At 73.1% G+C, this 57091-nt stretch carries 51 protein-coding genes and 1 tRNA gene (2 of these 52 only partly in view); 36 read left to right on the forward strand and 16 right to left on the reverse strand.

Going from position 1 to position 57091, the window contains the following annotated elements:
• Together ACFPZN_RS18905 and ACFPZN_RS18910 are read left to right on the forward strand one after the other, a co-directional pair.
• Positions 1-445, forward strand: partial view of a protein kinase domain-containing protein gene (locus ACFPZN_RS18905; protein WP_378283320.1) — the end only. It extends 1610 nt beyond the left edge of the window; 445 of the gene's 2055 nt are visible here — the last part of the coding sequence; its start codon lies off the left edge, out of view; it ends in the stop codon at positions 443-445.
• Positions 442-2574 (forward strand): serine/threonine-protein kinase, encoded by a 2133-nt coding sequence (locus ACFPZN_RS18910; RefSeq protein WP_378283321.1) that lies wholly within the window; start codon positions 442-444, stop codon positions 2572-2574. Before ACFPZN_RS18905 ends, ACFPZN_RS18910 begins: the two co-directional genes overlap by 4 nt.
• A 368-nt stretch (positions 2575-2942) precedes the next feature.
• Here ACFPZN_RS18910 and ACFPZN_RS18915 read toward each other — a convergent pair.
• Both ACFPZN_RS18915 and ACFPZN_RS18920 read right to left on the reverse strand, forming a co-directional pair.
• A tRNA-Glu gene (locus tag ACFPZN_RS18915) sits at positions 2943-3015 on the reverse strand.
• A gap of 72 nt (positions 3016-3087) precedes the next feature.
• Entirely contained in the window at positions 3088-4701 is a 1614-nt protein-coding gene (locus tag ACFPZN_RS18920) for a metallophosphoesterase family protein (protein WP_378283322.1), read from the reverse strand.
• Positions 4702-4741: 40 nt separating this feature from the next.
• Between ACFPZN_RS18920 and ACFPZN_RS18925 the strand changes: the two genes are divergently transcribed.
• A complete protein-coding gene (locus tag ACFPZN_RS18925) occupies positions 4742-5074 on the forward strand; it encodes a metallopeptidase family protein (protein ID WP_378283378.1) in 333 nt (110 codons plus the stop codon).
• Between the two features lie 116 nt (positions 5075-5190).
• Positions 5191-6873, forward strand: a complete 1683-nt coding sequence (locus ACFPZN_RS18930) for an MFS transporter (protein WP_378283323.1) — start codon at positions 5191-5193, stop codon at positions 6871-6873.
• 90 nt (positions 6874-6963) lie between these two features.
• Here ACFPZN_RS18930 and ACFPZN_RS18935 read toward each other — a convergent pair whose 3' ends face one another.
• A complete protein-coding gene (locus ACFPZN_RS18935; RefSeq protein WP_378283324.1) occupies positions 6964-7323 on the reverse strand; it encodes a PspC domain-containing protein in 360 nt (119 codons plus the stop codon).
• 330 nt (positions 7324-7653) lie between these two features.
• Here ACFPZN_RS18935 and ACFPZN_RS18940 point away from each other — a divergent pair, with 330 nt between their 5' ends.
• Entirely contained in the window at positions 7654-8673 is a 1020-nt protein-coding gene (locus tag ACFPZN_RS18940; RefSeq protein ID WP_378283325.1) for an aspartate-semialdehyde dehydrogenase, read from the forward strand.
• 35 nt (positions 8674-8708) lie between these two features.
• Here the strand turns inward: ACFPZN_RS18940 and ACFPZN_RS18945 are convergent, their stop codons facing one another.
• The 4 genes from ACFPZN_RS18945 to ACFPZN_RS18960 all read right to left on the reverse strand — a co-directional run bounded on the left by ACFPZN_RS18945 (position 8709) and on the right by ACFPZN_RS18960 (position 13209).
• Positions 8709-8927, reverse strand: coding sequence for a DUF2277 domain-containing protein (locus ACFPZN_RS18945; RefSeq protein WP_378283326.1), 219 nt, complete (start codon positions 8925-8927; stop codon positions 8709-8711).
• Between the two features lie 79 nt (positions 8928-9006).
• Positions 9007-9975: a M28 family metallopeptidase gene (locus ACFPZN_RS18950; protein WP_378283327.1), complete on the reverse strand. Its 969-nt coding sequence runs from the start codon at positions 9973-9975 to the stop codon at positions 9007-9009.
• Positions 9976-10055: 80 nt separating this feature from the next.
• A complete protein-coding gene (locus tag ACFPZN_RS18955) occupies positions 10056-11717 on the reverse strand; it encodes a M4 family metallopeptidase (RefSeq protein ID WP_378283328.1) in 1662 nt (553 codons plus the stop codon).
• Between the two features lie 457 nt (positions 11718-12174).
• Entirely contained in the window at positions 12175-13209 is a 1035-nt protein-coding gene (locus ACFPZN_RS18960) for an alpha/beta hydrolase (protein WP_378283329.1), read from the reverse strand.
• Between the two features lie 259 nt (positions 13210-13468).
• Here ACFPZN_RS18960 and ACFPZN_RS18965 point away from each other — a divergent pair, with 259 nt between their 5' ends.
• The 7 genes from ACFPZN_RS18965 (at position 13469) to ACFPZN_RS18995 (ending at position 23562) form a co-directional block, all read left to right on the forward strand.
• Positions 13469-13888 carry a T3SS (YopN, CesT) and YbjN peptide-binding chaperone 1 gene (locus ACFPZN_RS18965; RefSeq protein ID WP_378283330.1) on the forward strand — a complete coding sequence of 140 codons (420 nt, stop codon included), beginning with the start codon at positions 13469-13471 and terminating at the stop codon, positions 13886-13888.
• A gap of 130 nt (positions 13889-14018) precedes the next feature.
• Positions 14019-14789 (forward strand): isocitrate lyase/PEP mutase family protein, encoded by a 771-nt coding sequence (locus tag ACFPZN_RS18970; protein WP_378283331.1) that lies wholly within the window; start codon positions 14019-14021, stop codon positions 14787-14789.
• A gap of 140 nt (positions 14790-14929) precedes the next feature.
• On the forward strand, positions 14930-17923 hold the full coding sequence (locus ACFPZN_RS18975) for a LuxR C-terminal-related transcriptional regulator (protein ID WP_378283332.1): 2994 nt from the start codon (positions 14930-14932) through the stop codon (positions 17921-17923).
• A 159-nt stretch (positions 17924-18082) separates the two neighbouring features.
• Entirely contained in the window at positions 18083-18550 is a 468-nt protein-coding gene (locus ACFPZN_RS18980; RefSeq protein WP_378283333.1) for a hypothetical protein, read from the forward strand.
• Between the two features lie 116 nt (positions 18551-18666).
• Complete coding sequence (locus tag ACFPZN_RS18985) at positions 18667-21336, forward strand: DUF4132 domain-containing protein (RefSeq protein WP_378283334.1); 2670 nt, start codon at positions 18667-18669, stop codon at positions 21334-21336.
• A gap of 84 nt (positions 21337-21420) precedes the next feature.
• Positions 21421-22671, forward strand: a complete 1251-nt coding sequence (locus ACFPZN_RS18990) for a preprotein translocase subunit SecY (protein WP_378283335.1) — start codon at positions 21421-21423, stop codon at positions 22669-22671.
• Positions 22672-22749: 78 nt separating this feature from the next.
• The gene (locus ACFPZN_RS18995; RefSeq protein WP_378283336.1) at positions 22750-23562 is read left to right on the forward strand and encodes an FHA domain-containing protein; all 813 of its coding nucleotides are present in this window, start codon (positions 22750-22752) and stop codon (positions 23560-23562) included.
• Here ACFPZN_RS18995 and ACFPZN_RS19000 read toward each other — a convergent pair.
• Complete coding sequence (locus tag ACFPZN_RS19000; RefSeq protein ID WP_378283337.1) at positions 23489-24145, reverse strand: DUF805 domain-containing protein; 657 nt, start codon at positions 24143-24145, stop codon at positions 23489-23491. The genes ACFPZN_RS18995 and ACFPZN_RS19000 overlap by 74 nt on opposite strands.
• Positions 24146-24329: 184 nt before the next feature.
• Here ACFPZN_RS19000 and ACFPZN_RS19005 point away from each other — a divergent pair, with 184 nt between their 5' ends.
• The 9 genes from ACFPZN_RS19005 to ACFPZN_RS19045 are packed head-to-tail and all read left to right on the forward strand — an operon-like array spanning position 24330 to position 32351.
• Entirely contained in the window at positions 24330-25175 is an 846-nt protein-coding gene (locus ACFPZN_RS19005; RefSeq protein WP_378283338.1) for an ABC transporter ATP-binding protein, read from the forward strand.
• Positions 25172-25936: an ABC transporter permease gene (locus tag ACFPZN_RS19010; protein WP_378283339.1), complete on the forward strand. Its 765-nt coding sequence runs from the start codon at positions 25172-25174 to the stop codon at positions 25934-25936. The genes ACFPZN_RS19005 and ACFPZN_RS19010 overlap by 4 nt, the downstream gene beginning before the upstream one ends.
• A complete protein-coding gene (locus tag ACFPZN_RS19015; RefSeq protein WP_378283340.1) occupies positions 25933-26775 on the forward strand; it encodes an ABC transporter permease in 843 nt (280 codons plus the stop codon). The genes ACFPZN_RS19010 and ACFPZN_RS19015 overlap by 4 nt, the downstream gene beginning before the upstream one ends.
• 28 nt (positions 26776-26803) lie before the next feature.
• Positions 26804-27871: an ABC transporter substrate-binding protein gene (locus tag ACFPZN_RS19020; RefSeq protein ID WP_378283341.1), complete on the forward strand. Its 1068-nt coding sequence runs from the start codon at positions 26804-26806 to the stop codon at positions 27869-27871.
• Positions 27872-27913: 42 nt separating this feature from the next.
• Positions 27914-29284 (forward strand): allantoinase AllB, encoded by a 1371-nt coding sequence (gene allB, locus ACFPZN_RS19025; protein ID WP_378283342.1) that lies wholly within the window; start codon positions 27914-27916, stop codon positions 29282-29284.
• Positions 29285-29301: 17 nt separating this feature from the next.
• Positions 29302-30177 carry a hypothetical protein gene (locus tag ACFPZN_RS19030; RefSeq protein WP_378283343.1) on the forward strand — a complete coding sequence of 292 codons (876 nt, stop codon included), beginning with the start codon at positions 29302-29304 and terminating at the stop codon, positions 30175-30177.
• Positions 30178-30182: 5 nt separating this feature from the next.
• Positions 30183-30827 carry a GntR family transcriptional regulator gene (locus tag ACFPZN_RS19035; RefSeq protein WP_378283344.1) on the forward strand — a complete coding sequence of 215 codons (645 nt, stop codon included), beginning with the start codon at positions 30183-30185 and terminating at the stop codon, positions 30825-30827.
• A 49-nt stretch (positions 30828-30876) separates the two neighbouring features.
• On the forward strand, positions 30877-31275 hold the full coding sequence (locus tag ACFPZN_RS19040; protein WP_378283345.1) for an allophanate hydrolase-related protein: 399 nt from the start codon (positions 30877-30879) through the stop codon (positions 31273-31275).
• Positions 31272-32351, forward strand: coding sequence for an acetamidase/formamidase family protein (locus ACFPZN_RS19045; protein ID WP_378283346.1), 1080 nt, complete (start codon positions 31272-31274; stop codon positions 32349-32351). The genes ACFPZN_RS19040 and ACFPZN_RS19045 overlap by 4 nt, the downstream gene beginning before the upstream one ends.
• On the opposite strand, the gene ACFPZN_RS19050 is transcribed toward ACFPZN_RS19045, so the two are convergent.
• Complete coding sequence (locus ACFPZN_RS19050; protein ID WP_378283347.1) at positions 32348-33223, reverse strand: NAD(P)-dependent oxidoreductase; 876 nt, start codon at positions 33221-33223, stop codon at positions 32348-32350. The genes ACFPZN_RS19045 and ACFPZN_RS19050 overlap by 4 nt on opposite strands.
• A 657-nt stretch (positions 33224-33880) precedes the next feature.
• Here ACFPZN_RS19050 and ACFPZN_RS19055 point away from each other — a divergent pair.
• The 4 genes from ACFPZN_RS19055 to ACFPZN_RS19070 all read left to right on the forward strand — a co-directional run bounded on the left by ACFPZN_RS19055 (position 33881) and on the right by ACFPZN_RS19070 (position 35228).
• On the forward strand, positions 33881-34150 hold the full coding sequence (locus ACFPZN_RS19055; RefSeq protein ID WP_378283348.1) for a GntR family transcriptional regulator: 270 nt from the start codon (positions 33881-33883) through the stop codon (positions 34148-34150).
• A gap of 30 nt (positions 34151-34180) precedes the next feature.
• A complete protein-coding gene (locus ACFPZN_RS19060; protein ID WP_378283349.1) occupies positions 34181-34426 on the forward strand; it encodes a winged helix-turn-helix domain-containing protein in 246 nt (81 codons plus the stop codon).
• 144 nt (positions 34427-34570) lie between these two features.
• Positions 34571-34957 (forward strand): DUF2255 family protein, encoded by a 387-nt coding sequence (locus ACFPZN_RS19065; protein ID WP_378283350.1) that lies wholly within the window; start codon positions 34571-34573, stop codon positions 34955-34957.
• 88 nt (positions 34958-35045) lie between these two features.
• The gene (locus tag ACFPZN_RS19070) at positions 35046-35228 is read left to right on the forward strand and encodes a hypothetical protein (protein ID WP_378283351.1); all 183 of its coding nucleotides are present in this window, start codon (positions 35046-35048) and stop codon (positions 35226-35228) included.
• Here ACFPZN_RS19070 and ACFPZN_RS19075 read toward each other — a convergent pair whose 3' ends face one another.
• A complete protein-coding gene (locus tag ACFPZN_RS19075; RefSeq protein WP_378283352.1) occupies positions 35229-35756 on the reverse strand; it encodes a hypothetical protein in 528 nt (175 codons plus the stop codon).
• Between the two features lie 35 nt (positions 35757-35791).
• Complete coding sequence (locus ACFPZN_RS19080) at positions 35792-36829, reverse strand: hypothetical protein (RefSeq protein WP_378283353.1); 1038 nt, start codon at positions 36827-36829, stop codon at positions 35792-35794.
• Between the two features lie 146 nt (positions 36830-36975).
• On the opposite strand from ACFPZN_RS19080, the gene ACFPZN_RS19085 reads away from it, so the two are divergent.
• Both ACFPZN_RS19085 and ACFPZN_RS19090 read left to right on the forward strand, forming a co-directional pair.
• Entirely contained in the window at positions 36976-37986 is a 1011-nt protein-coding gene (locus tag ACFPZN_RS19085) for a hypothetical protein (protein WP_378283354.1), read from the forward strand.
• 16 nt (positions 37987-38002) lie between these two features.
• A complete protein-coding gene (locus tag ACFPZN_RS19090; RefSeq protein ID WP_378283355.1) occupies positions 38003-38518 on the forward strand; it encodes a hypothetical protein in 516 nt (171 codons plus the stop codon).
• A gap of 21 nt (positions 38519-38539) precedes the next feature.
• Here the strand turns inward: ACFPZN_RS19090 and ACFPZN_RS19095 are convergent, their stop codons facing one another.
• The 3 genes from ACFPZN_RS19095 to ACFPZN_RS19105 form a co-directional block, all read right to left on the reverse strand.
• Positions 38540-39508 (reverse strand): hypothetical protein, encoded by a 969-nt coding sequence (locus tag ACFPZN_RS19095; RefSeq protein WP_378283356.1) that lies wholly within the window; start codon positions 39506-39508, stop codon positions 38540-38542.
• Positions 39509-39546: 38 nt separating this feature from the next.
• On the reverse strand, positions 39547-40827 hold the full coding sequence (locus ACFPZN_RS19100) for an AAA family ATPase (RefSeq protein ID WP_378283357.1): 1281 nt from the start codon (positions 40825-40827) through the stop codon (positions 39547-39549).
• A gap of 227 nt (positions 40828-41054) precedes the next feature.
• Positions 41055-41984, reverse strand: coding sequence for a sigma-70 family RNA polymerase sigma factor (locus tag ACFPZN_RS19105; protein WP_378283358.1), 930 nt, complete (start codon positions 41982-41984; stop codon positions 41055-41057).
• Positions 41985-42313: 329 nt separating this feature from the next.
• On the opposite strand from ACFPZN_RS19105, the gene ACFPZN_RS19110 reads away from it, so the two are divergent.
• On the forward strand, positions 42314-43051 hold the full coding sequence (locus ACFPZN_RS19110; protein ID WP_378283359.1) for a hypothetical protein: 738 nt from the start codon (positions 42314-42316) through the stop codon (positions 43049-43051).
• A gap of 77 nt (positions 43052-43128) precedes the next feature.
• On the opposite strand, the gene ACFPZN_RS19115 is transcribed toward ACFPZN_RS19110, so the two are convergent.
• Positions 43129-43887 (reverse strand): hypothetical protein, encoded by a 759-nt coding sequence (locus ACFPZN_RS19115; RefSeq protein ID WP_378283360.1) that lies wholly within the window; start codon positions 43885-43887, stop codon positions 43129-43131.
• A 99-nt stretch (positions 43888-43986) separates the two neighbouring features.
• On the opposite strand from ACFPZN_RS19115, the gene ACFPZN_RS19120 reads away from it, so the two are divergent.
• From ACFPZN_RS19120 to ACFPZN_RS19135, 4 genes are all read left to right on the forward strand, one after another.
• A complete protein-coding gene (locus ACFPZN_RS19120) occupies positions 43987-46002 on the forward strand; it encodes an outer membrane protein assembly factor BamB family protein (protein ID WP_378283361.1) in 2016 nt (671 codons plus the stop codon).
• Complete coding sequence (locus ACFPZN_RS19125; RefSeq protein ID WP_378283362.1) at positions 45999-47405, forward strand: outer membrane protein assembly factor BamB family protein; 1407 nt, start codon at positions 45999-46001, stop codon at positions 47403-47405. The genes ACFPZN_RS19120 and ACFPZN_RS19125 overlap by 4 nt, the downstream gene beginning before the upstream one ends.
• Positions 47406-47407: 2 nt before the next feature.
• On the forward strand, positions 47408-49639 hold the full coding sequence (locus ACFPZN_RS19130; protein WP_378283363.1) for a serine/threonine-protein kinase: 2232 nt from the start codon (positions 47408-47410) through the stop codon (positions 49637-49639).
• A 72-nt stretch (positions 49640-49711) separates the two neighbouring features.
• Positions 49712-50317 (forward strand): TetR/AcrR family transcriptional regulator, encoded by a 606-nt coding sequence (locus ACFPZN_RS19135; protein ID WP_378283364.1) that lies wholly within the window; start codon positions 49712-49714, stop codon positions 50315-50317.
• Positions 50318-50488: 171 nt separating this feature from the next.
• On the opposite strand, the gene ACFPZN_RS19140 is transcribed toward ACFPZN_RS19135, so the two are convergent.
• A complete protein-coding gene (locus tag ACFPZN_RS19140; RefSeq protein ID WP_378283365.1) occupies positions 50489-52111 on the reverse strand; it encodes a GMC oxidoreductase in 1623 nt (540 codons plus the stop codon).
• A 237-nt stretch (positions 52112-52348) separates the two neighbouring features.
• Here ACFPZN_RS19140 and ACFPZN_RS19145 point away from each other — a divergent pair, with 237 nt between their 5' ends.
• The 4 genes from ACFPZN_RS19145 to ACFPZN_RS19160 all read left to right on the forward strand — a co-directional run.
• Positions 52349-53608: a lipase family protein gene (locus tag ACFPZN_RS19145; RefSeq protein WP_378283367.1), complete on the forward strand. Its 1260-nt coding sequence runs from the start codon at positions 52349-52351 to the stop codon at positions 53606-53608.
• A 254-nt stretch (positions 53609-53862) separates the two neighbouring features.
• Positions 53863-55329 carry a class I adenylate-forming enzyme family protein gene (locus ACFPZN_RS19150; protein ID WP_378283368.1) on the forward strand — a complete coding sequence of 489 codons (1467 nt, stop codon included), beginning with the start codon at positions 53863-53865 and terminating at the stop codon, positions 55327-55329.
• Positions 55330-55339: 10 nt separating this feature from the next.
• A complete protein-coding gene (locus ACFPZN_RS19155) occupies positions 55340-56344 on the forward strand; it encodes an LLM class flavin-dependent oxidoreductase (RefSeq protein ID WP_378283369.1) in 1005 nt (334 codons plus the stop codon).
• Positions 56345-56604: 260 nt separating this feature from the next.
• Positions 56605-57091, forward strand: partial view of an MFS transporter gene (locus tag ACFPZN_RS19160; RefSeq protein WP_378283370.1) — the 5' end (the start) only. Its footprint extends 980 nt past the window's final position; 487 of the gene's 1467 nt are visible here — the first part of the coding sequence; its start codon is at positions 56605-56607; the stop codon falls past the right edge of the window.

Genomic DNA, 57091 nt, shown 5'->3' on the forward strand with positions numbered 1-57091 from the left:
CGCGGTCGCCGGCGGGCGGGTGTTCGGCAACTTCGGCGACACCCTCCAAGCGGTCGACACCGCCGCCGGGAGGCCCGTGTGGTCGCGAGACGCCGACAAGCGATTCGACACCGTCATTCCCGCGGGCGCCAACGTGATCTTCAAGGGAGAGGTTCTCCAGGCCTACGACCAGGTGACCGGCGCGCCCCGGTGGACGCTGGCCGGTCCAGAACCGTTCGCCGACGACCGGGGACACATCGCGGCGACCGGCGGCCTCGTCGCGGCCGCCTTCAACGACCCGACAGGCCCGTCCCAGGGCGTTCTCGTCGCCGGGACCGATGGCCGGGCACTGTGGGCGCACCGGGGGCCGGCGGACACGCGGCGCGGTTGGGAAGTCGCGGTGTCCGGTTCGTCGGTCTTCGCGACCGACCACAAGCGGCTCTACCGCTTCCAGGTGGGACGGTGACGGCGGCGCTGGAGCCCGGCGACCCCGAACGCATCGGGCGGTACCGTCTGCTGCGGCGCCTGGGGGAGGGCGGCATGGGGGTGGTCTACCTGGGCGCGTCCCCGGCGGGACGGGCGGTGGCCATCAAGGTCGTGCGGCCCGAGCTCGCCGGGGACCCCGATTTCCGCGCCAGGTTCCGGGGCGAGGTCGAGGCCGCCCAGAAGGTCAGCGGCGCGTTCACCAGCCCGGTCGTCGAGGCCGAACCCGACGGCACCGTCCCGTGGCTGGCGATCGCGTACATCAACGGCCTCGGCCTGAACGAGACGATCGAACGGTACGGACCCATGTCCGAGCCGCCGCTGCGCACCCTCGGCGCCGGACTGGGCGAGGCCCTGATCGCGATCCACGAGGCGGGGCTGCTGCACCGCGACCTCAAACCGGCCAACATCCTGCTCGCCAAGGACGGCCCCAAGGTCATCGACTTCGGCATCAGCAAGGCCGACACCGCCACGCTCACCGCGGAGGGCCAGTTCATCGGCTCCCCCGGCTACATGTCCCCCGAGCAGATCCACGGAACGCGACTCACACCGGCCTCCGACGTGTTCGCCTACGGTGCCGTGCTGGCCTTCGCCGCCACCGGCCGCCCGCCGTTCGGCAAGGGCGCGGTCCCTTCGATCATCCATCGGACGCTGCACGAAGAACCCGACCTGTACGGCCTACCGGCTTCCCTGGCCCAGTTGGTGACCGCCTGCCTCAGCCGGGATCCCGACCGGCGTCCGCCCGCGAAACTGCTGCCGGCGCTGCTGGCCGCCCAGCCGGTCACGCCCGGCTGGCTCCCCGGCGACGTGGGCGAGGAGCTGCGGCAGCGGGAGGACACCCTCGTCCTGGATCTGCGAACGCTCGTCAGGGCCCGCAACCGGCGACGGCTGCTCATCGGCGGGGCGGTCGCCGGACTCGCCGCCATCGGCGGCGGAACCGCCGCGGCGCTGGCCGCGCCCCAGGGCGAGAAGGGACACCGGCTCTCCCCGCCGAAGCTGCTGTGGCGAACCACGATCGAAGACGAGGACGACATCGGCCTCGTAGTCCGCCCTCGATCGATCATCTCGGTCGCCCGCAAGACCTTCGAGGACGACTTCCGTTGCTACTCGCTGGCCACCGGACGGCAGATCTGGTCCGAAACCGGCCGGATGGTCGCCGGACCGGAGCTCATCTACACGATGTCCGGCTCCAGCGGCGCGGTCGTCGCCATGGACGAGTCCCAGACGGTCAAGTGGACCTACAACCCACCGGCGAGATACCGGTACCCCGAGCTCATGGCCCCGGCCAACGGCCTGCTGGTCCTCAGCGGGGATCGAACGATCACCGGCCTGAACCCCGCCACCGGCGGCCGTCTCTGGATGCGCGAGTGGCCGCAGGCGTCGTTCGTCACCTGCTACGGCGTCCAAGGCCGCACCCTCCTTGCCGGGGCGATCAAGGAGGGAGGCGAGAGCCGGCACCTCGCGCTCGACATCACGACGGGCGCGGTCCGGTGGTCAAGGCCGCTTGAGACGATGCTCTCGATGCCGCGCAACGGTGACCTGATCTTCGCCGGTTCCTCTCGCACCACTCTCGACGCGCTGTCGGCGGACACCGGCCGGAAGGTCTGGAGCGCGGACCTGCCCAACGCCGAAAGGGACCCTGACGGCAAGGACGCGCTCTTGCTCAACGTGACCGTGGCCAATGGACTGGTCTACATGAACGGGCCGACCATCTACGCCCTGGACGCGTCCACCGGCCGGCAGCGGTGGACGTACACGCCGACCTCACCCGGCGGCCGGACACGAAACTTCCTCGTCGACGGGAGATACGCCTACGTCCTGGACAGCCCACGACTTGTCGCCCTCGATGCCCGCACCGGCAGGCGTCTCTGGTCCGCCGACACCCCCGCGCCCGACACCGCCCCACTGGTCGTCGCCGGCGGGCTGATCTGCGTCGGCGTGGCAGGCACCACGGGCTCGGGACTCTACGCCTGGGACGCCAAGACAGGCCAAATCATCTGGAATTACCCCATAACAACCCCTGTCTCCACCAAGCAAGGGGAACTCAGCACCAACGGCCCCACCCTTGCCGCCGCACACGGCAACGCACTACTCGCCTTCCACCTCGGCTGAGCTCAAGGTCTTGGTGTGGCATTCGTCCTTCCGAGCGCGCCGGGTTCGGAAGGTCTTTCAACTACGTGAGCAGACAGGTGAGAGGACCGGCACGATCGCCCGTGTCGCCGACCAGCTCGGGGCGCACCCGGAGGCGTCGCGGACCTGGTCCGCCAAGCCGAGGTCGATGGCGGAAAGCGTCCGAGGACCACGACCAGCGACGTGCGGCGGATCGCCGAGCTGGAGAACCGTGAGGGCGTAAGGCCGTCCGGTGCACGGTGGAACGGCTGAGGCGCGAGCTGCGCATCGTCGGAGCGCCGGCGTCCCGTCAACGCCGGACACGCCCGGGGATGGCAGGCAAAGGGGCCCAAACGCACCCACTTGGGACGTACCCCCTACCGGATTCGAACCGGCGCTACCGCCTTGAAAGGGCGGCGTCCTAGGCCGCTAGACGAAGGGGGCCCTTGAGTGGCGGGCATGCTGCCACTCGACCGGTCCAGCATAGGGGACAACCTGGCTGGACGCATAAACGGTTTAGTCGCCTTCTGGTGGACGGGTGGGGGTTGGGCTGGTTGCGGGGGGCGTTTCGCTTGGCCACTGGGATGGCGGGAGGGACGGGAAGGTGGGGGAACCGGTGGGGGCCGGGGTGTTCGGGGGGCCGATGGTGCGGTCGGGTTTGGGTTCCAGGTGGCGTTCTATCTGGGCGGAGGAGAGGCCCAGGCCGCCCAGGCGGAGGTCGTCCCAGCCTTGGAGGCGGTGGGTGGCGCGGCTGAAGTAGAGGACGGACAGCTCGATCGGGGTGGGTTCCTCGTGTTCGAGGCCGCGGAGGCCGGCGCCGCCGGTGGAGCCCTGGACGAAGAGGCGGGTGCCCGAGGGAAGGAGGCGGGTGGAGCGCTTGTGGCCGTGGCCGGACAGGACGATCGGGGTGGTGCCGGAGAAGCCCTCGCCCTCGTTGGGGTCGTGCGCGACCACGAGGTCGGGGGTGGTGCCGGCGCCGCGGAGTTTCTGGGCCAGCTGGGAGCCGTTCAGGCGGAGCTGGTCGGCGCCCAGGTTGTCGTCGCGGGTGGTCTTGTCGGGGGTGTAGCGGGGGTCGCCCACGCCGTAGACGCGCAGGCCCGCGACCTCCTGGAGCTTGTCGTCCAGGACGACGGCGTTCTTCTGGCGGCCGACGGCGCGCTGGGTGGCCATGGAGTCGTGGTTGCCGCGCACGAAGACGTAGGGGACCTTCAGGGACTCGATGTCGTCGGCGAACTTGTCCTCGGGCTTGCTGCCGTGGTCGGTGAGGTCGCCGCTGTCCACGATGAGGTTCACCTGGAACTGGGTGCTGACCGAGCGGATGACCGACCAGGCCGCGGGGTTGAGGTGGATGTCGGAGACGTGCAGGACGCGGAGGGTCGACGGGTCGGGCTCGTAGGTGGGGAGGGTGGAGGTCGCCGCGTACAGCTTGGAGACGTTCCCCACCAGGCGGGCCAGCTGGGCCCGGTACGCGGAGAAGCGCTCGACGATGCTGCGGGCGTCGCCCACCACCTGGGGGGCGTTGGCCAGGAGGCCGGTGTAGCGGGGCTCGGCCACGGCCTGAGGGTTGAACGTGAACCAGGTGAGGAGGGTCAGGACCATCATCGCGGCGACGGTGGAGCCCAGGCTCACGAGGGCGCGGCGCCACGAGCGGAAGAGGACGAGGCCCGCGAGGAAGGAGAAGGTGAGGGCCAGGACGGTCGCGCGCAGCAGCAGGACGATCACGCCGTGCCGGAGCTGGTCGCTGATCTGGTCCGTGAGGCCGTTCAGGGCGGTCTGGTTCTCGATGAGTTCGCGGGCCGGTTCCGGACGCAGCTCTGTGATGCGGGCTTCGAGCGCGATCGGGCCCCAGTGGGTGTCGAGGTGGAGCGCTCCGAGTGGGGGGATCTGGATTGTCGTGCCCCCGCCCAGGTGCGGGCGTAGGAGCAGGGAGACGTCGGTTGGGCCGACGGGGGTTTCGATACGGCCGCCCAGGAGGAGTCCCACGAGTCCACCGGCGAGGCCCGCGAATATAACGGCGAAGGCAGCACCCCAACGGCGTGCCCTGCGGCTGGTGAGGTAGCGCGGCAGCCTGATCCTGGAGAGCGCGGTCCGGACCCTGGCGAGGGCGGTCCGGAGGTGCGCGACGAGCACGGTGTCTCCTTTCGTCAAGCACAATGATGACGTGATCCAGATGACGCGAGAGGCGTTCGAGGAGCTCGTCGGGGAAGCCCTCGACACCGTCCCGCCCGAACTGACCGCGCACATGCGCAACGTCGTCATCGTCGTTGAGGACGACGCGCCAGAGCCCGGCCTGCTCGGGCTCTATCAAGGAGTACCCCTGACAGAGCGGGGCGACTGGTACGGCGGGGTCCTGCCCGATCACATCTCGATCTATCGCAACGAGATCCTGCATATCTGCGAGACGGAGCAGGATGTGATCGACGAGGTGCGGATCACAGTGGTACACGAGATCGCCCACCACTTCGGCATCGACGACCACAGGCTGCACGAACTCGGCTACTGAGCCTCCGCGGCGGCGACGGGTTCCGCGAATTGCGCACTGTAGGTCACATAACTGCCACGCAGCGTGAGTTAATAGGGAGGCCGTCCGGGAACGGGCGGACCCCGACGGGAGCGCGTGTGGCGGAGAGGCAGACCGGTCGGCATCGCCGTCCACCGGAATCGCAGGCCACCTACCGCGAGGTCTTCGCGGTGGGCGAGTTCCGCGCGCTCTGGCTGGCCCAGGCGCTGTCGTTCGTGGGCGACCAGCTGGCCCAGGTGGCGCTGGCCGTGCTGGTGTACGAGCGGACCAACTCCCCGCTGCTCACCGCCCTCACGTACGCGCTGACCTACATTCCGCCGATCGTCGGGGGGCCGGTGCTGTCCGGCCTGGCCGACCTGTTCCCGCGCCGCCGGGTGATGGTCGTCTGCGACGTCCTCAGGGCGGGCCTGGTGGCGCTGATGGCGCTGCAGGCGATGCCGTTCTGGATGCTGTGCGCGCTGGTGTTCCTGACCGTGCTGCTGGGGGCGCCGTTCAGCGCGGCCCGCGCGGCCGTATTGCCGGACGTGCTGCCGGGCGACCTGTACGTGGCCGGCTCGGCGATCACCAACATCACCCACCAGGGCACCCAGATGCTCGGCTTCCTGGCGGGCGGGGCGGTGGTCGCGGTGGTGGGCACCCGGGAGGCCCTGGCCCTCGACTCGGTGACGTTCGCGGTCTCCGCCGTGATCCTGGTGGCCGGGCTGCGGCGGCGTCCCGCGCCCAAGAAGCGGCCGGGACGGCAGGCGCTGGGGCTGTGGAAGAGCACCGTGGACGGCGGGCGGCTGGTCTTCGGCGACCCCACGCTGCGCTCGCTGGTGTCGTTCGCGTGGCTGTGCACGTTCTACGTGATCCCGGAGGGGCTGGCGGCGCCGTACGCGGCCACCTTCGACGGCGGCGCGGTGACCGTGGGGCTGCTGATGTCGGCGATGCCGACCGGGATGGTCGTCGGCGCGTTCGTGTTCAGCCGCTTCGTGCGTCCCAGCGACCGGATCCGGTCGATGGGCTGGATGTCGATCCTGGCCTGCGCGCCGCTGATCGGGGCGGCGGCCCATCCGCCGCTGTGGATGGTGGTGGTGCTGTGGGCGGTGTCGGGGGTGGGGAGCGCCTACCAGCTCGCCGCCAACGCCGCGTTCGTGGCCGCGGTGCCGCCGGCCGGGCGCGGCCAGGCGTTCGGGCTGGCGCAGTCGGGCATCCTGGCCGGCCAGGGCCTGGGGATCCTGGTCGCGGGCGCCGCCGCGCAGGTGCTGGGGCCGGAGACGGTGGTGGCGTTCGCGGGGGCGCTGGGGCTGTCGCTGGCCGCGGTGCTCACCGTTTCCTGGAATCAGGTGCGCGGCAAGGTGATCGCGTCCATGTACGAGCGGGGTGGAGCCGGGGTGGCCTCGGGGCCCGGCGGCTCCGGTACGGATTCGGGGCCCGGGGCGCCGCCCGGTGGTCCGGGGGATGAGGCCGATGCCGACGCGGGTGTCGAGCGCGTGTCGACGATCGTCGCGGTCGGAAGGGGCCGGCACGAGTCCGGGAACGGTGCGGATGCGGCGGGCGGACATGAGCCCGTGCCGGAGGGCGAGACCGGCGGCGGCGCCAACGGTGCCGGCGGTACGAAGGGGGCGGAGGCCACGGCAGCCGGCGGGAACGAGGAGGCTGCGCTGAGCGTGGAGGAGGCGCCCCCGGAGGTCGAGGTGCCCCGCCAGGCCCGGGGCAGCGGCCGGGCCAGGCGCGCATCGTCCACGGACGGCGACGAGAGGCCGCCGCGCGGTGCCTGGCGCTCCGCGCCCGCCCCCTGAGCGGGGCCGGGAGCCGGGCGTGTCCTGGGATGGAGCCGCCCGGCTCGGTCAACGGGCAGGGACGCCGGGAGCCTGAGCCGGTGCACGGGCTCAGATGCGCGTGTGGTCCCGGGTGTCCTTGGTCTCCTTGGAGGTGGTCTTGCTCACGGCGTCCTTGGTCTTCTGGACGGCGTCCTGCACGGTCGGGTTGTCGTTGGCCTTCTTGAGCAGGTCCTCGCCGATCGAGGTCGTGTGGCCCTCCTCGGGGATCAGGATCCAGGCGATCGCGTACAGCGCGATGCCGGCGCCCCCGAAGATCGTGAAGATGCCCAGGGCCAGCCGCAGGATGTTGGGGTCCACGCCGAGGTAGCGGGCGGCGCCCGAGCAGACCCCCGCGACCATCCGGCCGTCCTGGGTGCGGCGCAGCTTCTTGGGGGCGGTGCTTGAGGTGGTGCTCTTCTCCATGTTCATGCTCTGATCCTGCCCACCTGGGCGCCGCTATGACATCGGGATTCGCCCTGATTCACCCCTGAGAGAACCCCGGGTGGCCGTCCCCGCGGCCCCGACGTGCCCTGGCGTACCCGATGCCTCCCTGGCTTCTCCTGGCGATACCGCGCATGGGACGGCCCGTTCCGCGGTACTACGGCACAGGAGCGGCGGGGGACGGTGAAGCGTTGCTTAAGGTTGTGTGGAAGGGTTTTTGGCTGGACGGTCCGGCGTCACCCTGGGCAGACTCGCTGTCCCGGGTCGATGACCTGGATGGTTGACGGGCGAAGGTACGACAGCGACAGAGGGAGCGGCATGAGAATCGGGATCGTCGGCGCCACCGGTCAGGTGGGGGGCGTCATGCTCAGGATCCTGGCCGAACGCGGGTTCCCGGTGGACGAGCTGCGGCTGTTCGCCTCGGCCCGTTCGGCCGGGCGGAAGCTGGCGTGGCAGGACACCGAGGTCACCATCGAGGACGCCGCCGCCGCCGACTTCGGCGGGCTCGACATCGTGCTGTTCTCCGCGGGCAAGGGCAGCTCCAAGGAGCTGGCCCCCAAGGTCGCCGCCGCGGGCGCCGTCGTGATCGACAACTCCTCGGCCTGGCGGATGGACCCGGAGGTGCCGCTGGTGGTCTCCGAGGTCAACCCGCACGCGGCCCGCGTGCGTCCCAAGGGGATCATCGCCAACCCCAACTGCACCACCATGGCCGCGATGCCGGTGCTGCGGCCGCTGCACGCCGAGGCCGGGCTGACCGCGCTGGTGGTGTCCACCTACCAGGCGGTCTCCGGGAGCGGCCTGGCCGGGGTGGCCGAGCTGCACGAGCAGACCCGCAAGGTCGTCGAGGGCGCCGACCGGCTGACCCACGGCGGCACGGCGGTGGAGTTCCCCGACCCGCAGGTGTACGTGCGGCCGATCGCGTTCAACGTGCTGCCGATGGCCGGGGCGATCGTCGAGGACGGGCTGGCCGAGACCGACGAGGAGCAGAAGCTCCGCAACGAGAGCCGCAAGATCCTGGAGATCCCGGAGCTGAAGGTGTCCGGGACGTGCGTGCGGGTGCCGGTGTTCACCGGGCACTCCCTGCAGATCAACGCCCGGTTCGAGCGGCCGATCGGGCCGGAGCGGGCCGCGGAGCTGCTGTCGGGCGCCGCGGGCGTGGTGCTGTCGGACGTGCCCACGCCGCTGCAGGCCGCCGGGCAGGACCCGACCTACGTGGGGCGCATCCGCCGCGACGAGACGGTGGAGAACGGCCTGGCGCTGTTCTGCGCGGGCGACAACCTCCGCAAGGGCGCGGCGCTCAACGCCGTGCAGATCGCCGAGCTCGTCGCCGCCGAGTGATCTGATGACCGCCCGGCCGGACGAGCCTCGCTCGGTCAGGCTGGGCGGCGGCCTCGGACTTCCAGGGTGGCGAGGAGTTCGGCGGTGGTTCGGGCGATCTCCTCGACGGCGTGGTCGAACGCCTCGGCGTTGTGGGCGGCCGGGGCGCGGAAGCCGGAGATCTTGCGGACGTACTGGAGCGCCGCCGCACGGACGTCGTCATCGGTGACGGCCTCGGTGAACGGCGGTCGAAGGGTCTTGATGCTGCGGCACATGCCCCCATTCTCGCCAATGGGTACGACGTTCCGATCCGGCCCCGCACCGGGGCCGGATCGGAGGCCCGGCGGAACCGGGTCAGGCGCCGCCCGCCAGGGCCCAGATGGTGTGGGCGATGGAGTCGGCGTTGCGGTCCAGGGCGGTGTCGTTGATGTTGGCGGTCGAGTCGCAGGACGCGTGGTAGCAGCGGTCGAACGCGACGCCCGCCTGGCCGCCCCACAGCTGTGCCTGGGCGGTGGTCTTGCGGCCTTCGGCGCCGGTGAACGTGCCGCCCGCGGGGATCCCGGCCCGGATGAACGGCCCGTAGTCGGAGCGGCCGTCGAAGTCGGTGCCCCGGGTGGGGACGCCGATCCCGGTGAAGTAGGCGTTGATCGTGCGTTCGATCTCGGCGGATCCGGCCGGGCCGGGCCCGGCGCCGACGCCGTCGGAATTGTCGCCGTCGTAGACGAAGTAGCCGGCGTTCGGTGAGCCGATCATGTCGTAGTTCAGATATCCCTTGATCTTCGTGCGTTCCGCGGCGGGCAGGGCGGAGACGTACCGGCTGGAGCCGATGAGGCCGAGTTCTTCGGCGCCCCACCAGCCGAAGCGCAGGTGCTTGGCGGGCCGGTAGCCGCTGCGGGCGACGGCCAGGGCGGTCTCCAGGACGGCGGCGGAGCCGGAGGCGTTGTCGTTGATCCCGGCGCCCGCGCGGACGCCGTCGAGGTGGGCGCCGGCCATCAGGATCTGGTTCGGGTCGCCGCCGGGCCAGTCGGCGATCAGGTTGTATCCGGTGGCGCCGTTGTAGCTGAACGACTGGATGGCGGTCTGGTATCCGGCCGCGTCCAGCTTGGCCTTCACGTAGTCGAGGGAGGCCCGGTAGCCGGGGCTCCCGTGGGCGCGGTTCCCGCCGTTGGCGGTGGCGATCGACTGGAACTGCGACAGGTGGGCCTTGACGTTGGCGAGGGGGATGTCGGGGGCCGCGGCGTCCTGGGCCAGGGCCGGGGCCGTGGCGGTGAGGGCGGCCGTCAGGGTGGCGGCGCCGGCGAGGGCGAGAAGGCGGGATTTCATGCGGTCTCCTCCGCGGGGGCGGGTGGTGGCGGCCGTACGGGGCGGGCCGAGATCACGCCCCGTACGGCCGCGTCCGAGGGTCAGCCCGTGCAGGTCGTGGGCTCACCGCTCGCGGCCGGGACGCTGACAGCGGTCCAGGCGTCCCGGGTCCTGGTGAAGTCGGTGCAGGTGGCCTTGCCGACCTGGACGAGGTTCAGCACGGCCTGCAGGGAGGCGCGGCGGGCGGTGCCGTGGGTCCAGGTGGTGGTCTTCAGGTTGAGGGTCTCCATGAAGATCCGTCCGGCCTTCTGCACGCCGACTCCGGTGACGGTCGACCCGTTGCAGGTGGGGCTGTTGGGCCGCCCGTTGGCGGCGTCGTTCGCGTTCGAGCCCTCGGCCAGCAGGTAGAACCAATGATTTTGGACGCCGGCCGCCGCGTGCACCTCCATGCCGGGCACGGCGGAGGTGTAGCAGTTGGGGTTGTTGCGGATCGCCGAGGGGTTGTACATGTTGCGGATGGGCCCGCTGCCGGACAGGTCGACCTCTTCGCCGACGAGGTAGTCCGGCGGGTCGTAGTTGAGCAGCGCGGTCGTCCCGGAGATCTGCTCGGTGACGCGCGGTTCCCGCAGGTACCACTCGGTGAGGGCGCCGAAGATGTCGCCGGTGGACTCGTTCAGCCCGCCCTTCTCGTTGGAGCCGCCCGAGCCGCCGGGGGTGGTCTGGAAGATGCCGTGGCCGAGCTCGTGCGCGACCACGTCGGTGGGGGTGGCCTGGCGGGTGCCAGCGCTGTTGCGGCCGAAGTTGGCGTAGCTGCCGTTCCAGTAGGCGTTGGCCTGGTTGAGGCCGACGCGCATGGGCCAGCCGCGGCCGCTGCCGTTGAGGCCGTTGCGTTCGAGCCAGGTCCGGACCATGTCGGACTCGGCGGCGGCGGCGCGCATCGCGTCCACGCAGGCGGTCTCCAGGCTGGTGCCGGTGGCGTTGCCCCAGAGGTCGTCGGCGCCGGAGTAGACGGTGCCGGACTGGTTGGCGCAGCTGATCCCGGGCCGGTTGGGGTCGCGCATGCTGTACGTGCCGCCGGACGCGGTGGTGTCGATGTGCGTGGGCTGCTGCCGGCCGCCGTGGTAGAAGCCCTGGTCGTCGTCGGCGTCCTGGACCTCGTCCCACTGCTGGACGACGGCGCCGTCGCGGGCGTCGACGAGGACGTGCAGGCGGCTGGGGCGGCCGCCGGGGCCGTTGCCGTCGACGACCGTCTCGTACACCAGGCGGCCGCCGCCCGCGGCCTCGGCGAGGACGGTCAGGACCGGCGCGGAGGCGCGGCCCGGCCGGGAGATCCGGCCGCGCGAGATCGAGGCCGCCTTGGCGGCGCTCAGCTCCGGCTCGGTGGACAGCGACAGCGGGGCGCCCTGGTCGACGGAGGTGCTGAGGACGTTCCCGGCGGCGTCGGTCGCCACGACGAAGTCGCCGCCGCGGACGGGGAGGCCGGCGTGGGTGCGTTCGTAGGCGACGTACTGGAGCCCGCCGGATCCGGACGTGACGCCCAGGCGGACGATCCGGTCCTTGGGCGAGGCGTGGATCCGGGCGGCGCCGGAGGACACGGCGCGGTCGGCGGCGGCGGTGGCCGCGGCGCGGTCGATCTTGTACGAGGGGGACGGGGACGGCGGCGCGTCGGAACGGCCGCCGGCCGCCCCGTTCGCGGGGCCGGCCATCGACATGGCGAGGCCGGCGGAGAGCGCCGCGGCCGCGAGCGCGGTTCGGGGTCTCACTGGGGGGTGCTCCTTACCGAGGGCCGGAGGGCGCGGACGTCCCGTGAAGGTCCTTGTGGGAGGGCTCCGCGGGGGTTCGGGTCCGTCCGGCGACGACTGGGGAGGGACCCCGCTCAGGGTCGGCACGGACGCGGTCAGGGGGGAGGGCGCCGCGTCCGCGAGCTCCCGTGGCGGGGCACGGGACGCTTGGCGCGGGCTCCGGAACCCGCGCCGAACGACAGGGGGACGATCAGCTCATGTGAATGAGTTGTCCAGAAGTGCACCCCGATGCGGATGAAGTGTCAATGAATCCACCTCAGACCGAAAATTCAATATTTGCCAATGGCGCTGTGGAATCCCTGAAACATCCTTTTGAGCAGTGCGAACGCCGGTCGCGGCCGGGGCCTGTGACGGCCCGGCCGCGACCGGCGCGGGGGAGGTGCGGAGGAGGTGCGGGGGCGGCGCTCGGGCCGCCGGGTCAGGAGGCGGGGGCGATGCGTTCGCAGAGCCAGGCGAGGGCGAGCGGGTAGCGGTACTCGATCCCGCCGTGCGCGGCGTCGAAGAGCTCGAAGTAGACGACGTCCTCGTCCACCCCGTTGTCGAGCAGGGCCTGCCGGAACGCCTGGGCGCCGACGTCGAGGTGCCACTCGTCGCGGGTGCCGCCGTCGATCCAGATGGCCCGCTGCGAGCGCATCGCCTCGGCGTAGCGCGGCACCATCCGGACCGGGTCGAGGTCGAGCCAGCGCTGCCAGACCTCCGGCCGCAGCACCCCCGTGACCGGGTCGAACGGCAGCTCGGGCGTGCCGTCGTCGCGGGCGGAGTAGGCGGCGGTGTAGCCGATGATCTCCAGCAGCTTGGCGTCCTCCGGCCGGGTGAAGGCGACGCGGGAGGTGAAGTCGTCCCACCAGCGCGTCAGGTCGTGGTCGTAGGCGCGCAGGTGGCGGACCACGTCGGGGAAGTCGACCTGGTAGCAGTACTCGAAGAGGGCGTCGCCCGCGTGGGTGGCGAGGGCGCCGAACACGTCGGGCCGCAGCATCGGCGTGATCATCGCGCCGTAGCCGCCGGACGACTTGCCGGTGATGGCGCGGTGGGCGGGCTCGGGCAGCGTCCGGTAGTGGGCGTCGACCCACGCGACGACCTCGTCGCACAGGTAGGTGTGGTAGCGGCCGGTGCCGGGGGAGTCGAGGTACTGGCTGCCGCCGTAGGACGTCCAGGCGTCCACGTACACCACGATCGCGGGCGGGGTGCCGCCGCCGGCGAAGACCTCGTCGGCCAGCTCGGGGTAGGGGCGGCGGAACGCCGTGCGGTTGCGCCACATCGTGACGTGCCCGGTGAACCCCTGGATCACGTACACGGCGGGGTAGCGGCGGGCGGGGTCGTCGTCGTAGCCCGGCGGCACGTACACCCACAGCGGCCGCTCGTGCGGGTCCTTCAGCGGGTTGCCGCGCAGGGCCTCGCTGGTGACCGTGTGCTCCTCGACGCGTCCGGCGAGTTCGGCGGACCAGGGCAGCATGAAGACTCCTTCGTCATCGTCCGTCCTACTTCGCCGACGCTAACCCACGATGTCCAGTGACGTTCCCTTATGCGTCTCCGGGGCCTTCTGTCGAATTCGCCGGGCATTTATGGTGATACGTGAGGGCGGCGTGTCGGTCGATTCAACGCTAAGTCGTGGTTGAGCGGGGTCTGCTACCCTCTCCGGTTCGGCGCCGCGGCCATTTCGGTCATCGGCGCCTGCTGAAAAGGATGAGACCGATCCGGAAGAAAGGCCGCCCATGAGCCGAGAGACCACCGTCGCCTACGTCGACAAGATCCTCGCCGCCTACCTGGAGACCGACAGCCTCGTCAAGGACGAGGAGGGCGACGTCCCGGTCCGCCGGGGCAGCGCCCTGTACTACGTGCGCGTGGGCCACCGCGAGCCGTACCGCGTCGAGGTCGTCTCCTCGGTGCTGAGCGACGTCGAGGAGAGCTACGAGCTGCTGAAGGCGCTCAACGAGATCAACTCCGGCATCTACGGCATCCAGGCCTACCACCGCAAGGGCCGGGTGATCTTCGCCACCGACCTGCTGGCCGACACCCTCCAGGCCGAGGAGCTGGAGCGCGCCTGCGCGCTGATCAGCGGCTGCGCCGACAAGTACGACGACGAGCTGCAGGCCAGGTTCGGCGGCCGGAAGACCTTCGAGGACGAGGGCTGACACCCGCCGCGTGACACGTCTCTTCCCCCGGCGCGGGGCCGATGTCACAAAGGACCTCGCCGAGAGGTCTTCATCGTGACAGGACCGTCGCCCTGAACGGGGGGCGTCACCGTACAAGGGGGAAGAGACCGTGACCGAACGCAACGAGAAGGCCGCCCGGCTGCGCGAGCTGCACCGCCCCGGCGAGCCGCTGATCCTGCCGAACGTCTGGGACGCGGGCAGCGCCGGCGTCGTCGAGGAGCTCGGCTACCCGGCGATCGCCACCGCCAGCGCCGCCATCGCCGCGATGCTCGGCTACCCCGACCACGAGGGCGCCCCCGCGGACGAGATGTTCGCCGCCGCGGGGCGGGTGATCCGCGCCGTCACGGTGCCGGTCACCGTCGACGCCGAGGCCGGGTACGGGCTCCCGCCCGCCGAGCTGGTCGAGCGGCTGGCCGACATCGGCGCGGCCGGCTGCAACCTGGAGGACACCGACCACCGGACGGGCTCCCTGGTGGAGGTCTCCGCGCAGGCCGACCGCATCGCCGCGGTCCGGGCCGCCGCCGACGCCGCGGGCGTGGACCTGGTCATCAACGCCCGCGCCGACACCTTCATCGGCAAGGCGCCCGACCCCGTCCCGGCCGCGATCGAGCGGGGCCGCCGCTACCTGGAGGCGGGCGCCGACTGCGTCTACCCGATCATGGTGGCGTTGGCGGACGACATCGCCGCCCTGGTCGAGGGCATCCCGGGGCCGATCAACGCCAACCAGCTCCCGGGGATGGACCTCGCCCGGCTGGCCGAGCTGGGCGTCGCCCGCGTGTCGTACGGCCCCATGCCCTACCTCATGGGGCTGGACACGCTGAAGGGAATGGCCGGGCGGCTCCTGGACGGCGGGGACCCCTACGACACCTCCGGAAAATGATCGCCCGGTGAGCGTTCGCCGGGCGTTTTTAGCATCCGGCATCAAGCGTCCGGCACCTGTCCACGGGGGCGCGCTCGGGAACTAGGCACGGCGAAAACGCCGTGTGAAAATCCGAGCGAGTGGCAGGAAGGACCCCGCTGATGCCGCCTGACGACCCAGCGTTGGTGGAACGTGACGCCGACCTGGCGGCGCTGGTGGCGGCCCTGGCCCGCCCGCCCGCCCTCGTGGTGGTGGAGGGCGAGCCGGGCGCGGGGAAGACCCGCCTGGTCCGCGAGGCCCTCGCGGACCGGGCGCTGGCCGGGCGGCAGCGGCTGGCCGGGCATGCCGGGCCCGCGCCGGCCTCCTGCCCGCTGGCGCCGGTGATCGAGGCGCTCGCCGCCGCGCGCCCGCCGCCCGCGGTCGCGCTCGGCGCGCTCACCGGGGTGCTGCGCCCGCTGCTGCCCGACCTGGCCGCCGCGCTGCCGCCCGAGCCGCCGCCGCTGGAGGACCCGCAGCTGGCCCGGCACCGGCTGGTGCGGGCCGTCGCGGAGCTGCTGGCCGGGCTCGGGCCCGCCCTGCTGGTGCTGGACGACCTGCGGCGGGCCGACGAAGGGACGGTGGAGCTGCTCCGGATGATCGAGGCCAGGCCGCCGCCGGAGCTGTCGGTCGTCATCACCTGCCGGTCCGCGGCGGAGCTGCCGGTGCCGGGGCTGGGGCCGGGGGCCGTCCGGGTGCGGCCGTCGCCGCTGTCGCCCGCGGGCGCCGGGCGGTTGGCCGGGAGCGTCCTCGGTGAGCCCGGCACCGCGGTGCCGCGCGCGCTCGCCGTCCTGCTGCACGAGCGCAGCGGCGGTGTGCCGTCCGTGGTGTGCGAGGACGCGGAGCTGCTGCGGCGCCGCGGCCTGCTCCGTCCGGTGGACGGCGAATGGACCCTCGCCTCGGCCGAGCCTGCCGCCCTTGGGTCGCCGGCGCTGGAGACGCACGCGCCGGACGCGCTCGCGGTGGTGCCGCCCGCGGCGGGTGCCGAGATCGTCGAACGGGCCCGCGGGCTGGGGGCGGTCGGGGTCGCCGCCCTGGAGGCGGCGGCCGTCCTGGCCGGGGCGGCCGAGCCCGAGCTGGTGGCCCGGGTCGCCGGGATGGACGCCGAGCGGGCCTGCGCCGCCCTCGGCGACGCGGCGCGCCGCGGGCTGCTGCGCGACCACGGCCCGGACGCCGCGACCGTGCGGTTCCGGCACGAACTGGCGCGGCTGGCCGTCTACCAGGCGATCCCCGGCTACCGGCGGCGCAGGCTGCACGCCGTCGCGGCGCGGGAGCTGCTGCGCACCCGGCGCGGCGCCCTGGCGGTGCCGGCGGCCGAGCACCACAAGCGCGCCGGGGACGTCCGGGCCTGGGTGGAGAGCGCCGAGGCCGTCGCCGAGCTCGCCGCCGCCGACGGCGCGTTCGAGGCCGCGCACGCCTGCCTGCGCGAGGTCCTCCAGTCGGACGCGGTCGCCGCGGACCGGCGGGCCGGGCTGGCCGTCAAGCTGGGCTGGGCGGCCGCGGGCGGCGTGGACCGGAGCGGGACGACCGCGAGCCTGCTGGGCGCGGTGCGCGAACGCGGCAGCGGGTCCGCGGCGCAGCGGGCCGAGCTGCTCCTGCTGCACGCCTGGTCGTCGGTGGAGTCGGCGGTGCCGAGGCGGGAGACCGAGAGCGTGGTGGCCGGGCTGCGCGCCGCGCTCGGCGACTTCACCGGGCGGCCGGACCTGCGCGCGATCGCGCTGGCCGTCCTGGCGCTGCCGGACCGGCCGCCGGGCCGCGACCTGCCCGCGCGGACCGCGGACCTGAGCGAGGCCAGGGCGGCGCTCGCCGAGACCGCCGATCCGATGGCGCACGCGGTCGTCCAGATCACCACCGCGCGGCTGCTGCTCACCCTCGGCAGCCCCGCCGCCGGGCACGCGATCGCGGCGCTGCCCGCCCGCGGCGACCGCCCGGAGGTGAACCGGCAGCTCATCCGGGGCCTGCTCGACCTGGCCGAGGCCGCGGTGCACCTGGGCCAGCACGCGCGCGGGCTGGAGCTGGCGGAGCGGGGACGGCGCCTGGCGGCCGAGGTCCGGTCGCGCACCTACGAGCGCTCGCTGCTGGCCGTCACGCTGCGGGCCCGCTGGACGACCGGCGACCTCGGCGCCGAGGAGCAGGCCGGTCTGGCCGACGGGGAGCCGCCCGTCCGCGGCACCCTGCACCCGCCGTACCACCTGCACCCGCGCCTGCTGGCGGCCCGGATCGCCGCGGGCCAGGGGCGCCTGGACGCCGCGCGCCGCACGTTCCGGGCCGTCGCCGAGGACGCGTGCCGGGACGGCGAACTGGCGCTCGCCGCGGACGCCGCCGCCGAGTTCAACCGGGTCGCGCTGACCGGGGCCCACCGCCGGGACGGGCACGAGCTGGCCGTCCAGGTGCTGAACGAGCTGGCCCGCGGGCGGCTGTGGATCTGGGCCGCGCCGCTGCTGCCGTTCGCCCCCGTCGACCTGGTGCGCGCGGTGCTGCCCCGGTACCGGGGCGCGCTGGCGGGCCGGGACGCGCCGCTGGCCCGTGCCGCGCTCGGGTTCGCCGAGGCGCGGGCGCACGAGCGGCACGGCGACCCGGGCCGCGCCGCGGCGGGTTACCGCCGGGCCCGCCACTGGTACGCGGCGCTGCCGGACCCGCGGATGGCGGCGCACGCGGGCGCGGCCGAGGTGCGCGCGCAGATCGCGGCGGGGCAGGCGCCGGACGCCGAGGTGCTGCGGCAGGCGTGGAGCACGTTCACCGGCCTCGGCGCGGTCTGGGACGCCAACCGGTTGAAGCAGCTGATGCGGGCGGCCGGGCTGCCGGTGCCGCACCGGCGCGGCCGTCCCGGGTACGGCAACGAGCTCTCGCCCCGGGAGCGGGAGGTCGTCGGCCTGGCGGCCTCGGGCCACACGAACCGGGACATCGCCGCGGACCTGTGCCTGTCGGACCGCACGGTCAAGTTCCACCTGGCCAACGCCATGCGCAAGCTCGAGGTGAGCAGCCGGCGCCAGCTGCGCGACGTCCTGGAGGACGCGCCGCGCGACGGGGCCCGCCGGGACGAGGTGCGCCGCGACGACGTGCGGCGGGACCACGTCTGCCGGTGCGCGAGCTGCGGTCGCCGACTAAACCCGTCCTGATCGGACGGGTTTTCCCCCGTGAACTCCAACGATTATGAGAGAGATTCACGTTCGGCGAGAACCGGTACCGGCCCCCACTCCGCTCCCCGGCCGGTACGGGCCCGGTCGCGCCGGGCGGCGGCGGAAGGACCGCCGCGCGAGTCGAGGAGGAGGACCCCCATGAGACCCGCCAGCTACCTCGTCGGCCTCTCCGTCATCGCCGCCGCCGGCCTGATGTCGGCCCCCGCGCACGCGGCCGCCCCCGGGCTGGTCGACGGCACGGTCAGCGCCGCCGGCGCCACCTGCTCGTGGACCAACGCGACCACCAGCAACACGCCGCCGAACACCCTCACGATCAACCACACCACGATCAGCCCCACCTGCAGCGGCGGCGTGACCGTCACCCTCAGCAGCTCGCCCACGGTCACCTTCAACGACAACCCGCCGGGCACCGCCTCGGCCGCGCAGATCGACGTCACCGCCAACCTGGGCATCACCTGCGGCTACCGGGTCACCAACGTGACGGTCAACCGGCAGGGCACCACGCGCACCTACACCGGCGGCCCGTACACCGCCACCAAGACCTCGGGCAGCTTCCTGTGCCCGGGCAGCGCGACCGTGGACTCCGCCACCTTCACCTTCCACTGATCCAGGCCACGGATCACCTTCCCTGAAGGCGTCGTGCGGGGCTCTGCTCCCAGGAGCCCCGCGCGACGCCGCTGGCGCGCGCGGTCTGTCGGTGGGCTGCCCTACCGTGAGGGCGCATGAGTGATCACGGTTCCCCGTTCCACGATGAGGACGTTCTGGCCACCCCCAAGTCATGGCCGGCGGCGCTCATCCCCCGGCGCGGGGGCCGGATCTCGGTGCCCGAGGCCGTTCCGGACGGGGAGGCGATCGCCGGGCTCCGCGAGAGCCTGGAGGCGGTGCGGCCGCTGGTCCGGGAGGTGCTGGAGCGCCCGTCCCGCGATCAGGACGCCGCGGAGGCGGGCCTGGCCTACCTGCGCGGTGACGCGACCCCGCTGGGGGCGGCGGTGGTCGCCTCGGTGGAGGCGATGGAGCGCGGGCAGTCGCGGTTCACCACCGACGCCGCCTGGGCCGACCTTCTGGCCGCCGACCACGGCCTGGCCTTCGCCGCCTGCGCGTTCGCCGAGATCGACGGGATCTGGATCGAGGGTGACGGGCCCTCCGCGTTGAAGGAGCAACCCCATCATGTGGGGGGCTGCGCCTGGCGTACGGTCGCGTACTGGGCGGCGAGTCCCGCGGGCAGGCGGATGCGGGCGCTGCTCGCGGCGTCCGGCGACGGCGCGTACGCCGAGGCCGCGCGGGCGCTGGAGGGGCACCGCCGCGAACCGCTCCAACGGGTGGTCGTGTCGTTCCTGGTGCCGACGCGCACCGACTGGGTGGACGAGTGCTGCGCGGAGCCGCCCGAGCGCGAGACGTACTACACCTCGCACGGCGCAACGCTGCTGTGGCACTCGCTGAGCACCGCCGGGCAGGTCGAGGCGCTGGGTGACTGGGCGGTGCTGGAGCAGAGCGAATGCACCCCCGAGCTGGTGTTCACCCTGGTGGACGGGCTGGGTGAGGCGGCGGCCCCGGTCCTGGCGCGTTCCCTCGACGGCGACGCCGAGCCCAAGGGCCGGAAACTCGTCCTGGACGCGCTGTCGCGGCTGCCGGGCGACGAGGCGTTCCGGCTGATGGGCGGATGCCTCGACAAGGTGAACGGGCTCCCCGCGATGGAGGCGATGATCGAACGGTTCCCGGCGCGGGCCCTGCGGGTCCTGCCGGAGCTGAGCACGGGCACCTCCAAGCGGGCCGTGATGGCGGCGGGGCTGCTGCGGGCGCATCTGGCGGCACGGCCCGGCCTCGCCGCGCAGATGATCCCGAAGCTGGAGGGGGACGCCCGGGCGGCGATCGAGGCCGTCCGGGCGGCGGTCGTGCCCGAGGCGCCCGAGGACCGGGTGCCCAAGGCCCTGCGGACCGGCGGGAAGAAGGGGGCGCCGGACTGGGCGCGCCCGGAGGCGATGCCGCAGGTCCTGCTGCGCGGCCGGGAGCACGCCTTGCCCGTGGCGGCGACCGGCCACCTGATCGAGGCGTTGAGCAAGGCGAGCCCGGGGCGCGCGCCGACTAAGGGCGTCCGGGAAGCGTTCGACGCGCTCGACCCCGGATCGCTCGCCGAGTTCGGCTGGAACCTGTACGAACGCTGGCGCGTGTCGGGCGAGTCCACCCGGATCGCCTGGGCGCAGGCACAACTGAGCTGGACCGGCGACGACGAGACCGCGCGGCGCCTGGGCGGCCTGGCGCGCTCCTGGCCCGGCCAGAACGGGATCCAGCTGCCGCTGAAGGCGCTCGACGTGCTGGCCGCGATCGGCACGGACGTGGCGGTGATGCAGCTGCACATGGTCTCCGAGAAGGCCCGTCCCAAGCGGCTCAAGAAGAAGGCGGGTCAGCTCCTGGTCCGGGTGGCCGACGACCGCGGGCTGACGATGGAGCAGCTCGGCGACCGGATCGTCCCGGACTTCGGGTTGGACGCCGACGGCGGCATGACGCTCGACTACGGGCCCCGGCGGTTCACGGTGGGCTTCGACGAGCAGCTGAAACCGGTGGTGTTCGACGGCAGGGGCACGCTCCGCAAGACGCTGCCCAAGCCGGGCGCCAAGGACGACCCGGAGGCGGCGCCCGCCGCGCACCGCGCGTTCACCGGGTTGAAGAAGGACGTGCGCATGGTCGCCGCCGACCAGATCCGCCGGCTGGAGCGGGCCATGGCCGAGCAGCGGCGGTGGACGGTCGAGGACTTCCGGCGGCTGTTCGTGGGGCACCCGCTGCTGTGGCACATCGTCCGGCGCCTCGTCTGGCTGCACGACGACGGCGGAGCGGGCGACGGCATGGCGTTCCGCGTCGCCGAGGACCGCTCGTTCGCCGACGTGGACGACAAGGCGGTGGCGTTGCCCGAGACCGGTGAGGTGCGGATCGCCCACCCGGTGCATCTGGGGGCGAGCGTGGCGGCCTGGGCGGAGGTCCTCGCCGACTACGAGGTCGTCCAGCCGTTCCCGCAGCTCGGCAGGCCCGTCGACGCGTTCACCGAGGAGGAGCGTGCGGGCAACCGGCTGAGCCGGGTCGCGGACGTGGAGGTCGGCGTCGGCAGGGTCCTGGGGCTGGAACGCCATGGCTGGGAGCGCGGCACGCCGCAGGACGCGGGAATCCAGCACTGCATGACCTGGGAGGTGGCGGGCCGCACGGTCGTGCTGGACGTGAGCCCCGGCTTCCCGGTCATGTCGCCGGGCGAATGGGCGGAGCAGACGCTCGGGAACGTCTGGATCGGCGAGTCCGAGGCGGCCCACGGCCACGAGACGAAGGCGACGTTCGGCGAGCTGGACGACGTCACCGCCTCCGAGCTGCTGCTGACGCTGCGCACGCTCGCCGATTCCGCGCTCTGACCCGCCGACCCGCTGTCGGATTCGTCATCCGGTGTTCACGGGGGCGGCCCACATGTTTAAAAGACAGGGCTGTACAGTCGATCCGTGAGCGGCTTCCTGCGCACCCCCGGCCTTCCCGCGAAACTGCCGCTCACGGTCCTGGCCGTGGTGCTCTTCCGGATCGGGCAGGCCCTTCCGGCCCCGGGCGTGGACGTCGCCGCGCTCCGCGACTCCGCCGGCGCGGCCGTGCGGGACGACCCGCTGTACGCCCTGGCCGGCCTGTTCACCGGCGGCGGCCTGTTCCGGCTGTCGGTCTTCGGGCTCGGCGTGCTCCCGTACGTCGCCGCGCTCTTCGTCGTCCAGTTGCTGGTCCTGACCGTCCCGCGGATGAAGGCGCTCGCCGCGGAGGGCCCGGCCGGAGCCGCCAGGATCGAACGGCACACCGGCCTCGCCACCGTCGCCATGGGCGCCCTGATGGGCACCGCCGTGGCGGTCGCGGCGGTGCACGGGCATCTCCCGGGCGGGGGCGGGCCGGCGGGCGAGGGCCTCCCCGCCGTCCTGTCGATCGCCGCCTGCATGACCGCTGGAGCGGCGGTCACCGCCTGGCTGATCCGGCTGATCACCTCGCGCGGGCTCGGCGAGGGCCTCGCGGTCCTGTTCCTCGCGCAGCTCGCCGCCGTCTTCCCCGGCCTCCTCTGGGACGTGCGCGAGAGCGAGGGCGGCGGGGCGTTCGCCGCGGTGACGGCCGCCGTCCTGCTCTCGGGACTGCTCGTCGTGCCCGCCGTGCTCGTCCTCGACAGGGCCGAACGGCGGGTGCCGGTCCAGTTCGCGCGGCGGATGGTGGGAGTCCGCCCGCCGCCGCCCCCGGGCACGACCACCCACGTCTCGCTGCGCCTCAGCCACGCCGGGCTGCTTCCGGTGTTCACGGCGCTGGCGATGCTGCACCTGCCCGCGCTCGCCGCCCGGCTGTGGCCCGGCGGCGGGCGGCCGGACGGACTCTGGACGCTGCCCGACCAGGGCAGCCCCTGGTTCCTGCTCGCACTGTTCGCGCTGGTCGCCGTCCTGACCGTGATGAACTCGGCGGTGGCCGCGGACGTCGTCGGCGTCACCGACCGGCTGAAGCGGGACGGCGCGTTCGTCCCGGGCATCCGCCCCGGCCGCCCGACCGCCGAATACCTCGGCTACGTGCAGGGGCGCCTCGCCGCCGTGACCCCGCTCGCCCTCGGGGCCGTCGCCGTGCTGCCGTCGGCCGCGCTCGTCCTCGTCGGCGCCGGTGAACTGCTGCCGGTCACCGGCACGTGCGTCCTCCTTCTGGTCAGCGCCGCGCTGACCACACGCCGCACCGTCTCCTTCTAGAGCGCACGGTCTCCTTGGCTGGGACGGGTCCCAGGGGGTGCGTGGCATCCTGCGGGCCAGCTTGCTCTGGAGGTCGACATGAGTGATGGACAGGGGAATCCGCGCGATCGGAGGTTCCGCGCGGGACATCCGAGCCTGGCCCTCGGCGTGCCGCCGTCCACCCCCGGCACGATCTACGCCCTGACGGCCAGCGGCGGCATCGCGGTCCGGCCGCGGGACGGCCGCACCCTCGTCTTCGGGCGCAACCTCCCGGACGTGCACGTCTGCCTCGGGGAGAACGATCGCCGGGTCAGCCGCCGGCACGGTCTGCTGAGCCGCCGCGACGACCGGTGGTGGGTCCGGACGACGGGGCGGCTGCCGCTCCGGTTCCCCGACTCGCGGCTGCTGTTCGCCGACGACGACCCCGTTCCGCTCACCGAGGGGTACACGCCGCTGTTCGTCCGCGGGTCGAGCCATCGGGAGCACCTGCTGGAGCTGTACGTGGCGGGGCCGGGACCGGAGCCGGAGGGGCGGCGGCCGACGGCCCGGCACGGCCAGGCCACCCGGCCGCCCCAGAGTTGGCGGCTCACGGACGACGAGCGGCTCGTCCTCGTCGTCCTGGCGCGGCGGCACCTGCTGCACGAGCCACACCCGCGGCCGCCGACGTGGAAGGAGGCGTGCGAGATCCTCGACGGCCTGCAGCCCGGCGCCGGCTGGACGGCCAAGAAGGTCGCTCACCGGGTCGCGGCGGTCCGCGCCCGGCTGTCGGAGGGCGGTGTTCCCGGGCTCACCCGGGAGGAGGTCGGCGAGCCCGTGGGCAACGCGCTCAACCAGAACCTCATCCTCGAGTTGGTGGCGAGCTCGACTCTCGTTCCCCCGGATCTCCTTCTTCTCGGCGTCCCCGCGCCTTGACCGCCTCGTAGAGGTCGTCGGCGCCGGGCCCGTCGAGGACTTCGTAGAGGCGCAGGCGGAAGGCGCGGTCGCCGAGGACCGCGCGCTGGTCGGCCAGGAGGGTCAGGTCTTCCCCGACGTCCTGACCGGCCTCGCCGCCGTACACCACGGCCAGCGCGGTGTGACCGGCGGCCACGAGGATGTGGCCCTGCTTGGTGTACTCCCACGCGAGCCTGCGGCAGCCCTCGGCCACCGGGGCGGGCTCGCTCGGCGGGCCGAACCTGTTGGGTCCGGGGGTGCCGTGGCCGCAGCAGAGGATGAGCAGCGCGATGACCCCGTACGGGATGAGCAGCAGGAGCAGCCAGGCCGCGCTGCGGTCGGTGTCGTGGAGTCTGCGCGCGCCGATGGCGAGGGTGGCCGGGATGAAGGGCACGGCCCAGACCAGGAGCACGAACGGGTTCTCCAGCGCGGCGGCGATCGCGAGGCACGCGAAGTAGAAGAGCGCGGAGGCGAGGAGGAACCACCAGAACTCGGACCGTGAGGCGCGGCCCCACCAGTCGAACGTCTGCAGGAACCCGCGCCTGACCGCCGTGTGCATCTGCATCGTGGCCCTCCGTCACATCGTGGCAGTGGCACGGTAGGCGGGTTCGCCGGGGACCCCTCCCGGATGCGGGCGGTGAGCGGAAAGTAACCCCACTAAACAGGTAATTCACATGTCCGTAACCCCCGGCCCCGGCTTTGGATCCAAGCTTGGATCCAAAAGTTGGGCGGCCCAGGAGGGAGCGCGCATGGGCGCAGAGGCGGCGACGGGGATCCGGATCGACGGCCTCACCAAGGACTTCCGCGTCGGGCGCCGGGAGGTGAACGCCCTGGCCGGGGTGGACATCCACTCCCGGGAAGGGGAGTTCGTCTCCCTGCTGGGCCCGTCCGGATGCGGCAAGAGCACCATCCTGCGCATCCTCGCCGGGCTGGAGACGCAGACCTCCGGCTCCGCGCTCGTGCACGGCGAGACCCCCGCCGGCATGCGCAGGCACCACCACCTGGGGATCGCCTTCCAGGACAGCGCCCTGCTGCCGTGGCGGTCGGTCCGCACCAACATCCGGCTGCCGCTGGAGATCGCCGGGCGCGGCGGCGAGACCGGGCCGATCCAGGACCTCATCGACCTGGTCGGCCTGAACGGCTTCGAGGACGCCCGCCCCGGCCAGCTCTCGGGCGGCATGCGGCAGCGCGTCGCGATCGCCCGCGCGCTCGTCGTCGAACCGCGGATCCTGCTGCTGGACGAGCCGTTCGGCGCGCTCGACGACATGACCCGCCGGCACCTCAACACCGAACTGCTGCGCATCTGGACCGAGCGCCCGGCCACCACCCTCATGGTCACGCACGGCATCGCCGAGGCGGTCTTCCTGTCCGACACGGTCGTGGTGATGAGCGCCCGGCCGGGACGGGTGGAGGAGGTCGTCCCGATCGACCTGCCCCGGCCGCGCACGCCGGAGCTGATGCGCTCGGCCGAGTTCCACGCGTACGTGGACCGGCTCTCGGCGATCCTGTTCGGCTCCGCCCGCGACCGTGACGAGGCCGCCGGGGAACCGGCGCCTGGAACGATCGAACGGGAGCGGCAGGGGGTGGCGCGGTGAGCCGCACCCTGCTCCTGCGCGCGGGCGGGACGGGCGCCGTCCTGCTGGCCTGGCAGCTGCTCGGCATGACCGGTGTCCTGGGCCCCGCGATCGCGCCGCCCGCGCAGATCGTCGCGGGCGTCCTGGACGACGGGACCGCGTTCTACGGCAGCCACGTCCCGGTGACGCTGGCGACGGCGGCCGCGGGCTACGTCTGGGGCAACCTGATCGCCATCGCCTGCGCGTCGCTGGTGCTGGTGGTGCCGTGGCTGGAACGGCTGGTGCTGCAGGTCGGCATCGCCTCCGCCTGCGTCCCGCTGATCGCGATCGCGCCGATCCTGGCGGCCTGCTTCAACGGCCCGATGACCTCGGCGATCATGGCCGCGGTCTCGGTGTTCTTCACCACGCTGGTCAGCGCCGTGGGCGGGTTGCGCCGCGCCGACCCGGGCTGCCGCGACATCGTCCGCGCCTACGGCGGCGGCCGGTTCCTGGAACTGCGCAAGGTGCGGCTGCTGGCCGCGCTGCCCGACATCCTCACCGCCCTCAAGATCGCCGTTCCGGCGGCGATGCTGGGCGCGGTCATCGGGGAGTTCATGGGCCAGGAGCGCGGGCTGGGCTCGGCGCTGGTGGCCGCGCAGCAGGCCAGCGACGTGGTCCGGACCTGGGGCGTCACGCTGGTGTCGAGCCTGATCGCGGGCGTGGCCTTCCTCGCCGTGGGCGCGGTCGAGCGGGTGGCCGTCCCGTGGGCGGGCGGCGGCTCGGACGAGGGCGGTGCCGCATGACCGCCACCGAGACTCCTCGTGCGGGCGCACGCGAAAGGACCGCGGCGCTGCCCGGCGTCCTGCTGGCCGGGGCGGCGCGCGGCGCGCTCACCACCCTCGCGACGGTGCTGGCCATCGTCGTGGTCTGGACGGTGTTCCTGCGCCTCGTCAACGTCAGCCCGCTGGTCGCCAAGACGCCCCTGGACGTGTGGGACCACCTGGTCGCGGGCCCGGACGCGGCGGCCAACCGGTCCGCGCTGTGGCCGCTGCTCGTCCGCACGCTCGCCGACGCGGGCCTCGGGTTCGCGCTCGGGCTGATCCCGGCCGCGGCCATGTCCGTGCTGTTCTACTTCTCGCCTGCCGCCGAGCAGGCGTTCCTGCCCACGGTCACCGCGTTCCGCGCCGTCCCGATGGTCACCGTCGCGCCGACGCTGGCGCTGGTGTTCGGGCGCGGCGCCGCCGGGACGGCCGTCATCGGCATCGCGATCGTGTTCGTCCCCGCGCTGCTGACCATGCTGCGCGGCATCCGCTCCGCGCCCCGCGCCGACCTGGAGGTGTGCCGGGCGTTCGGCGGCTCCCGCTGGACGGCGTTCGTCAAGGTGGCGCTGCCGCACGCGGTGCCGACCTGGTTCACCGCGGCGCGCATCACCGTCACCACCTCCATCGTCGGGGCGCTGCTGGCCGAGTGGCTGGCCTCCGGGGCGGGCCTGGGCGGGCAGATGATGCGCGACGCCAACGAGTTCGAGTTCGCCCGCCTCTGGGCCTCGGTGGTGGTGCTGACCACCGTGTGCGTGGCGGTCTACCAGTTCCTCGCCCTCCTCGAAGCGCTGGTCCGCGCGCGGATGGGCGCGTCCCGATGATCCACGAAGACCCCTGGGAGCGTGACCGATGACCGCACACGACCTCGACCGGCGCCGATTCCTCGTCCGCGGGTCCCTGCTCGGCGGTCTCGCCGTGGCGGCGCCCGGCGTCCTGTCCGGATGCGTCTCGGGCGGGACGGGCGGGGACGCGTCCGGCGCCGCCGGGTTCGGCGTCGCCTCGCAGCGCCTGGCCTGGCTGAAGAACACCCAGTTCGCCGGGAGCTTCCTGGCCGACAAGAACGGCTACTACAAGCAGGAGGGCTTCGCCCGCGCCGAGCTGGTCGCGGGCGGGCCGACCGCGCCGCCCATCGAGTCGGACGTGCTCACCCGCACCTTCGCGGGGGTGTCGCAGGTGCCGACCGTCGCCAAGGCCATCGACCAGGGCGCCCCGCTGAAGATCATCGGCGCGGTGTACCACCGGTACGCGGGCTGCGTGATGTCGATGGGCGACAAGCCCATCCGCCGTCCCGAGGACCTGTACGGCAAGACCATCGGCTGCGCGTCGTCCAGCGAGGCCATCTGGCGCAACTTCCTGGCGGCGCTGCGGCTGGACACCTCGCGGATCAGGACGGTGCCCGTGCAGGGCGACCCCATCGGCATGACCAAGGGCGAGATCGACGGCTACATGGGCTACATCAACAACCAGGTGATCGAGCTGCGCGCCAAGGGCTTCGAGATCGCCACGATGCTGCTCGCCGACGTCGGGTTCCCGCTGGTCGGGCAGACCTACCTCACCACCCAGGAGAACCTGGACAAGAACCGGGACAAGGTGAAGGCGTTCCTCAAGGCCGAGATCCGGGGCTGGCGGGACGTCCTGGCCGACCCGCAGCGGGCCACCGACGTCACCGTGAACGAGTACGGCAAGGACCTGACGCTCAACCCCACGACCACCCTCGCCGCGTGCAAGCAGGGCAACGACCTGATCCGCGACGGGAAGAAGGGGCAGCAGATCATCGCCGTTTCCGACGCCGAGGCCGAGAACAACGTGAAGGCCGTCAACGCGGGCGGGCTGAAGCTGACCGCCGGCCGGATGTTCGACCTGGGGCCCGTCCGCGAGGTCTACAAGGAGAACCCCGACCTCGCCTTGGACGCCTAGCCCCGACCACCGTCCGACCCACCACCGAGCGAAGGGTTTCCCATGCCCCACCATCCCACCCCCGACCTGGTCGTCACCGGAGGGACGGTCGTCGCGCACGACGGCCGCCGCCGCCAGGACGTGGCGGTCCGCGACGGCCGGATCGTCGCCGTCGGCGAGGGCCTCGCCTGGGACGGCGCCGCCGCCACCGTCGACGCCTCCGGGCTGCTCGTCCTGCCCGGTCTCGTGGACGTCCACGTGCACCTGCGCGAACCCGGCATGACCGAGAAGGAGGACTTCGCCAGCGGGACGGCGGCCGCGGCGGCCGGCGGCGTCACCACCGTCGTGGACATGCCCAACACCTATCCGCCCGTTTCCACGGCGGAGCGCTTCCAGGAGAAGCTGGACCTGGTCGCGCCCAAGGCGCACGTCGACTTCGGCCTGTACGGGATGCTCGGCCAGGACAACGCCGAGGAGATGACCGCGATGGCCGGGCTCGGCGCCATGGGGTTCAAGCTCTTCATGGGCCAGACCACCGGAGACAACCGCTGCCCGGACGACGCCGCCATCTTCCGAGGGCTGGAGGCCGCGGCCGAGGCAGGGCTGGTCGTGGGCGTGCACGCGGAGAACGACCACCTGCTGCGCATGTTCATCGACCGGCTGCGGGCGGAGGGCCGTACCGACCCCCGCGCCCACCTGGAGAGCCGCCCCGCCTTCGTGGAGGTGGAGGCCCTCACCCGGATCATCACGCTGGCCACCGAGGCGGGCACGAAGCTGCACATCCACCACCTGTCCACGGCGGCCGGGCTGTCCAGGGTCCGGGACCTGCGCGCCCAGGGGCACCGGGTCAGCGTGGAGGCGCTGGTCGCCCACCTCACCTTCGACGACTCGGCGTACGACGTGCACGGCAACCTGGTGAAGCTCAACCCGCCGATCCGCCCGGCCGCCGACGTCGCCGCGCTCTGGGACGGCATCGGCCGCGGCGACGTCGACGTCATCGCGACCGACCACGCCCCGCACACCGCCGCCGAGCAGGCCGAACCGGACGTGTGGAAGGCGTACGGCGGCTTCATCGGGTTGGAGACGATGCTGCCCCTGCTGCTGACCGAGACGGCGGAGGGCCGGATGACGGTGGAGGACATCGTGCGGCTCTGCTCGTACGCGCCCGCCCGGCGGTGGTCGATGGCGGGCAAGGGAGCGGTCGCGCCCGGCTTCGACGCAGACCTGGTGCTGGTCGACCCGTCCGCCGGGACGGTGGTGAACGGAGCCTCGATGCACTCCAAGCACAACATCACGCCGTACGAGGGCCGGGAGCTGAAGGGTTCGGTCGTCGCGACCTACCTGCGGGGCGTGCCGGTGTATGAGAAGGGCGAGGTGATCGGGAATCCGGCGGGGCGGCAGGTGCGTCCCGGCCGTACGAGGGGAGAACGGTGACCATTCAGGAGACACCCGTGAGCGTGCTCAGCGGGTCGGGAGACGGGGCGTGGACGCTGCGGGCCGCGGTGCGGCGCTGCCAGGCCGAGGCGGGAGCGGGAGCGGGAGCGAAGGCCGCGGTGATCGCGGGCGTCGGGACGACCGCGCCGGGCGCGCTGAAAGGCCGCCTGCTGCTGGACGCCCTCGCCGCCGCGGGCGTCACACCCGCCCGCGCGGTGCCGTTCGACGACCCGCGGGCCCTGCTCGCCGACGCGGGCTGGGATCTGGCGCTGGTGCTGAGCCCGTGGAAGAAGGACGCCGCGGCGCTGCTGGCCGCCGGCACGGGCGTGCTGACCGGCTCGGCCGCGGCGACCGGCGTCGTCGACACCGTCGTCCGGGACGGCGGGCGCCTCGTCGGCGTCAACACCAACTGCTGGTCGGCGCAGGCGGCGATGGAGACGCTCATGGGCGGCCGCGCGCCCGCCGCCGTGCTGGTCCTGGGCTCGGGGGGCTCGTCCGGGTCGGTCGCCCTCGCCGTCCGGCGCGCGTGGCCGGACGCCCGGCTGGCGGGCAGCGCGCGGAACGCGGCGGCGCTGGCCGCCTGGGCGGACCGGTTCGGCGCCGACGCGGTGGCCCCGGGCGACCTGGAGGACGCCTGCCGCGACGCCCCGCCGTCCCTGATCGTGAACGCCACGACGTGGGGCGAGACACCCGAGTCCGAGGGCCGCGAGTTCGCGTTCCCGTTCAACGCCCTGGCCGCGCCCGGCAACGCGTACTTCGACCTGAACAACCGCGTCTCGTCTCTCCAAACAAGGGCATTGCAAGCGGGGATGAACGTCATGTCCGGCACGTTCATGCAGCGCGTCACCAACGCGTGCCGCGCCGCCCTGCTGACGGCCGAGGGGACGAGGTGACCCTCATGGGCGGGACGGCGGACACCGAGTCGCTCAGCGTCCGCGAGCGCGTCTACCGCTACCTCCGCCAGCAGATCACCACCGGCGCCTACACCGGAGGGATGCGGCTGGTGGAGGAGCAGATCGCCGACGAACTGGGCGTCAGCCGCACCCCCGTGCGGGAGGGGCTGCAACGGCTGACCAGCGACGGGCTGGTGCTGCGGATCCGGCGCGGCCAGCTGGTGGTGGTCGAGGTGGACGCGCAGGCCCGCGCCGAGCTGCACCAGCTCCGCGTGGCCTTCGACCAGGTCGCGGCCAAGATGCTGGCCGCCAAGACCGGCGAGGTCGACTGGGACGCCCTGTACGCGCTCCTCGACCCCCTCGCCGCGGCCCTGAACGAGCACGGCATCGGCAGCTCCCAGTTCGCGATGGCCCATCTCGACCTGCACATGGCCATCAACCGGGCCGCGTTCTCCCAGATCACCTCGTCGTTCCTGGAGCGGCAGGCGTTCCTGTACCCCACCGACGACTACGTCCAGCAGCCGGGGCACGAGCCGGTGTCGCAGCACCGGGCGCTGCTCGACGACCTGTCCAGCGGGGACGCCGAGCGGGCGACGACCGCGGCGGCCGTCCACGCGCTGCGCGGCTTCGGCAACACCACGCTGGAATGACGTGTCCCTCCACCCCGTCCGACCGACCCCCGACCCGAGGAGATGCGCAGTGCCCGACACCGTCCTGATGTTCGTCAACGGCCAGGCGATGAGCGGAGGCGAGCTCGGCGACGCCCTCGCCGGGGCCCGGTTCCTCGGCCCGGTCCGCACCGCGCCGGACTACCGGTTCTTCTCGTTCGGCGACGTCTTCCCCGGCCTGGTGCCCGCGGGGCGCGGCGCGGGCCGTCCGGTGCCGGGCGAGCTGTACGAGGTCGGCTACGCCGATCTGCGGGAGCGCCTCCTGCCGCGCGAGCCCGCGGAACTGGAGCTGTCGGTGATCCGGCTGGAGGACGGCCGGGGCTCGCTGAGCATGGTGTGCCGGGACGGCGTCCTCGGCGGCGAGGGCGTGCACGAGATCACCGCGGAGGGCGGCTGGCGCGAGCACCTGGCCACGGCCGCGCGATCGTGAGCGGGATCCTGCGGGCGGGCGAGGGAATCGCGGGCCGCTACCTGGCGTGCTCGCCGGACACCGTCTCCTGGGGGACGCTGCCCGGCCCGGGGGCGGCGCCGGTGCTCACGGTCGGCTCCGGGGAGGTGGTCACGTTCGACACTGTCTCCCAGGAGGGCCTGATGGAGGACCAGGGACGCGACCCGGCCGCCTACTTCGCCGGATTCGGCGTCCCGCGCGAGGCCGTCCTGGACGAGGCCGTCGCCCTCGCCGCCTCCGACCTGCGCAGGGAACGACCTGCCCAGGCCGGGCCGCACGTCGTACTCGGCCCGGTGCGGGTACTGGGCGCCGAACCGGGCGACTGGCTGCGGGTCGACTTCCTTGACCTGCGCCCGCGCGTGCCGTACGGGGTCATCTCCAGCAGGCACGGGCGGGGCTGCCTGCCCGACCGGCTGCCCGATTCCCCCGTGTTCAGCCGCTTCTGCTCCCTGAACGGCGCGTACGCGACGTTCGAGCATCGCGGCGGGCGCGCGTCCATCGAACTGCGGCCCTTCCTGGGGCTGTGCGGGGTGACCCCGGCCGAGCCAGGCGGCCCGTTGAGCACGATCCCGCCGGGCCCGTTCGGGGGCAACATCGACCTGCGCGAACTGGTCGCGGGCTCGTCCCTGTACCTGCCCGTGCAGATCCCCGGAGCCGGGTTCTTCCTGGGCGACCCGCACTTCGCCCAGGGCAACGGCGAGATCGCACTGACCGCCCTGGAAGGTTCGCTGCGCGTCACCCTGCGGGTCTCCGTCATCAAGCCGCCCGGCCCGCTCGACCACGCCGCCGGGCCGTTCGCCGAGACCGCCGACCACTGGGTCGTCCTCGGCCTGCACGAGGACCTGGACGAGGCGATGCGCCGCTGCGCCTGGAACGCCGTCCGCTTCCTCTCCCGCCGCACCGGCATGACGGAGAACGAGGCGTACCTCTACCTCAGTGCTGCGGGCGACTTCTCCGTCACGCAGGTCGTCGACCTGGTGAAGGGCGTCCACTGCCGCATCCGAAAACGCGACGTCCAACAGGAGAGGGCTCCGGCCGTCCATCCCGGCCTCGATTAGCTTCTCTCGCGGCGCAACACCTCGAAGACACTGGCGAAGCTGTCGTCGCCATGCCCGTCGGCCGTCCGCTGCCCGAGCAGGTTCCACAGCGGGACGTGCACCCCGGGATCGATCCCCGCGTCGAGGCTCACCCGCACCAGCGCGCCGACCCCGGCCCGGTTCATCCCCACCGGGGAGGAGGGCTCGGTGTAGTCGCCGGACCCGATCTCGCGGGCCAGTTCCGGGATGTAAGCGATCATCCCGTGCAGCCACCGGCCCACCAGCGGGACGAACTCCTCCGGCCGCACGCCCGCCGCGTCCACCAGCGCCAGCGCGTGCAGGAAACCGGCCAGCGCCGCGTAGCCCGAGCCGAGCAGGCCGAGGTCGTACACCTCCGCGGCCCCGGCGTCCTCGCCCAGGTAGTGCGCCGCCGCCAGGGTCTCCAGCAGCGCGCGCCCGGCGTCGAACACCTCCCTGGACCCGCTGTAGAGGAAGAACGCTTCGGGCGTCGCGACCGTCTCGGGCAGCGCCATCATCGCGCCGTCGAGGTAACCGGCGCCCTGCTCCGCCGCCCACGCCGCCAGCGCCCGAGCCTCCTCGGGCGTTCCCGTGGTGAGGTTGACGACCGTCCGCCCCGCCAGTTCACCGGCGAGCGGTTCGAGAACACTACGAACCGCCCCATAGTCGGCCAGCGTCACGATGACCATTGGACCGGCGGCTACGGCCTCCGCCGCCGACCCGGCGACAACGGCCCCGTCGGCCACGGCCTTACCCGGAGTCCGGTTCCACACGGTCGTAGGGTGCCCCGCCTTGATGAGCGCCGCCACGATGGCGCCCCCCATCCGGCCGAGGCCGACAACGCTGACAGGGGATCGGGATGCACTGCTGGACATGGTTTCTCGCGCCTCTCATCTTCGGTCGAATCCATGTCCAGCCTGGAGAAACGCACTTCCGGCCCGCTGCCGATCCACTGCCGCCCTATCCGGCATCGAGCGGGGGCCTGGCGTCACCACATCGCGTGATGCCTCCCGATGTACCGGGGCTGCCGCGCGGCCGCGTACGCCGTCGCGGACCCGGGCCAGCATGGCCGCGCCAACGACGAGCATCACCGCAACGAGCACGGTCACGCCGCACCCCCCCGCGAGATAGCGCAGGCGGTCGCGCGCCCTCTCGTTGTCCCCGGTTCGCAGCGGGAACTCCGCCCACAAGCGGTCCTGCCGCACGGTTTCTCGAACGCATGCATCTTCCGTCGGGCCGAAAACGGCCGTCTCCAGGCCCGCCGCTTGTTCACGGTCGGGGAGGCGGTAGTGGAGTCGCGCCGTCCAGAACTCGTCGTCCTTGTCGTACTCCAGCGGCTCCCACCGTCGCGACGCGGTGGCCCTAACCTAGTTGTCCATCGGGGCTCGACTTCCTAGTAGTCGTGTTCCGTAGGCCCCGAACGGCGCGTCACCGCCGCTCGGGGCCGTCCTTGTCGTACCAGCACGATACCCGAGCTACACCGGGTAACACCGGGTAATCCTACATTGCACGGTGTGACCCACCATGGACGGGTGGAATTCGATCTCGACCAGCCGCGCGCCGCGTACCTGATCATCGCCGACACCATCGCGGCAGAGATCCACGCGGGCAGGCTGCGCCCCGGGCAACGCGTCCCGTCCGCCCGCGAGATAGCGACAGACGCGGGTGTCGGCATGCGGACCGCGGAAGCGGCTCTACGGCTCTTGCGCGAGCGCGGCCTGACCATAGCGGTGGTCGGGAAAGCGACCTACGTCGCGGACTTGAGCGGGACCTCACTGAACGAAACCCCCGACGGCACGTGATGAAGCGGGAACGGGGCGTAACGTAGCGTCATGGTCGGCTTGGACGGCATCGCACCGTTGCGGGATCAGCTAGTCGCGGTGATTCGCGAGCGAATCGGAAGCGGGACCTATCCACGGGGTTCCAAGCTGCCCACCGCTCGCGAGCTGGGCGAGGAATTTGACATATCCGCCCGAACTGTCACCGATGCCATGGCCATCCTTCGTGAGTCCGGTGAAGTGATCGGCGTTCGTGGACGGGGCGTGTTCGTCCGGCCGGACGACACGAGCGCTGACTGAGGGGACCGGACGTCAGTGCGGCCTGCCCTACAAAGTCCGCCGCTGAAAAGAACGACGGCTGACGCCCTGGTCATGCCTCACGCCGGGGGTTCGGGGGGTGGGGGTGGGGGGCATGACCTGCGCATAGCGTTCTAGGGGGGATGTATGACGGCCAACTGGAGTGGTGAGGAGCTCAGCAAGATCGCGGGGGCGGACGAGCTGGAGGTCTCGCCGCGGCGGGAGGACGGATCGCTTCGGGGGGCCACGCCGATCTGGGTGGTCCGCGACGGGGACGAGCTCTACGTCCGGTCGTACCGGGGGGACGCGGGGGTCTGGTACCGGACGGCCCAGGGCAGTCATCGGGGGCGGATCGCCGCCGGGGGCGTGACCAAGGACGTCACGTTCGTCGAGGAGACCGACTCCGCGCGCAACGACCGGATCGACGACGCGTACCGGACCAAGTACGGCCGTTATCCGAGCCAGTACGTCGATCCCATGGTGGCGCCGGCGGCGCGGTCGGCCACGCTCAGGCTGGAGCCCAGCGCCGCCTGACACCGGCATTACCTGGCGTGACAGGTACGCACGCCATGCTTACCTCGACCTATCCGGCGTTGGGGAACACCTCGGTAGAGTCCGAAATATGCGCAAGGCCATCGCCGCAGGTGTCGTGGTCGCGCTCGTGACCGCCGGCATGGTCGCCGACCGGTCGAGCCGGAGTGAGGGCTGCGAGCAGGACGCGGCGCCCGCACGGGTGCTGCGCGTCGCCGGCGAGTCCGGTCATCGGCTGCCGCTGCCGTCCTCGGTCCTTCACTGCAAGCCCTGATCATCTGACGATGGTCGGGGTCCGGGTGGTCATCCGCCTGCTGAAGATCGGGTCGATGGCCTCCTTGTGGAGTTCGTCCAGCGCGGCGATCTGGGCCTGGGCGCGTGCGAGGAGTCTTTGCAGTTCGGGTGTCCTCAGGCCGGGTTCGCGGTCGGCCAGGGCGAGCAGGGTGCGCCATCCGGCGGCCTTGGCCTCGACGCCCAGGCGCAGGACTTCGAGTTCCTCCAGGTCGCTCAGTGGTGAACGGTTCTTCAAGCGGCCGTTGAGTTTCAGGCGCCCCGCCTTCTCGGCCGCCGCCACCGCCAAGCTCTTGTAGCGGCGGATCGGCAGGCCGAGCGACATCATGACGGCCAGCAGCGCGCCCCGGTCGGCGGCGATCTCGCCGGCCAGCCGCCGCAGCCGTCCCTCGTCGGGGCGGCCGCGGTGCGCGCGGGCGAGGGCGTGCGCCCGGGCCACGCCGCCCGCGGCCCCGGCGAGATGATCATTAAGGTAGATCGCCAGGTAGCGGCGAGCCTCCATCGAGTTCATGCCTGCCCCGTACCCCGGGAAGTCCAACGCGGAGATCAACGAATCCCCCGTGTTCGTCCCTCGGCGGCCGGCGAGTCACGGAGCAGAGGCGCGGGCTGCCGCGGCCGCACCTCGGCCTGGCTCGGCGTGGCGGCCAGGCCCGGGAGGTGGTGGGTGGCGGCGCGCAGGCCGGCGACCGAGACATGCCCCAGATCGCCCAGCATGATGTCGTAGGCGATGTCGCGGACCGCGTCGGCGCCGAGGGACGAGCCGATCACCGCTGGGGGCCCGTTGCCGGTGAACAGCTGCACCGGGACCGCGAACTCGACGCGGTCCGCCTGCCGGCGCCGCCGGGTCGCGGTGCCGCTTGCCCGGGGCGGGACCTCGACCTGGCCGAGCCCGGACAGCATCCGGAACGTCGCCAGCCCGAGCAGGCTGTTCAGGGTCAGCGCGGTCGCGCGGGTCACCGTCTCGACCTCGCCGGGCCTGCGGGTGAGGTAGCCGCCGAACGCGTAGGCGATGACCCGCTCCCGGACCGGGGAACGCAGGAACACGCGCAGGCGCAGCCCCTGGACGGGGAGCTCGAACTCGCCGTCGCCGTCGGCGACCCCGGACCTGACGTATCCACCCTCGGTCCTGGCGAGGCGGCCCGTCAGCCTCAGCTCCCCGACATTGCCCCGGCGGGTCAGCGCCAGCACGTACAGCTCGCCGTCCAGTTCGACGATCACGTCGTCGCCGATCACGGCCGCCAGCGCGCGTGCGGTCTCGTTGAGGTCGCGCAGGGTTCGGCGCGGCATCCGCGGCCGCAGCACGTTCCGGCTGGTGACCGTCCGGACGCCGATGCTCGACTCGACGTGCTCGACCTCCCGCTCGGCCTGCTTGGCGGTGTAGTGGCGCAGGCTGAACGCGACCACCTCGTTGTCGGTCCACACGGCGCACGTGGCCTTGAGGGCCTTCTTGGCGCTGAGCGGGTAGGGAAGCCCCTGCCGGACGTGCCTGGTCGCGTCCACGAACACCGGGGTGTCGTCGTCGAACGCGCGCCGGAGGTAGAACTCTTCCTTGACCTGCTCCTCGACCCGCATGGTGGAAGTCACGTGCACCTCTCCTACGCCGCTGCCTCTGGTCCGTTACCGTTGCGCGGCGGGCCCGATCGGCAACCGCGGGACCGGCACGTGCGGGTCGCCTCCCGGCGGGGACGGTCATGCGTGACATGAGGCGCGGCCCGACCCGGGGGACACCGATGCACAAGCTGACCGACTACCTGCTCGCCATCCGCACCACCGGCTCGCCGCCGGCGCCCGAGGGCGTCAAGACGGTCGTGCTGGAACCGGCCGCGGGCGACGACGTGATCGCCTCCACCCTCGCCGCCCTGCGCGCCAGCGGCCTGACCGCGGCCGACTTCCGCTCCCGGGCGATCTTCCTCGCGCCGGACGGGCCCGCCGGACTGGTCGCGTACGCGGCGCTGTGCGGGTTCTCCGGCCGCCGCGTCGACGCCTACGCCGACGGTGCCGTCCTGGAGTTCTCCCGGCTCGACCACGACGGCGCCGCCTTCCCCGACGCCGGCCCGCCGCCGGAGTTCCTCCTGTGGGCCCAGGTCGGCGGGCCGGCCGCGGACGGGATCCCCACCGTGCACCTCGGCTCCGGCGGGCCGGACCCGCTCAGCCCGGAGGCCGCCACCGTGATCCGGTACGCGGCGCGGCTGCGCCTGGTCCCGCCGGACTCGGCCAGGGACGCGCTCGTCATGTTCCTGCTCGTCGCGGCGCTGCGGCGGCGCGCCGACGACCGGTTCCCGTTCCTGTCCACCGGGACCGAGCCCGTCCCGCTCGTCAAGAACGCCCCGCACCAGGGAATCGACCTGGAGCGGCTCCGGCAGGCGGCGGCACGGCACCGCCAGGAGCAGCGCATCGCGCGCCGCGGCGCCGAGATCGTCCCGCCGATTCCGGTCTCGCCGCACAACGCCCGGCTCGCCGAGGCCGACCGGGTGGACGTCCGGGTCGTCCTGCGGCGGCTCGGGTCCGGCGCCGGCGCGGACGACGGCCTGTGGCACTGCCCGCGCCCCGGGCCCCACGGCCGCCGGGACGAGCACCCGTCCATGAAGATGTACGGGGACAACCGGACCCGGTGCCACCGCTGCGACGCCGAGAAGATCGGCCCGCTGCGGCTGGCCGTCGACGTGCTGGGAGTGACCCCGGACGAGGCCGCGACCTTCATCCTGGACTCCGATCGCGTGGTCGACCTGCGCGCCGTCTGAGGGGTGAGGGGATTCGATGGGACGAGCGCAGGGCCGCGCCGCCATGGTGCGGCTGACCGTGGACGGGCGGGACGCGGGACTGGTCCATCGCAGCGTCCTGGAACGGGTGGCCGAGATCGCCGGGCGGCTCGGCTGCCGCGCCGCGGTCGCGCTGGGCCTTCCGCCGGTCTCCTACGACGGCGCCGGGCTGGCCCGGCTGCGGCGCGACCTGGACCAGGTCATCGCGTTCGCGGACGCGTCCCGCCGCACCGGCTGGGAGCTGGGTGACCTCGCCGTCGCCCCCGGGGAGCGGCCCGTGCCGGTGCTGGACACGCCGCAGGGCGTGCTCTGGGCGGACGCCCTCCGCGGGTTCGAGCTGCGCGGGACGGGCGGTGCCGCGCGGCGGGTCACCGAACTGGCCGAGCCGCCCGGAACCGCGCGGCGCACCCCGTTGACCCGCCTCATCGAGCCGCTGGCCGAGGCGGCGGGACGCGCCCGGGTCCTGGAGGTGCGCGAGCAGGGCCACGACGAGGGCGCCGGGCGCCAGGGGTGACGCCCGGCCGCGGCCGCGCGGTCAGGGCAGCGGGGTCAGCTTCCCGAGGGCCGCGGACTGCCCGGAGACGGCGAACCGCAGCGCCGTCGGCATCCGCGTCTCCGGATTGGCGATGAGGGCGCCCACCTGGCCCGCCGCCGCCATCTCCTCCGCCACCGCCCCCGGGCGCACGCCGACCACGTAGTCGGCCTCCATCGGGTGCGCGGCGGTGACGCACCCGGCGGGCAGCGACGCGTACGCCCCCAGGTAGACCCGGCTGCCCGCCGGGATCAGCGTGGCGAGCGCGCGCACGACGATCCGCGCGGCCGGGCCCGACACGGTCACCGCCCGCGTGCGGACGAGGGCCTCCCTGATCTGCGCGAGCTGCTCCTCGGTGGTGATCCCGCCGGTGAGCAGCGCGGCCGTGTCCAGCCGCGTGCCGGTGCGGCGGCTCACCACCACCGAGCCGCCGACCTGCGAGACGACGGCGCCTATCCGGTCCCGGGACGCCCTGATCGTGTCGATGGCGCGGCGGGCCGCGGCGAGGCTGGGGAACCCCGGGACCTGGTACATCCCGTGTGTGCCGCAGACGGTCACTTCGGTGCCCTGGATGTGCACCTCGTCGACGCTCTCGTCCCGCCACAGCTCGCCCAGCAGGTGGGTGCCGCTGAGCACGTCGTAGACGCGGCCGGCCATCACCCGGTCGCCGTCGGTGCGGCTCGCGAGCAAGTCCATCCAGATCTTCGGGATCTGCGGCCGGAGCGAGTCCGCGATCCGCTCAGCGGTGAGCCACGCCTGGTCCGCCGAAAGCGGGGTCGCCGGCGCGTCCGACTGCGGAGCCTGCACCCGAGGTATCACCTGCACATGGCTCTGTGCGAGGGCCTCGGCCTGCGCCTGCGGCGGGGGCTGGGGCGCGCCGGATTGATCGGCCGGTTGGTCCTCGCCCTCCGCGGCGACACCGAGGGCCGCCCAGAAGTCCATCCCCGTGACGGGGGCCTGATGAGCCGCCATCTCCACCGTTCCTTCCGTCGAGCCGTTGAGAGATCGAGCTACTCGGAGCCCGTGAGCAGGCGCCGCCACCGGCCGTGCCGGGCGTTCGCGGACGGCGTCGCCGTCTCGAACACCGGGTCCGCGGTGACGACCCGCAGGACGTCGAAGAGGGTCGCCTCCAACTCCGGGTCGGCGTGCAGGCCGCCCAGCCGGCGGTTGCTCACCGCCTGCATCCGCTCCCGGTCGTCCGGGACGACCCCGGCGAACCTCCAGCCGGGCAGCAGGTCCATGACGTCCTCCGGGCCGCAGTCCACGTCCGCGCGGGCCCGGTTGAGGATCAGCGACAGCTTCTGCGGATCGACGCCGCCGCCCCGGGAGTGCTGCGGCGTCGTGATGGCCCGCAGCCAGGAGCGGGCGCCCTCCAGCGTCACCCGGTCGGGTTCGACGGGGACCAGGATCGCGTCGGCCTCGGGCAGGATCAGCTCGGTGAACGTGGTGTGGTGCAGTTCGGCGACCGGTGTGTCGACGAACACCAGGTCGAACGCCGCCCGCAGCGCGGGCAGGAGCCGCCGGTACAGCGCCGCGTTGATCAGCGCGGGGTCGGCGTCGACGGGGTCGGGCGGCCCGAGCAGCGCGTACAGGTCGATCTCGGGGACGCGGGCGAGGCGGTCGCGTGCCGTCCGCTCCGTGAGCGTTTCGCCGTCCTGGAGCAGGTCCAGCACCGTGGGGGACGCCACGTTCAGGTGGCGCCCGACGTCGGCCTGCTGGAAGTTGGTGTCCACGAGCACCACCGACCCGGCCCGGCCGACCTCCTGAAGGTGCTCGGCCGCGTGGACCGCCAGGCTCACGGTCGTACTGGTCTTGCCCACGCCGCCCTTCGCGGACGCGACGGCGATGACCCGTCCCCGCCTCGCCACGGGCGCGGGGGCCGGTGTGACCCACGGCCCTCCCGGGACGGGCTCAGGACTCGCCCCCGGCGCAGGGGATTCGGAGATGCCGAACGTCGCCAGCAGTTCCGACAGACTCAGCCGGTGCCCCGTGACCCGGACCCTCGGGTCGAGGACGTCGCCGCGTTCGGCGAAGAACCCGTGCACCAGCACGGTGAACCCGTTGCCGGCCAGCCCGTTCGCCAGGACCGCCACCTCCGCGCCCGGCACGTCCTCGACGAACCCGGGCGCGAACATGAACGCGGCCGGGGGGTTGACCTTCCCGCTCCTGGACAGGGCGCGGAGCTCCGCCGCCGAGGCGGCGTCGAACACCGCGGGAAACCGGCCCGTCTCCCGCAACTTCCGGGCGACACCCGGCTCCCCCGCCACGACGAGGTTCGGCGCAGTTCCCATGACAGTGTCCTCAGAGCTCAGGTCGTCGACCGGCCGACGGGAACGGCCGGACCCTCCACGTCGGACTGTGCGGACAACGGCGGCTGCCGCCAGCGCCGGCCGCCGGACTGTCCCCCTGGAGAGCTCACCGAACCTGGGAGATGACACGCATGGCTACGTCGGCCACAACGGCGAGGTGCGGCGTGCGGCCCGCGCCGATGAAGCGGGAGTCCGGTCGCGCTCCTCGCTCAGCCGGCCCGTCCTTCGAGCTCGCGCGATTCGTCCGACGTGCCCACGAGGGGCTCGGCGAGCTTGGCCAGCGCCTTCTGCTGGATCTGCCGCACGCCCTCGCGGGACAGCCCGAGCCGCTCGCCGATGACGCGGAGCGACTGCTCCGGCTCGCCGTCGAGCCCGAACCGGCGCGTCAGGACGAACCGTTCACGGGGGTCGAGGCTCGGCAGGCCGTGGCCGGTGATGGCGCGCAGGTCGAAACGCAGCAGCACCTCGTCCTCGACACCCGGGGAGGGATCGGGCAGCCGCTCCTCCCACGGCGCGTCGTCCTCGCCCTGGCCGGGGGCGGGCGTGTGCAGGCTGTCGAGCCGGGGCGCGTCCAGGACGCGCAGCACCTGGGCCTCGGTCACCCCGGCGCGCCGGGCGACGGCGGCGTGGTCCACGGGGGCGTCCGGCCCGGCCTCCTCCAGGAACGCCCGCTCGGCGGCCAGGATCGCCGGGCGCTTCTCGAAGTCACCGGGATTCAGATTGGGGTGGTCGGCGTCCCGCACCGCGCGCAGCACCTCGCGCTGGATCGGCTTGAACGCCCAGCCGGCGAACGGGCCGCGCGCGGGGTCATAGGACGAGATCGCCCACAGCAGGCCCACCTTGCCGGCGCTCTCGAAATCCTCGACGTGCTTGCTGGACCTGGAGGTGAACATGGCGACATATCTGCGGACCAGGCCGAAATTCACGTTCAGGATGTCGTGGATGAGGTCTTCCATCTCGCGCTCGGCCCGGCGCAGCGCCAGCTCGGAGAGCATGTCCAGCTCATCGGCGTCGGCCCTGGCGCGCAGCACCGCGAGCCGCTCCTGAAGCTCCCCGCGGCGGGCGAAGAGCTCGTCGTTGCGGGCTCGGAAGTCCTTGGCGGCGGGTCGCCCGCGACCGTCCAGCTGCACGGTGTTCATCCGTCTCCTCGCCCTTGAGAGGTCATTTCCTTTGGCGGGCCGGCAATGGCGGAGGGGCGACGCGCCAAAAGAAGTGACGTTTGGGAACTCTCGTTTAAAGGCGCCGAACCATGTTTCGGCCCCCGGTTGGAGAGAAGATGACACAGGGCCGTCCGCGGCCGCCCCTGGAGAGTTCCAGGGGCCCGGGGCGGGGTGGGTGGCCGGACGCGTTCCGCGAACGGCGAAGTGAGCGTACATTCTCAAACCCGGCGGCGGAACCCGGGTTGCGGATCGGCGAACCCGCGGACTCTACACATCAGGGGACGGACAAACGAAAGGACCCGTGACCTGTGCGATCGATCCTGGGCGACCTCGGCCTCGAATCCCCGCTCGTGGGGACGGCGGTGACGGCGCACATCATGTCGAGCGGCCCTGACGGGTTCCGCTGCCTCGTCTACGACGTCGGCACCCTGCCCCCTCGGGAGGCGCTCCTGCCCCGCGCCGACGCCTACGACCTGCCCGAGGGCGCCCCCGCCCCGGAACTGGCCGCGGGCGACACCGTCATCGCGCTGGTCGTCGGCGTGTCCGGCGCCACGGGCACCGAGCGGCTCATGCTGTCGGCCACGGCACCCGAACTGGTCGAGCGCGTCCTCGCGGGCTTCGTCGACGAGATCCTCAGGGGCAAGGTCGTCACCAAGGCCGTCGCACGGGTCGCCGGAACCAAGACCAAGGTCGCCGTCGCCCCCACCACCAAGGGCGTCGACGCCCGCGGCGCCTGCATCGGCCGCGGCGCCAGCCGCCTCAAAGGGGCCGAGAAGCTCCTGAACCGGGCCTTCGGCCGGGAGCGCCTGGAGATCATCGAGTACTCCGGCGACCCGGTGACGTTCATGACCAACGCCATGAACCCCGTGCAGGTCACCGAGGTCCTCATCCGCGGCGACGACGCGGTCGTCGCCGTCGAGGAGCACCAGCTCTCCGGCGGCATCGGTGAAGGCGGCCTGAACGCCCAGCTCGCCGGCCGCCTCACGGGCCACTACGTCCGCGTCGTCAAGGCCGGCACCGACCTGCGCGCGCTCCTCGGCCCCTGATGCTCACTGGTGGTGGCGGGAGGCGGGTCAGGCCGGACGGTCGTGAGGGTGAGGGACTTCGGCGGGCGGACCCACCGTCAGGATTCGGCGGGGCGGGGCGGGCGGCGGGCGGGGAGCAGGGCCAGGTGTTCTTCTCGGACGAGGCCGAAGCGCAGGGCCGTGTCGACCGCGGCGGCGCGTTTGCCGTCCCGGCGTTCTTCCTCGAAGGGCTGCTTGACGCGGAGTTTCTGTTCCGCCAGGTAGTCGATGTGGAAATTGACCGCGCGCAGGGTGGGGTTGCGGCCAGGGAGGGTGCTGAGGCGTTCCATGACCTGGCGGGAGGTGGGGACGGCGGTGGACGACTCGTCCCGGAGGCGCGGTTCGCAGAGGGCGACGAGGACGAGGAAGTAGGTCGCGTCCTGGTCCAGGGAGAAGGCCGAGATGGTGGTGGAGCCGTCGGGTTCGTGGACCTCGATGTCGGACGACTCCAGGTAGACGTGCTGGGAGGCGTACACCTGGAAGGAGGCGGTCGGGCCCTGGGTGGACAGGACGACGCGGGAGAACTCGAAGGGCACCGGGCAGGAGGCGCGGAGCGGCGGGATGCGCAGGTACTCGCCGGCGCCCTCGGGGTTCTCCACCACGTAGGTGCGTTCGTGGCTGAAGTTGCTGAGCCGCCAGTGGTCGTCGACGGCGAGGATCTCTCCGGCCAGGCGCGGGACGGTGGGATTGTCCAGGTGCAGGTCGACGACGCGGCCGGGGGCGCCGCGTCCGAAGCTGAGGGTCTCGCCCGGCGCCAGCTCCTTGCGCACGGGGTCGCGTCGCGAGTCCGGAGGCAGGTACACCAGTACGCTCGACACGCTGTCACCTCATGGCATTCGTCCGTTTGTGGATCGTTGCACGCCTCGAGAAGACGCTACACGGGCGTCCTTCGCCGTCGATCCTCCTGAAGGAGTGGAATGGAGCCGTTACGTGCTGACGATCCGGCGCGGATCGGCGGCTACCGGCTGGTGGCGCGGCTGGGGGCGGGCGGCACGGGGCGGGTGTTCCTGGGGCACGCGCCGTCGGGTGACCTCGTCGCCGTGAAGGTCGTGCACGCGCGGTTCGCCCACCGGCAGGACCGGCGGGAGCGGTTCGCGCGGGAGATCACCGCGGTGCGCGGGATCGATCCGGCGTACGTGGCGCCGGTGGTGGACCACGACGTGGACGCGGACGAGCCGTGGCTGGCCACCGCCTACCTTCCCGGTCTCACGTTGCGGCAGGTGGTGGAGGTGCACGGGCCGTTGCCCGCGGAGTCGCTGCGGGCGCTGGGGGCGGCGCTGGCGCGGGCGCTCGCGTCGATCCACCGGGCCGGGGTCGTGCACCGGGACCTCAAGCCGTCGAACCTGGTGGTGACGCCGGACGGCCCGCGCGTGGTGGACTTCGGCATCGCCCGTCCGGACGGGGCCGAGACGATCACCGTGCCCGGGTCGCTGCTCGGGACCCCCGGCTACATCCCGCCCGAGCGGATCCGCGATCGGCGGTCGGGCCGGGAGGGCGACGTGTTCGCGTTCGGGGCGGTGCTGGTGTACGCGGCGACGGGCGAGGGGCCGTTCGGTGTGGGCTCGGCGCCGTCGCTGCTCTACCGCACGCAGTCCGAGGATCCGCGGCTGGACGGGCTGCGCGCGGCCGTCGACGACCAGGGGCTCATCGGGATCGTCGAGGATTGCCTGGTGCGGGAGCCGGGGCGGCGGCCGACGGCAGACGAGCTCGTGGAACGGTTCACCGGGGCGCCCGATCCGGCGGGGACGCGGTGGCTGCCCGACGAGGTGGCGGCGAGCGTCACCGACGCGGGGAGCCCGCGCAAGGCGCCGGATGCGGCGCCGGTCAGGCGGCCGTCCCGGCGGACCCTGCTCACGCTCGGTGTGGGCGGTGGGGTGCTGGCCGCCCTCGGGCCGTCGACGAAGAGCGCGCTCTCGGCGGGGACGGCCCGGCGGCCGCCGTCCGGTGACCGGGCGCCGTTGTGGACGTACGGCAGTCCCGACAGTGAAAACGAGCACTGGTTCACCCGGCCGACCGTTATAGGGGATGTGGTCTATCTCGGTTCGACTCTGGGAGTCCACGCGCTGGACTGCGCGCGGGGCCGGTTGCTGTGGACGGCCAACCGGGGCTCGCCCGTCCTTTCGGGCGTCTCGGTGCTGAAGGCGGGGACGGTGATGTTCAGCGACGGGCGGATGTGGGCGTTGCGCGCCACCGACGGGACGCCCGAGCCCGGCTGGCGGGAGCCGACCGTCAACTCCACCGGCGCCCCCGTCGCGGAGGGCGAGCAGGTCTTCGTGTTCGACACGGTCGGGCACCTGTCGGCCTACGACGGCCGGACGGGCGGCCGCCGGTGGCGGCTGCCGCTGGCCGCCCCCGGCGGGGGCGGCGGCATCGAGGCGGTCCGTGTCCGGGGCGGTCTCGATCCGGTGGTCGCGGGCGGTCTCGTCTACGTCGCGCCGCACGGGGTGTTCGCGGTCGATCCCAGGGCGCGGGCCGTCCGGTGGCGGTTCGGCGGGGCGACCGCCGCTCCGGTGGTGCGGGGCGGGCTCGTCTACACCGCGGACACCGGTCGCGTGCACGCGCTCGACGCGGCCCGGGGGACCGTGCGGTGGAGCCGCGACCTCGGAGCCCGGATATCGAGCGGCGTGACGGTCGCGGACGGTCTCGTGCTCGCCGGTGACGACGCCGGGCGCCTGCACGCCCTGGACGCGGCGACCGGGCGGCCGCGCTGGCGCGTCGACACCAACGGGCCGCTGCGGGCCGCCCCCGCGGCCGCCGGTGGCGTGGTCTTCGCCGGTGCGGACAACGACCGTCTCTACGCGGTCGGGACGGCGGACGGGAGGGTGCGCTGGAGCCATCCTGTGGGCCGCCAGACCGAGGTCCGCGTGCAGGTGTGGCGGGACCGGGCGCTGGCGTGCGTCGACCTGACCCGGCTGTGCGCGTTCGGGCTATGAGCGCCCGTGAGCCGGGGCGGCTGAGCCGGCGCCGCGCGATCGCGGGGCTGGGCGGGGCCGCGGTCGTCGGTGGCGCCGCCGCCTGGCCCTGGGGCCGCGGACGGGACGGGGGCCCGCGCCTTCCCGCCGCGGGCGGGCCGCTGCTGTGGACGGCCAACGTGAGTTACGCCCAGGACGAGTTCTTCGGCCCGGCCGTGGCAGGGCACCTGCTGCTGGTCGAGCGGCCGTACGCCGCGCGCGAATCAGAGCGGCGGGACGTCCTGTCGTGCCTGGACACCGCGACGGGGCGCAGGTTGTGGTCCGTCCGTCTCGACGGCTCGCCGGGGACGCTGCGGAGGGTGCTGGTCTCCGGTGCCGTCGCCCTGGTGCGGACGCGTTCGGCCCTGCACGCGTTCGACCTTCGCACGGGACGCCTGCTGTGGCGCCGGGAGCGGAACGCCGGCGGTCCGCGCTCCCTGACGGTCACGGTCGGCGGGGGGCTCGTCCACGACAGCGCCAATGAGGAGAACGCGTCGAGCATCGCGTCGCGGCACGCTCTCCAGGGCTATGAGGTGGGCAGCGGGCGGCTGCGCTGGACGACGGTCGTGCAGCCGCGGGTGTCGACGGCCGAAGCCCCGATCTACGCGGCCGGGCTGCTCCTCGGTACCGCCGTCATGGCGGGCGTGTCGTCGAACTCGGAGACGTTCGCCTATGCCGTGGACGCGGCCACCGGGCGGCAACGCTGGTCGCGCCGCCTGGGCGTGCGGCACTCGTTCACCGGCGTCGGCGTGGCGCATGACGCGGGCACCTTCTATGTCTTCTCCCAGGAGACCGGTGACCTGCATGCCGTGGACGTGTCCACGGGCGCGATCCGATGGCGGGCCAGAGCGAAACGCTCTTCCGGCAGGGGCACCCCCTCGGTCGATGAGAGGACGCTGCGTGCGGGCGTTCCCGTGGTCTCGGGGGCGACCGTCTACGTGTGCGACGAGTACGGCGTCCTGCACGCCTTCGACGTGCGCAACGGCCGGGAGCGCTGGACCTTCACCACCGACGCCAGGCCCCGCTACGCGCACCTGCTTCCCGGGCCGCGCACCGGGGGAGACGACCTGGTCTACTTCCGGGCCGGGCACACCGGCAGGAGCAGTGGCGGCACCCTCTACGCCCTGAGCGCGCGCCAAAGACGGCCCCTCTGGCAGCGGCCCGCTGACCATTCCTACAGCGGCCCGCTCCTCTCAGGGAACCTGCTGTACGTGCCGGACGCGGAGGCCATCACCGTGTACGACCCGGTCGGCGGGGCCGTCCGCCACCGCGTGGAGCTCAGGGGTCTGGGATTGGGCGGCGGAAGCACCGAACTGGTCAGTGACGGTACGCGCGTCCACGCCCTGGCCCGCATTCAGGTCCTCGCCCTTCGTTTGGAGAGCTGACGTTGGAGGCACTGCGTCCCGGCGACCCGGCGAGCATCGGCGGATACGAATGCGTCGGCCGCCTCGGGTCCGGTGGCATGGGGGAGGTGTTCCTCGCCCGTGCGGGTGACGGCGCGCTGGTGGCCTTGAAGCTCATCCACGCCGACCTCGCCGGGGACGCGGGCTTCCGCGCCCGCTTCGCCCGGGAGGCGGCGGCGGTGCGGCGGGTGAGCGGCCCGTACACCGCCCCTCTGCTGGACGCGGGTGACGTTCCGCGGCCCTGGCTGGCCACCGCCTACCTTCCGGGGCTGTCCCTGGACCAGGCCGTCACCAGGCACGGCCCGCTGGGCGTCGAGGCCACGCGGCGGCTCGGGGCCGCGCTCGCCGAGGCCCTCGGGGCGATCCACCGGGCCGGGGTCGTGCATCGCGATCTGAAACCGGCGAACATCCTGCTGACCCCCGACGGGCCGCGGGTCGTGGACTTCGGCATCGCGGGCGGCCCCGAGATCAGCACCGTCGACGGGACCGCCGGGCGGGCCGCCGGGTCGCCCGCGTACATGGCGCCCGAGCAGATCACCGGCGCCCCCGTCACCCCCGCCGCGGACGTCTTCGCGCTCGGCGGGGTCCTGCTGTTCTGCCGCACCGGATCGCCGCCGTTCGGTGCGGCTCCGCTGCCGGAACTGCTCGGCCGGATCGCGCACGGGCGTCCCGAACTGGGCGGTGTCGGCGACGCGGGCCTGCGGGACGTCGTCGCCGCGTGCCTGGCCGGGGACCCGGCCCGGCGGCCCGGCACGGAGCGGCTGGCCGCCCTGCTGTCGCCGAGCGCCGCAGGCACGGGCTGGCTGCCGGTGCCCGTGACCCACGACATCGCCGAACAGGCCACGCCGATCCCGCCTCCGGCGCCGGGCCGCCGCCCGCATCCGCGGCGCCGTGCCGTCCTGCGCGTCACCGGAGCAGCGGCGGCGGCGCTCGCGGGCATGGGGGCGGTCCGCGCGTTCGCGGACGCCGACTCTCCGCAGGCGGACGTCCTCTGGGCTGCCCGTGCCACGCTGGTGTCCGGCTACGAGTTCGGACCCGTCCTGGGCCGCGGCCTGCTTCTTCTGGACCGGACCGTCGTCACCCATTCGGGCGGCCCACGGCTGGACCTGTGCTGCCTGGACACCGCGACGGGACGCTACCGGTGGCGCCGCCCCCTCAACGTCTTCGGACGCTATCGGGGGGAGGTGGTCGCAGGCCCCGGGGGAGTCCGGGTGCGCAGCATCGACGAGCTCCACGAGGTGGACGCCGACAACGGAACCGTGCACTGGTCACAGCGACGCCGGTTTCCGGGACTCATACCTGCGACGGCCTATGCGAACGGCCTCCTGTACGACATCGGCGCCGTCGCCGGTTCCGATGACGCGGGCACCCTGCACGCGCTTGAGCCCCGTACCGGGCGAGAGGTCTGGAAGCGCGACATCGAAGGCAGGCCGGTGAGTCCCATCGTCGTCGCGGGGAGCGTCCTCTACCTCATCAGCGCCTCAGCACGAGAACGGCGTGAGCGCGTGCACGCACTGGACGCCGCCACCGGCGCCGTGCGCTGGGTGACGGGCTTCGCCGATGACAACGTGGTCGGGAAGCCGCCCTCCTCACCCATCTACACCGATGCGGCCCTGTCCGTGGCGGACGGCACCGTGTACGTCTCCGTCGAGGGCCGCCACGTCCACGCCCTCGACGCCCGTACCGGAGCGACCCGCTGGAGCGTCCGTCCACAGGTGAACCCCAACGTGCTGGGAGGCGCCAACCCGAGCGTGGCCTTTCCTGTGGCGGCCGGTGATGTGCTGCTCCTGGGCACGGGAGACGGCGTGCTGCGCGCCTTCGACCGCCGTGACGGCCGCCAGCGGTGGGCCGTCGAAACGGGGGCGCCGCCGGGCCCCGTGGGCGACTTCCGCCGCCGCCTCACTCCGCTCGTCTCCGACGGGACGGTCTTCGTCTGCGGCGGCGACGGCGTCCGGGCCCTGCGGGCCGGCGACGGCCGCGTGCGCTGGGAGCGCGGAACCGACCCGTCCGCGGGCGAGCCCGTGCTCGCCGGGGGGCGGCTGCACGTCCCCGGCAAGTGGGAGGTCACGTCGCACGACCCGCTCAGCGGCCGGATCGTGCAGCGGCTCGACCTGCGCCCCCACGGGCGTCCCCCCACCGCCGTGCTCCCCGGAAAGGACGCCCTGTACGTCCTCGCCGGGCCGGACGCCGTCATAGCCGTCGGCCTGCCCGGATGAGCAGGCCAGGCTTGACGGGCCCGGGTGCCCGCCACGGGCCGGGCCTGAGATGATGCCTCGATCATGGGTGAGATGAGCCGGCGCGCGGGAGCGGCCCGGGAACGGGTGCTGGCCGTGGCCCTGAAGCTGTTCGCGCGGCACGGTGTCGCCGGCACCTCGCTCCAGATGATCGCGGACGAGCTCGGGGTGACCAAGGCCGCCGTCTACCACCAGTTCCAGAGCAAGGAGGACATCGTCTGGGCGGTGATCGCGCCCGCGCTGGACGAGCTCACGAGGGTGGCCGAGGCGGCGGAGGCGCGCAAGCGGCGGTCCGACCAGCTCGGCGCCGTGCTGTCCGGCGTCGTGGACCTGGTCGTGAGCCACCGCCGGCTGACCGCCGTCATCCGGACCGATCCCACCATCAGCGCCCTCATGCGGGAGCGTCCCGCCCTGCGGGCGCTGGAGGCGCGCATCGACCGCGTCATCACCGGGCCCGACCCGGACACCGAGACGGTCGTCAGCGCCGCCATGGTCAGCTCCGCCCTGCTGGCCGTCGGCATGGACCCGCGGCTGGACGGCCTCGACGACGAGACTCTGCGCCGCCATCTGCTCGGCATCGCCCGCCGCCTGCTGCGCCTGCGGCCGCTGCCGCGGTCGCGGCCGGGCGGCGTGCCCGGCCGCGACGCGCACCCCGCCTAGGCTGTGTCTCAAAGTCCCGGCCTACGGCGCTCGCCTGGCGGCTCGCCCCAAACCGGGCCTTGGCGAGCGCGGCATCGCTTCGCGATCTGGCCGGTGACGCTCGCCTCCGGCGTCGCGCCACCGGCCAGGTAACGCGCTCGCGCGGTACCTGAGGCCACTTAGAGACAGGCCCTAGAAGACGGATCCGACGTCGGTGCGGACGAGGGTGGCCATGCTGTGCTCGGCCAGCGCGGCGATGGTCATGGACGGGTTGCAGGCGCCGGTGGAGCCGGGGATGCGCGCGCCGTCCAGGACGTAGAGGCCGCGGTGGCCCAGCACCCGCCCGAACCGGTCGACCGCGCCGCCCATGGGCACGCCGCCCAGGGAGTGCCAGGTGGACGGCTCCAGCGCGTTGGTGTCGACCAGGATCCCGCCGCCGGTCTGGGTGAACCGGTCGAAGCGCTTGCGCATGAGCGCCTGGAGTTCGGCGTCGCCGCTGGAGGGCCAGGTCAGCTTGGCGTCGTCCTTGAGGACGTCGTACCTCCAGGTGCCGGCGGGCTTGTTGATGCCGAAGCCGACGACGATCATCGCCTTGGCGAAGTCGGGCAGCTCGACGGGCAGCCCCGCGTGGATGATCGTGTACGGGATGGGGTCGTCGGTGGCGCGCCCGCCGACGCAGGCGGGGCCGCCCTGGGGCCGTCCGGGGTCGTCGTTCATCAGCGCCCAGGCGTAGATCCGGTCGCCGTTGTTGCCCCACTGGGTGCCGACGGCGTCGGGCAGGTCGGGCACCAGGCGCTTGGCGCGCGCCTTGACCAGCAGCCGGGTCGTGCCGGGTGAGCCGGCGTTGAGGAACAGCGCGTCGGTGGTGATCCGCTTGCGCTCCTGCAGCTCGCCGTCGGTGTTGATGCGGTCGACGTGCACGACCCAGCGCTTCTGCGCGTCCATCGCGATGTCGCGGACGACGTGCAGCGTCTCGACCCGGATGTTGCCGGTGGCCTCGGCGGCGGCCAGGTAGGTGACGTCGATGGAGTGCTTGCCGCCGTTGTTGACGCCGAAGCTGATGTCGTTGGTGGTGTAGGTCGGCGTGTACCTGCCCTCAAGCTCGCCGCGGACGAAGCTCCAGTCGACCGGCAGCGGCACCCGGAACGGCTCCAGGCCGACCTTGGGGGCGGCGTCCAGGAACATCCGGGACGAGCGGTAGGGGGCGGAGGCCAGCACGTCGTCGGGCACCGTGGAGACCTTCAGCATCCTGGCCACGGTGGGGTAGGCCCAGCTGTTCAGGGCGTCGTAGTCGTGCGCGGCCGTCGGCATGGAGAGGGCGAAGTGCTCCTCGGACGGCTGCAGCGTCATGCCGTGGTACATCAGCGACCCGCCGCCGACGGCGGCGCCGCAGTTGAGGGTCATGCCGTTCTCTTGGAGGGTCTCGATCAGCCCGGTGTAGGGCTTCCAGAACTTGATGATGCCGGGGAGCATGCTGCGGTTGGTCAGCCACGAGGTGCGGCGGTCGACGTTGGCCATCCGGGGGAAGGTCGTGGCGTTGGGGCCGGTGGGCCAGCGCAGGCCGCGTTCCAGGACGAGGGTCCGTACGCCGGCCTGGGCCAGCCGCAGGGCGGTCACGCCGCCGCCGAAGCCGGTGCCGATGATGACGGCCCGTTCGCGCTGCTCGGTGGTCGGCACCCTGCGGGCGGGGGCGGTGCGGGCCCAGGCCGTGCCGGGGGCCGCGGCGCCGAGCGCGCCGAGCGCGGCGGCGCCCAGGACGCGGCGGCGGCCGATGCCGGGGGCGGTCTGCGGGTTCTGGGGGATGTCGTCGGTCACGGAACTCAGTCCTCGTCTGTGCTGCCCGGCGGGGCGGGAACGGGGGGCATTCGTAGCCGATCGGCTACTTGGTAAGTAGCCGATTGGCTAGGCAGCAGTTCACACCATCCGCGGCGCGAAAGTTTGTTGGCGGGCGCTAAATCGGGGCCCGGAGATCCGCTCTCATGCCAGTACCCCCGCGGCTTCCGCCGGGAGAAGGTGTGGTCATCCGCCACCCGCCCCCCTGGAGTGCCCCCCATGCGCCTGCTGCCGTCGTCATTGAGAAGAGGAGCGGCCGGCGCGGCCGCGGTGTCGCTCGGCGCGGCCCTGGCGCTGACGGCGTTCGCGGCCCCGGCCCGCGCGGACGACCCGCCCGCCGGATCGGTGCCGCCCGACGAGGACCCGTTCTACGCCGCGCCCGCGAACATCGCCTCGTACCGGCCGGGCCAGATCGTGGGCAGCAGGAAGATCACCCCGAAGGTCGGCGACTACGCCACCACCACCGACACCTGGCAGATCTCCTACCGCAGCAACGACTCCCACATGGCGCCGAACCTGATCGTCACGAGCCTGCTCGTGCCGAAGAAGGCGTGGACGGGCGGCGGCCCGCGGCCGATCGTGTCGGTGCAGGCCGCCGAGGACGCCACCGGCACCCAGTGCGCCCCCTCCTACGGGCTGTCGTCGGGCAGCGTCATCGCCGGCTGGCCGGCGGCGTGGTCGGCGCACCTGCTCAACCAGGGCTGGGCCGTGGCGATGCCCGACCACGAGGGGCCCAAGTCGGTGTTCATGGCCGGCCCGCAGGCGGCGCACGCCGTCCTGGACGGCATCCGCGCCGTGAAGAACTTCACCGGCGCACCGGGCATCGGCCAGGGCAACCCCTGGACGCTGAACGGTTACTCCGGAGGCGCCCAGGCCACCGGCTGGGCCGCGCAGACGCAGCCGTCCTACGCCCCGGAGATCACGCTGAAGGGCGCCGCGATGGGCGGCACCCCGGCCGACCCCGAGGCGGTGGCCCGCTTCCTGGACGGCGGCGTCTTCTCCGGCTTCGAGGCCGCCGCGGCCACCAGCCTCGCCACCGAGTTCCCCGAGATGGACCTCGAGCCGCTCATGAACGAGGCGGGCCGCAAGGCGCTCGCCGACGCCCGCGGCAAGTGCCTGACCGAGCTGCTGACCGGGTTCGCGTTCAAGAAGCTGGCGGACTACAGCGTCGTGGCGGACCCGCTGGCGGTGCCGCGCGTGCGGGCCGTGCTGAAGCGCAACACGATGGGCGCCGCAGCCCCGGCGACGCCGATCTTCAACTACCACGCCGACACCGACGAGATCGTGCCCGTCGGCCAGGCGAACAAGCTCGTCCAGGACTGGTGCGCGAAGGGCGCCACGATCCAGACCGTCCGCGACAAGGTCGGCGAGCACGCCCTGGAGATGGTCCTCCGCAACGGCGACACGCTGAAGTTCCTGGCCGACCGGTACGCCGGCAAGCCCGCCGCCAACACCTGCCAGGCCGCCGCGGGCGCCTGACCCCGCTGCCCTCTGCCTCTCCCGGCGCTCCCGCTCGCTCGACGCGGCCACCGCTCCCCCGGTGGCCGCGTCGTCGTTTGTCAGGCCGTTTGTAGAACGCTGTTCTGACAGTTGTAGAACATAGCTGCCGTTGACACGTATCGGTAGTTCTGTTTTGGTAGAGGAACGTTCTACTTAGGACGTCTTGGCAGGTGGTCACCCCGCTCGTCCGTGGTGGCCCGCACCCCGGTGCGCGATCGGCTGGAGTGAGTGACGTGACCGTGCAGGACGCGAAGGTGACCCAGGGCAGGCAGATCGCGCGGATCGCCGAGGCGCGCCCGGACGAGGCGGCCTACCTCCAGGTGCGTCTCGACGGCACCGAGGAGGCGGTCACCTACCGGTGGCTGGACGACCGGTCGAGCCGCCTGGCCGGGGCGCTCGCCGAGCGCGGCGTCGGCCAGGGCGACCGGGTCGGGCTGGGCCTGCGCAACTCGCCGCAGTTCGCGATCAGCGCCCTGGCGACGTGGAAGCTGGGCGCGGTGCCGGTGCCGGTGCGCTGGGACGTGCCGGACTGGGAGCTGGAGCGGCTCCGCGAGGTGATCGACTGCCGGGTCTACCTCGGCCAGGACGACCTGGAGTGGATCGAGGCCACCGCCGCCCGGGACGTTCCGGAGCTGCCCGACGTGGTGGCCCCGCACCTGCAGGGGATCTGCAGCAGCGGCTCCACCGGCACCCCGAAGATCATCCTGAGCTCGGCGCCCGGGTACTTCGACCCGGTGTACAGCACGCCGATGGCCGAGGCGTGGATGCCGGTCGCGCGGCCGCAGACGGTCCTGGTGCTGGCGCCGATGTACCACGTGAACGCGTTCGTGACGCTGCAGAACCTGCTCGCGGGCGACCGGCTGGTGGTGATGGAGAAGTTCGACGCCAGGCTGGCCCTCGAACTGATCGAGCGGCACCGCGTCACGACGTTCACCGCGACGCCCACGATGCTGCAGCGGATGGCGGACGCCCCCGGGGCCGACGACCGCGACCTGTCCAGCCTGGCGTTCTTCCAGCAGGGCGCGGCGCCGATGCCGCCGTCGCTGGTGCACCGGTGGGCGAAGCTGATCGGCCCGGAGCGCATCGTCATGGCCTACGGGATGACCGAGGCGATCGGCATCACCGCGCTGCGCGGCGACGAGTGGATGGAGCACGAGGGCAGCGTCGGGCGCGGCATGCGCGGCACCGAGGTGAAGATCCTCGACCAGGACGGCCGGGAGCTGCCGGCGGGCGAGATCGGCGAGATCTTCCTGCGCTCCCCGTCGTACGGCGGCTCGACCTACCTCGGCCAGGCGCCGCAGCTGCCGGAGACGCCGGACGGCTTCCGCGGCGTGGGGGACATGGGCTACGTCGACGCCGACGGCTACCTGTACCTCGTGGACCGCCGGGTCGACATGATCATCACGGGCGGCGCGAACGTGTTCCCGGCCGAGGTCGAGTCGGCGCTGATCGACCATCCGAAGATCGCCGACATCGTGGTGATCGGGCTGCGCGACCCCGAGTGGGGGCGGCGGGTGCACGCCGTCATCGAGCCGGCGGACCCGGCGGCGCCCCCGACGTTCGACGAGGTGCGCGCCTACGCCAAGAGCCGGCTCGCGGCGTACAAGGTCCCGAAGACGATCGAGCTGGTCGACGCCATCCCGCGCAGCGCGGCGACGAAGGTCAACCGCGGCCGGCTGGTCGAGACCCGCGGCGGCTGAGGAGGCGGCGGTGGACGGGCGCGGCGCGGCGGACGAGCAGAGCCCGGCGGACGGGCAAGGCGCGGCGGGCGGGCAGGGCGCGGCGGACGGCATCTCGATCGGGTTCGTCGCGGGCGGCGACCTGCGGCGCGCGGCGGCGCTGGAGGCGCTGCCGATCGACTCGCTGTGGACCGGCGGGCACGTCGCCTCGCGCAACCCCTCGACGGAGGCGATGATGAGCCTCGCCCGCCTGTCGGCGGTCACCGAGCGGGTGCGGCTGGGCACGTCCGTGCTGCTCCTGCCGCTGTATCCGCCCGCGGTGGTGGCCAAGCAGGTGGCCGATCTCGATCGCGCGACCGGGGGGCGGCTGGTCCTCGGCGTGGGCGTCGGCGGGGAGTACCCGCAGGAGTTCCGCGCCTGCCAGGTCCCCCTCGGCGAGCGGGGGCGGCGCACCGACGAGGCGATCCCGCTGCTGCGCCGGCTGTGGACCGCCGAGGAGATCACGCACGAGGGCGCCTTCTACCCGATGCGCGAGGTGAAGGTGCATCCCGCGCCGGAGCAGCCCGGGGGCCCGCCGATCGTCGTCGCGGGCCGCAAGGAGCCGGCGATGCGGCGGGCCGCGCTGCTCGGCGACGGCTGGATCCCCTACCTGTACTCGCCGCGCCGCTACGCGGACTCGGTCCGGACGATCCGCCGGATCGCGGGCGAGGCGGGCCGCGACCTCGGCGGCTTCGAGTGGTACGCCTTCGTCTTCGTCAACGTGGACGACGACGGCCGGCGGGCCCGGGAGCAGGCGGCGCGCACGATGGGCGGCAACTACGACCAGGACTTCGGGCCGATGGTCGACCGCGTCGCGGCGGCGGGCACGCCCGAGGAGGTCGCGCTCAGGCTGCGGGAGTTCGTGGACGCCGGCGCGCGGCATTTCGTCTTCATGCCCGCGCCCGGAACCGGTGACGCCGACACGGTCGTGCACCGCCTTATGGACGAGGTCGTGCCGGCTGTCCGCGAATACGGCCCGACCGGCCACGGTACGTGAGAATCCCGTGCTCTGAACAGGACAATGATCTTCTCCCTGCTTATGGACATATGGGCTTCTCCTTATTAGGCTACGACGCATATAGCCTCTCCGGAGCAGGCCGAATTTGATGGGGGTCGAATTGGTCCGCACCGCGGAGGGGACCGCACCGGACCGATCCCACCCGACCAATTCCTGACGCGACCCGGGGCCCGCGACCGCCGTGCCTCGACAGTCACCCGGCCGAACTCCCCACCCCACCCCAGCGCCCGGAGACGTCGATGACCATCTCGCCGGACAGATCCAGCACGCCCACCGGAAGCCCCCACGCGCGCATCCTGATCGTCCTCATCGCGATCGAGGTCTTCGCGGTCTTCGAGACCGCCATGGCGATCGCCGCCATCCCGACCTTCATGAGGGTCTTCGAGGCCGACGCCGCGGCCGTCGGCTGGACCACCACCGCCTACCTCCTCGTGGGAGCCGCCTCCGCCGCCACCGCCGGGCGCCTCGGCGACATCTTCGGGCGCAGGAACGTCCTGGTGTTCGTCCTGGCGGCCGCCGCCTGCGGCTCGCTCATCAGCGTGCTGGCCGCCGACCTGTGGATGGTGACGCTCGGCCGCGGCGTGCAGGGCCTGGCCGCCGGCGCGCTGCCGCTGTCGTTCGCCCTGGTCCGCGAGCTGCTGCCGGAGCGGCGGGTGCCGCTGGCGATCGCGCTGCTCGGCGGCATCGTCCCGATCTGCGCCGGCGGCGGCGCCCTGCTCGCCGGGG

This window comes from Actinomadura rugatobispora (assembly GCF_042656285.1).
In the GTDB taxonomy this organism is placed as follows: domain Bacteria; phylum Actinomycetota; class Actinomycetes; order Streptosporangiales; family Streptosporangiaceae; genus Spirillospora; species Spirillospora rugatobispora.

Coding starts and splice junctions, on each gene's coding strand:
- ACFPZN_RS18995 (WP_378283336.1), top strand. CDS start 22,750: ATGAGTGATGGACAGGGGAATCCGCGCGATCGGAGGTTCCGCGCGGGA.
- ACFPZN_RS19060 (WP_378283349.1), top strand. CDS start 34,181: ATGGTCGGCTTGGACGGCATCGCACCGTTGCGGGATCAGCTAGTCGCG.
- ACFPZN_RS18935 (WP_378283324.1), bottom strand. CDS start 7,323: ATGAACATGGAGAAGAGCACCACCTCAAGCACCGCCCCCAAGAAGCTG.
- ACFPZN_RS19105 (WP_378283358.1), bottom strand. CDS start 41,984: ATGAACACCGTGCAGCTGGACGGTCGCGGGCGACCCGCCGCCAAGGAC.
- ACFPZN_RS19015 (WP_378283340.1), top strand. CDS start 25,933: ATGACCGCCACCGAGACTCCTCGTGCGGGCGCACGCGAAAGGACCGCG.
- ACFPZN_RS19070 (WP_378283351.1), top strand. CDS start 35,046: ATGCGCAAGGCCATCGCCGCAGGTGTCGTGGTCGCGCTCGTGACCGCC.
- ACFPZN_RS19090 (WP_378283355.1), top strand. CDS start 38,003: ATGGGACGAGCGCAGGGCCGCGCCGCCATGGTGCGGCTGACCGTGGAC.
- ACFPZN_RS19120 (WP_378283361.1), top strand. CDS start 43,987: ATGGAGCCGTTACGTGCTGACGATCCGGCGCGGATCGGCGGCTACCGG.
- ACFPZN_RS18965 (WP_378283330.1), top strand. CDS start 13,469: ATGAGCCGAGAGACCACCGTCGCCTACGTCGACAAGATCCTCGCCGCC.
- ACFPZN_RS19035 (WP_378283344.1), top strand. CDS start 30,183: ATGGGCGGGACGGCGGACACCGAGTCGCTCAGCGTCCGCGAGCGCGTC.
- ACFPZN_RS18950 (WP_378283327.1), bottom strand. CDS start 9,975: ATGAAATCCCGCCTTCTCGCCCTCGCCGGCGCCGCCACCCTGACGGCC.
- ACFPZN_RS19095 (WP_378283356.1), bottom strand. CDS start 39,508: ATGGCGGCTCATCAGGCCCCCGTCACGGGGATGGACTTCTGGGCGGCC.
- ACFPZN_RS19075 (WP_378283352.1), bottom strand. CDS start 35,756: ATGAACTCGATGGAGGCTCGCCGCTACCTGGCGATCTACCTTAATGAT.
- ACFPZN_RS18975 (WP_378283332.1), top strand. CDS start 14,930: ATGCCGCCTGACGACCCAGCGTTGGTGGAACGTGACGCCGACCTGGCG.
- ACFPZN_RS19000 (WP_378283337.1), bottom strand. CDS start 24,145: ATGCAGATGCACACGGCGGTCAGGCGCGGGTTCCTGCAGACGTTCGAC.
- ACFPZN_RS18985 (WP_378283334.1), top strand. CDS start 18,667: ATGAGTGATCACGGTTCCCCGTTCCACGATGAGGACGTTCTGGCCACC.
- ACFPZN_RS19005 (WP_378283338.1), top strand. CDS start 24,330: ATGGGCGCAGAGGCGGCGACGGGGATCCGGATCGACGGCCTCACCAAG.
- ACFPZN_RS18960 (WP_378283329.1), bottom strand. CDS start 13,209: ATGCTGCCCTGGTCCGCCGAACTCGCCGGACGCGTCGAGGAGCACACG.
- allB (WP_378283342.1), top strand. CDS start 27,914: ATGCCCCACCATCCCACCCCCGACCTGGTCGTCACCGGAGGGACGGTC.
- ACFPZN_RS18945 (WP_378283326.1), bottom strand. CDS start 8,927: ATGTGCCGCAGCATCAAGACCCTTCGACCGCCGTTCACCGAGGCCGTC.
- ACFPZN_RS19065 (WP_378283350.1), top strand. CDS start 34,571: ATGACGGCCAACTGGAGTGGTGAGGAGCTCAGCAAGATCGCGGGGGCG.
- ACFPZN_RS19145 (WP_378283367.1), top strand. CDS start 52,349: ATGCGCCTGCTGCCGTCGTCATTGAGAAGAGGAGCGGCCGGCGCGGCC.
- ACFPZN_RS18980 (WP_378283333.1), top strand. CDS start 18,083: ATGAGACCCGCCAGCTACCTCGTCGGCCTCTCCGTCATCGCCGCCGCC.
- ACFPZN_RS19085 (WP_378283354.1), top strand. CDS start 36,976: ATGCACAAGCTGACCGACTACCTGCTCGCCATCCGCACCACCGGCTCG.
- ACFPZN_RS18925 (WP_378283378.1), top strand. CDS start 4,742: ATGACGCGAGAGGCGTTCGAGGAGCTCGTCGGGGAAGCCCTCGACACC.
- ACFPZN_RS19135 (WP_378283364.1), top strand. CDS start 49,712: ATGAGCCGGCGCGCGGGAGCGGCCCGGGAACGGGTGCTGGCCGTGGCC.
- ACFPZN_RS19100 (WP_378283357.1), bottom strand. CDS start 40,827: ATGGGAACTGCGCCGAACCTCGTCGTGGCGGGGGAGCCGGGTGTCGCC.
- ACFPZN_RS19020 (WP_378283341.1), top strand. CDS start 26,804: ATGACCGCACACGACCTCGACCGGCGCCGATTCCTCGTCCGCGGGTCC.
- ACFPZN_RS18940 (WP_378283325.1), top strand. CDS start 7,654: ATGAGAATCGGGATCGTCGGCGCCACCGGTCAGGTGGGGGGCGTCATG.
- ACFPZN_RS19125 (WP_378283362.1), top strand. CDS start 45,999: ATGAGCGCCCGTGAGCCGGGGCGGCTGAGCCGGCGCCGCGCGATCGCG.
- ACFPZN_RS19050 (WP_378283347.1), bottom strand. CDS start 33,223: ATGTCCAGCAGTGCATCCCGATCCCCTGTCAGCGTTGTCGGCCTCGGC.